The 57,671-nt window shown below is 47.5% G+C and carries 51 protein-coding genes (2 of these 51 running past the window's edge); 32 read left to right on the top strand and 19 right to left on the bottom strand.

From position 1 onward, the window contains the following. Together ACYX4J_RS12035 and gad are read left to right on the top strand one after the other, a co-directional pair. A protein-coding gene (locus tag ACYX4J_RS12035) for an amino acid permease (protein WP_413665489.1) crosses the window boundary here: on the top strand, nucleotides 1-1,454 show its 3' portion. Its footprint begins 67 nt before the window's first position; the window shows 1,454 of its 1,521 coding nt (coding positions 68-1,521); its start codon lies beyond the left edge, outside the window; its stop codon occupies nucleotides 1,452-1,454. A 14-nt stretch (nucleotides 1,455-1,468) separates the two neighbouring features. Then, nucleotides 1,469-2,842 (top strand): glutamate decarboxylase, encoded by a 1,374-nt coding sequence (gad, locus tag ACYX4J_RS12030; RefSeq protein WP_444912842.1) that lies wholly within the window; start codon nucleotides 1,469-1,471, stop codon nucleotides 2,840-2,842. Nucleotides 2,843-2,895: 53 nt separating this feature from the next. Here gad and ACYX4J_RS12025 read toward each other — a convergent pair whose 3' ends face one another. Further along, nucleotides 2,896-4,464, bottom strand: coding sequence for a multicopper oxidase family protein (locus ACYX4J_RS12025; protein WP_444913536.1), 1,569 nt, complete (start codon nucleotides 4,462-4,464; stop codon nucleotides 2,896-2,898). Between the two features lie 129 nt (nucleotides 4,465-4,593). Beyond that, nucleotides 4,594-5,280, bottom strand: coding sequence for an alpha/beta fold hydrolase (locus tag ACYX4J_RS12020; protein WP_476176688.1), 687 nt, complete (start codon nucleotides 5,278-5,280; stop codon nucleotides 4,594-4,596). Between the two features lie 619 nt (nucleotides 5,281-5,899). Here ACYX4J_RS12020 and ACYX4J_RS12015 point away from each other — a divergent pair. Beyond that, entirely contained in the window at nucleotides 5,900-7,792 is a 1,893-nt protein-coding gene (locus ACYX4J_RS12015; RefSeq protein WP_476176687.1) for an aconitate hydratase, read from the top strand. Nucleotides 7,793-8,094: 302 nt separating this feature from the next. Here the strand turns inward: ACYX4J_RS12015 and ACYX4J_RS12010 are convergent, their stop codons facing one another. Continuing rightward, nucleotides 8,095-9,108 carry an ELM1/GtrOC1 family putative glycosyltransferase gene (locus ACYX4J_RS12010; protein WP_476176686.1) on the bottom strand — a complete coding sequence of 338 codons (1,014 nt, stop codon included), beginning with the start codon at nucleotides 9,106-9,108 and terminating at the stop codon, nucleotides 8,095-8,097. 648 nt (nucleotides 9,109-9,756) lie between these two features. Between ACYX4J_RS12010 and ACYX4J_RS12005 the strand changes: the two genes are divergently transcribed. Next, nucleotides 9,757-10,506 carry a sporulation protein gene (locus ACYX4J_RS12005; protein ID WP_476176685.1) on the top strand — a complete coding sequence of 250 codons (750 nt, stop codon included), beginning with the start codon at nucleotides 9,757-9,759 and terminating at the stop codon, nucleotides 10,504-10,506. Nucleotides 10,507-10,814: 308 nt separating this feature from the next. On the opposite strand, the gene ACYX4J_RS12000 is transcribed toward ACYX4J_RS12005, so the two are convergent. Beyond that, nucleotides 10,815-11,174, bottom strand: a complete 360-nt coding sequence (locus tag ACYX4J_RS12000; protein ID WP_444927582.1) for a winged helix-turn-helix transcriptional regulator — start codon at nucleotides 11,172-11,174, stop codon at nucleotides 10,815-10,817. 110 nt (nucleotides 11,175-11,284) lie between these two features. On the opposite strand from ACYX4J_RS12000, the gene ACYX4J_RS11995 reads away from it, so the two are divergent. Next, entirely contained in the window at nucleotides 11,285-11,695 is a 411-nt protein-coding gene (locus ACYX4J_RS11995) for a GFA family protein (RefSeq protein WP_413665497.1), read from the top strand. A 413-nt stretch (nucleotides 11,696-12,108) separates the two neighbouring features. On the opposite strand, the gene ACYX4J_RS11990 is transcribed toward ACYX4J_RS11995, so the two are convergent. Next, nucleotides 12,109-12,381, bottom strand: a complete 273-nt coding sequence (locus tag ACYX4J_RS11990; RefSeq protein ID WP_476178660.1) for a winged helix-turn-helix transcriptional regulator — start codon at nucleotides 12,379-12,381, stop codon at nucleotides 12,109-12,111. Between the two features lie 138 nt (nucleotides 12,382-12,519). On the opposite strand from ACYX4J_RS11990, the gene ACYX4J_RS11985 reads away from it, so the two are divergent. Continuing rightward, the gene (locus tag ACYX4J_RS11985) at nucleotides 12,520-12,825 is read left to right on the top strand and encodes a YciI family protein (protein WP_476176684.1); all 306 of its coding nucleotides are present in this window, start codon (nucleotides 12,520-12,522) and stop codon (nucleotides 12,823-12,825) included. 381 nt (nucleotides 12,826-13,206) lie between these two features. Continuing rightward, complete coding sequence (locus tag ACYX4J_RS11980; protein WP_444930831.1) at nucleotides 13,207-13,500, top strand: YciI family protein; 294 nt, start codon at nucleotides 13,207-13,209, stop codon at nucleotides 13,498-13,500. Nucleotides 13,501-13,554: 54 nt separating this feature from the next. On the opposite strand, the gene ACYX4J_RS11975 is transcribed toward ACYX4J_RS11980, so the two are convergent. Next, nucleotides 13,555-14,289, bottom strand: coding sequence for an SDR family oxidoreductase (locus ACYX4J_RS11975; RefSeq protein WP_476176683.1), 735 nt, complete (start codon nucleotides 14,287-14,289; stop codon nucleotides 13,555-13,557). A 108-nt stretch (nucleotides 14,290-14,397) separates the two neighbouring features. On the opposite strand from ACYX4J_RS11975, the gene ACYX4J_RS11970 reads away from it, so the two are divergent. After that, the gene (locus ACYX4J_RS11970) at nucleotides 14,398-15,000 is read left to right on the top strand and encodes a TetR/AcrR family transcriptional regulator (protein ID WP_476176682.1); all 603 of its coding nucleotides are present in this window, start codon (nucleotides 14,398-14,400) and stop codon (nucleotides 14,998-15,000) included. A gap of 49 nt (nucleotides 15,001-15,049) precedes the next feature. Here ACYX4J_RS11970 and ACYX4J_RS11965 read toward each other — a convergent pair whose 3' ends face one another. Both ACYX4J_RS11965 and ACYX4J_RS11960 read right to left on the bottom strand, forming a co-directional pair. Next, nucleotides 15,050-15,598 carry a DUF934 domain-containing protein gene (locus ACYX4J_RS11965; protein WP_476176681.1) on the bottom strand — a complete coding sequence of 183 codons (549 nt, stop codon included), beginning with the start codon at nucleotides 15,596-15,598 and terminating at the stop codon, nucleotides 15,050-15,052. Beyond that, the gene (locus ACYX4J_RS11960) at nucleotides 15,582-17,243 is read right to left on the bottom strand and encodes a nitrite/sulfite reductase (protein ID WP_476176680.1); all 1,662 of its coding nucleotides are present in this window, start codon (nucleotides 17,241-17,243) and stop codon (nucleotides 15,582-15,584) included. Before ACYX4J_RS11960 ends, ACYX4J_RS11965 begins: the two co-directional genes overlap by 17 nt. Nucleotides 17,244-17,673: 430 nt before the next feature. Between ACYX4J_RS11960 and ACYX4J_RS11955 the strand changes: the two genes are divergently transcribed. Next, the gene (locus ACYX4J_RS11955) at nucleotides 17,674-18,486 is read left to right on the top strand and encodes a carbon-nitrogen hydrolase family protein (RefSeq protein ID WP_476176679.1); all 813 of its coding nucleotides are present in this window, start codon (nucleotides 17,674-17,676) and stop codon (nucleotides 18,484-18,486) included. A gap of 351 nt (nucleotides 18,487-18,837) precedes the next feature. Here the strand turns inward: ACYX4J_RS11955 and ACYX4J_RS11950 are convergent, their stop codons facing one another. Together ACYX4J_RS11950 and metH are read right to left on the bottom strand one after the other, a co-directional pair. Beyond that, the gene (locus tag ACYX4J_RS11950) at nucleotides 18,838-19,056 is read right to left on the bottom strand and encodes a DUF2970 domain-containing protein (protein ID WP_413665506.1); all 219 of its coding nucleotides are present in this window, start codon (nucleotides 19,054-19,056) and stop codon (nucleotides 18,838-18,840) included. A gap of 4 nt (nucleotides 19,057-19,060) precedes the next feature. Further along, the gene (gene metH, locus ACYX4J_RS11945; protein ID WP_476176678.1) at nucleotides 19,061-22,756 is read right to left on the bottom strand and encodes a methionine synthase; all 3,696 of its coding nucleotides are present in this window, start codon (nucleotides 22,754-22,756) and stop codon (nucleotides 19,061-19,063) included. Nucleotides 22,757-22,976: 220 nt separating this feature from the next. Here metH and ACYX4J_RS11940 point away from each other — a divergent pair, with 220 nt between their 5' ends. The 8 genes from ACYX4J_RS11940 to ACYX4J_RS11905 all read left to right on the top strand — a co-directional run bounded on the left by ACYX4J_RS11940 (nucleotide 22,977) and on the right by ACYX4J_RS11905 (nucleotide 29,979). Next, the gene (locus tag ACYX4J_RS11940) at nucleotides 22,977-23,567 is read left to right on the top strand and encodes a TetR/AcrR family transcriptional regulator (RefSeq protein WP_444905524.1); all 591 of its coding nucleotides are present in this window, start codon (nucleotides 22,977-22,979) and stop codon (nucleotides 23,565-23,567) included. 119 nt (nucleotides 23,568-23,686) lie between these two features. Further along, the gene (locus tag ACYX4J_RS11935) at nucleotides 23,687-24,718 is read left to right on the top strand and encodes an NADP-dependent oxidoreductase (protein WP_476176677.1); all 1,032 of its coding nucleotides are present in this window, start codon (nucleotides 23,687-23,689) and stop codon (nucleotides 24,716-24,718) included. A 33-nt stretch (nucleotides 24,719-24,751) separates the two neighbouring features. Then, nucleotides 24,752-25,432 (top strand): type 1 glutamine amidotransferase domain-containing protein, encoded by a 681-nt coding sequence (locus ACYX4J_RS11930; RefSeq protein WP_444897567.1) that lies wholly within the window; start codon nucleotides 24,752-24,754, stop codon nucleotides 25,430-25,432. A gap of 108 nt (nucleotides 25,433-25,540) precedes the next feature. Then, nucleotides 25,541-26,131, top strand: coding sequence for a Fe-S biogenesis protein NfuA (gene nfuA / locus ACYX4J_RS11925; RefSeq protein ID WP_282933143.1), 591 nt, complete (start codon nucleotides 25,541-25,543; stop codon nucleotides 26,129-26,131). A 256-nt stretch (nucleotides 26,132-26,387) separates the two neighbouring features. Beyond that, nucleotides 26,388-27,260 (top strand): patatin-like phospholipase family protein, encoded by an 873-nt coding sequence (locus ACYX4J_RS11920; RefSeq protein ID WP_476176676.1) that lies wholly within the window; start codon nucleotides 26,388-26,390, stop codon nucleotides 27,258-27,260. Between the two features lie 316 nt (nucleotides 27,261-27,576). After that, nucleotides 27,577-28,446 carry a patatin-like phospholipase family protein gene (locus ACYX4J_RS11915; RefSeq protein WP_476176675.1) on the top strand — a complete coding sequence of 290 codons (870 nt, stop codon included), beginning with the start codon at nucleotides 27,577-27,579 and terminating at the stop codon, nucleotides 28,444-28,446. Between the two features lie 239 nt (nucleotides 28,447-28,685). Further along, a complete protein-coding gene (locus ACYX4J_RS11910; RefSeq protein WP_444897564.1) occupies nucleotides 28,686-29,561 on the top strand; it encodes a patatin-like phospholipase family protein in 876 nt (291 codons plus the stop codon). Next, nucleotides 29,545-29,979, top strand: coding sequence for a nuclear transport factor 2 family protein (locus ACYX4J_RS11905; protein WP_413665513.1), 435 nt, complete (start codon nucleotides 29,545-29,547; stop codon nucleotides 29,977-29,979). Before ACYX4J_RS11910 ends, ACYX4J_RS11905 begins: the two co-directional genes overlap by 17 nt. A gap of 33 nt (nucleotides 29,980-30,012) precedes the next feature. On the opposite strand, the gene ACYX4J_RS11900 is transcribed toward ACYX4J_RS11905, so the two are convergent. Together ACYX4J_RS11900 and hrpB are read right to left on the bottom strand one after the other, a co-directional pair. Then, the gene (locus ACYX4J_RS11900) at nucleotides 30,013-31,008 is read right to left on the bottom strand and encodes an endo alpha-1,4 polygalactosaminidase (protein WP_476176674.1); all 996 of its coding nucleotides are present in this window, start codon (nucleotides 31,006-31,008) and stop codon (nucleotides 30,013-30,015) included. Nucleotides 31,009-31,210: 202 nt separating this feature from the next. Continuing rightward, nucleotides 31,211-33,775, bottom strand: coding sequence for an ATP-dependent helicase HrpB (gene hrpB, locus ACYX4J_RS11895; RefSeq protein WP_476176673.1), 2,565 nt, complete (start codon nucleotides 33,773-33,775; stop codon nucleotides 31,211-31,213). A gap of 125 nt (nucleotides 33,776-33,900) precedes the next feature. Here hrpB and ACYX4J_RS11890 point away from each other — a divergent pair, with 125 nt between their 5' ends. Together ACYX4J_RS11890 and ACYX4J_RS11885 are read left to right on the top strand one after the other, a co-directional pair. Further along, the gene (locus ACYX4J_RS11890; RefSeq protein ID WP_444897561.1) at nucleotides 33,901-34,365 is read left to right on the top strand and encodes a cupin domain-containing protein; all 465 of its coding nucleotides are present in this window, start codon (nucleotides 33,901-33,903) and stop codon (nucleotides 34,363-34,365) included. Nucleotides 34,366-34,565: 200 nt separating this feature from the next. After that, nucleotides 34,566-35,516, top strand: a complete 951-nt coding sequence (locus tag ACYX4J_RS11885) for a D-alanine--D-alanine ligase family protein (protein ID WP_444941962.1) — start codon at nucleotides 34,566-34,568, stop codon at nucleotides 35,514-35,516. Nucleotides 35,517-35,668: 152 nt separating this feature from the next. Here the strand turns inward: ACYX4J_RS11885 and ACYX4J_RS11880 are convergent, their stop codons facing one another. Further along, nucleotides 35,669-36,787 carry a KamA family radical SAM protein gene (locus ACYX4J_RS11880; RefSeq protein WP_476176672.1) on the bottom strand — a complete coding sequence of 373 codons (1,119 nt, stop codon included), beginning with the start codon at nucleotides 36,785-36,787 and terminating at the stop codon, nucleotides 35,669-35,671. Between the two features lie 1,009 nt (nucleotides 36,788-37,796). Here ACYX4J_RS11880 and ACYX4J_RS11875 point away from each other — a divergent pair. From ACYX4J_RS11875 to ACYX4J_RS11860, 4 genes are all read left to right on the top strand, one after another. Then, on the top strand, nucleotides 37,797-38,126 hold the full coding sequence (locus tag ACYX4J_RS11875) for a DMT family transporter (protein WP_413665519.1): 330 nt from the start codon (nucleotides 37,797-37,799) through the stop codon (nucleotides 38,124-38,126). A 315-nt stretch (nucleotides 38,127-38,441) separates the two neighbouring features. Further along, nucleotides 38,442-38,948 carry a DoxX family protein gene (locus tag ACYX4J_RS11870; RefSeq protein WP_444905513.1) on the top strand — a complete coding sequence of 169 codons (507 nt, stop codon included), beginning with the start codon at nucleotides 38,442-38,444 and terminating at the stop codon, nucleotides 38,946-38,948. A gap of 94 nt (nucleotides 38,949-39,042) precedes the next feature. Then, nucleotides 39,043-39,480, top strand: coding sequence for a cupin domain-containing protein (locus ACYX4J_RS11865; protein ID WP_444913556.1), 438 nt, complete (start codon nucleotides 39,043-39,045; stop codon nucleotides 39,478-39,480). A 175-nt stretch (nucleotides 39,481-39,655) separates the two neighbouring features. Beyond that, a complete protein-coding gene (locus ACYX4J_RS11860) occupies nucleotides 39,656-40,402 on the top strand; it encodes a putative adhesin (RefSeq protein WP_476176671.1) in 747 nt (248 codons plus the stop codon). Nucleotides 40,403-40,577: 175 nt separating this feature from the next. On the opposite strand, the gene pcp is transcribed toward ACYX4J_RS11860, so the two are convergent. Further along, a complete protein-coding gene (gene pcp, locus ACYX4J_RS11855; protein ID WP_444913559.1) occupies nucleotides 40,578-41,246 on the bottom strand; it encodes a pyroglutamyl-peptidase I in 669 nt (222 codons plus the stop codon). A 95-nt stretch (nucleotides 41,247-41,341) separates the two neighbouring features. Next, entirely contained in the window at nucleotides 41,342-41,761 is a 420-nt protein-coding gene (locus ACYX4J_RS11850; RefSeq protein ID WP_444932989.1) for an ester cyclase, read from the bottom strand. A 277-nt stretch (nucleotides 41,762-42,038) separates the two neighbouring features. Between ACYX4J_RS11850 and ACYX4J_RS11845 the strand changes: the two genes are divergently transcribed. From ACYX4J_RS11845 to ACYX4J_RS11835, 3 genes are all read left to right on the top strand, one after another. Then, nucleotides 42,039-43,406: an efflux RND transporter periplasmic adaptor subunit gene (locus tag ACYX4J_RS11845; RefSeq protein WP_476176670.1), complete on the top strand. Its 1,368-nt coding sequence runs from the start codon at nucleotides 42,039-42,041 to the stop codon at nucleotides 43,404-43,406. Next, complete coding sequence (locus tag ACYX4J_RS11840) at nucleotides 43,403-46,528, top strand: efflux RND transporter permease subunit (protein WP_476176669.1); 3,126 nt, start codon at nucleotides 43,403-43,405, stop codon at nucleotides 46,526-46,528. The genes ACYX4J_RS11845 and ACYX4J_RS11840 overlap by 4 nt, the downstream gene beginning before the upstream one ends. A gap of 304 nt (nucleotides 46,529-46,832) precedes the next feature. After that, nucleotides 46,833-47,279 carry a GNAT family N-acetyltransferase gene (locus ACYX4J_RS11835; RefSeq protein ID WP_444897554.1) on the top strand — a complete coding sequence of 149 codons (447 nt, stop codon included), beginning with the start codon at nucleotides 46,833-46,835 and terminating at the stop codon, nucleotides 47,277-47,279. A 28-nt stretch (nucleotides 47,280-47,307) separates the two neighbouring features. On the opposite strand, the gene ACYX4J_RS11830 is transcribed toward ACYX4J_RS11835, so the two are convergent. Then, nucleotides 47,308-48,204: a LysR family transcriptional regulator gene (locus ACYX4J_RS11830; protein ID WP_444897553.1), complete on the bottom strand. Its 897-nt coding sequence runs from the start codon at nucleotides 48,202-48,204 to the stop codon at nucleotides 47,308-47,310. Nucleotides 48,205-48,321: 117 nt separating this feature from the next. Between ACYX4J_RS11830 and ACYX4J_RS11825 the strand changes: the two genes are divergently transcribed. Both ACYX4J_RS11825 and ACYX4J_RS11820 read left to right on the top strand, forming a co-directional pair. Continuing rightward, nucleotides 48,322-49,263 carry a peptidyl-alpha-hydroxyglycine alpha-amidating lyase family protein gene (locus ACYX4J_RS11825; RefSeq protein ID WP_444941954.1) on the top strand — a complete coding sequence of 314 codons (942 nt, stop codon included), beginning with the start codon at nucleotides 48,322-48,324 and terminating at the stop codon, nucleotides 49,261-49,263. Between the two features lie 31 nt (nucleotides 49,264-49,294). Next, nucleotides 49,295-49,678, top strand: a complete 384-nt coding sequence (locus tag ACYX4J_RS11820; protein WP_444905506.1) for a 5-carboxymethyl-2-hydroxymuconate Delta-isomerase — start codon at nucleotides 49,295-49,297, stop codon at nucleotides 49,676-49,678. A 228-nt stretch (nucleotides 49,679-49,906) separates the two neighbouring features. Here ACYX4J_RS11820 and ACYX4J_RS11815 read toward each other — a convergent pair whose 3' ends face one another. Continuing rightward, a complete protein-coding gene (locus ACYX4J_RS11815; protein WP_476176668.1) occupies nucleotides 49,907-50,785 on the bottom strand; it encodes an ABC transporter six-transmembrane domain-containing protein in 879 nt (292 codons plus the stop codon). 19 nt (nucleotides 50,786-50,804) lie between these two features. Next, a complete protein-coding gene (locus tag ACYX4J_RS11810) occupies nucleotides 50,805-51,371 on the bottom strand; it encodes a TetR/AcrR family transcriptional regulator (protein ID WP_444905504.1) in 567 nt (188 codons plus the stop codon). Between the two features lie 95 nt (nucleotides 51,372-51,466). On the opposite strand from ACYX4J_RS11810, the gene ACYX4J_RS11805 reads away from it, so the two are divergent. The 3 genes from ACYX4J_RS11805 (at nucleotide 51,467) to ACYX4J_RS11795 (ending at nucleotide 56,487) form a co-directional block, all read left to right on the top strand. Further along, a complete protein-coding gene (locus ACYX4J_RS11805; RefSeq protein ID WP_476176667.1) occupies nucleotides 51,467-52,588 on the top strand; it encodes an efflux RND transporter periplasmic adaptor subunit in 1,122 nt (373 codons plus the stop codon). Nucleotides 52,589-52,597: 9 nt separating this feature from the next. Next, nucleotides 52,598-55,714: an efflux RND transporter permease subunit gene (locus ACYX4J_RS11800; protein WP_444941951.1), complete on the top strand. Its 3,117-nt coding sequence runs from the start codon at nucleotides 52,598-52,600 to the stop codon at nucleotides 55,712-55,714. Nucleotides 55,715-56,343: 629 nt separating this feature from the next. Further along, nucleotides 56,344-56,487 carry a DnaB-like helicase N-terminal domain-containing protein gene (locus tag ACYX4J_RS11795; protein WP_444905501.1) on the top strand — a complete coding sequence of 48 codons (144 nt, stop codon included), beginning with the start codon at nucleotides 56,344-56,346 and terminating at the stop codon, nucleotides 56,485-56,487. 56 nt (nucleotides 56,488-56,543) lie between these two features. On the opposite strand, the gene ACYX4J_RS11790 is transcribed toward ACYX4J_RS11795, so the two are convergent. Further along, nucleotides 56,544-57,308, bottom strand: a complete 765-nt coding sequence (locus ACYX4J_RS11790; protein WP_444905500.1) for an SDR family NAD(P)-dependent oxidoreductase — start codon at nucleotides 57,306-57,308, stop codon at nucleotides 56,544-56,546. A 139-nt stretch (nucleotides 57,309-57,447) separates the two neighbouring features. Here ACYX4J_RS11790 and ACYX4J_RS11785 point away from each other — a divergent pair, with 139 nt between their 5' ends. Next, on the top strand, nucleotides 57,448-57,671 hold the 5' end (the start) of the coding sequence (locus ACYX4J_RS11785; RefSeq protein ID WP_476176666.1) for a LysR family transcriptional regulator. 697 nt of this gene lie beyond the right edge of the window; only the first 224 of its 921 coding nucleotides appear in the window; its start codon is at nucleotides 57,448-57,450; its stop codon lies beyond the right edge, outside the window.

The following is a 57,671-nucleotide window of genomic DNA, read 5'->3' as shown; positions in this document are numbered from 1 at the left end:
CTGCTCTCGGGCTCCTAACTGCCGCAACGGTCGTTACCAGCTTGCGTACCCTGCCGATGATGGCGCAAGAAGAACTGACGATGTTTTTCTATATCGGCTTTGCGGCATTGCTGTTCTTGATTCCTGCAGGGCTCGTGTCGGCAGAACTTGGCAGCGCCTTTTCAGAGCGCACTGGGGGTGTCTATACCTGGGTTGGTGAGGCTTTTACCCCGAAGGTGGGTTTTGTCGCTATATGGTTGCAGTGGATCGAGTGCATTGTTTGGTATCCCACGGAGTTGGGTTTTGCCGCTGCGGCGGTGGCTTACGCGGTGGGCGATAATACCATCGCCCAGAATACCTACTATATCGGTGGGTTTTGCATTCTTGCCTATTTGCTAGCGACACTGATTGCCCTTACCGGAACCCGTTTTCTGGTAAAAGTGGCACAGTTTGGATTTCTGGTGGGTATCGTATTTCCCTGTTTGATTTTGATTGTCCTGGCTGTTTGGTGGGTGGTGAGTGGTAATCCTATTGGCTGGGAGACCTTGACCGACCCGGAAGTAGCAGTGCGTCGGGATGGTTATGATCACCCGCGCTGGTTTCCCCATATTAACGGTTTGGGGGCAATTGCTTTTCTCGGGGGTATTTTACTTGCCTTTGCTGGAGTGGAAGCACAGGCCACGCATGTGTCGGAACTACGTGATACCCGTCGAGGATATCCAGCTGTAATTGCCATCGCCGCCGTTATTTCCATCCTGGTGTTCACTCTCGGCGCACTCTCTATTGCTGCAATTTTGCCCTATAAAGAGATATCTGTAGAAACTGGCTTATTTACAGCTTACGAAAGAGCTTTTGGGCAGCTACTTGGGATTCAATGGCCCGTGCAAGCACTTTCCTGGCTAATTGGCTATGGTGCACTAAGTGGTGCCTTGGCATGGTTGGCTGGCCCCAGTCGAGGGCTACTGGCTACGGCCCAGGATGGGATGTTGCCGCCCTGGTTTCAGCGAGAAAACCGGGTGGGTGTACAAAAAAATATTCTCCTCGCACAGTTTGTAGTGGTAGCGGCAATCTCGTCCATTTATATCTTAATGGATAATGTATCTACAGCTTTTGTTTTGATTTCAGTGATGGCTATTAGCTTATATATCATTATGTACATAATGATGTTTGCTGCGGTTATTCGATTGCGGATCACGCAACCAGACTTACCCAGAAGTTTTCGTATCCCGGGAGGGCTGCCAGGGGTTTGTATTGTTGCCGGAATAGGCTTAATTTCCGTTGTTTTTGCCTTGGTAGTTTCATTTTTCCCGCCAGAACAGCTCACGATAAAAAATCCTGTAACTTATGTTGCTCTCAATCTGGGTGGAATTGCTATAGCGATCACCGTTCCCTTGTTAATTTTCTATTTTCACAATCCCTCCTGGCGGGGGGAGGGTGGCCATCAACAGCAGTCATTTTCTGATATTGATGAGTGAGCCGGAGGCAGGTAGTGAAAGAGCAATCTCCATTTGATAGGTTCTTTGACGAATACAATGAAGATATCCCAGAAAAGCACTTTCCCCGGTGTAGTATTTCAGCAGAGGCTGCCGAGGCTATCGTAACCAGTGAAACCTGGGCTGACGCAAAGCCTGCGATGAACTTATCTTCGTTTGTCACAACTTTTACTGAGTCAGAAGCATTTGAGGTCGCTAAGAAACATTATCTGAAGAACTATATTGATCACGACATGTATCCACAGCTGTTTGCGATGGAAGCGCGAATGGTTCGCTGGTTACACAACCTCTGGAATGGACCTAAGGGAGTAGAGCCATACGGCGCAGCGACCATAGGCTCGTCAGAGGCCTGCATGTTGGCTGGTTTGGCGCATAAGTGGAATTGGCGTAAGAAGAGGCAGCAAGCCGGCAAAGACGGCTCAAAACCTAACCTGGTTACCGGAGCCAACGTGCAGATCGTTTGGGACAAATTTATGCGCTACTTTGATGTGGAGCCGCGCATAGCACCGTTAAAGCCTGGTCATTACCGCTTTACCAGTGAACATCTGGATGAATTGGTCGATGAGAATACCATCGCTGTTGTCGCTATCGCCGGGCAAACCTTTACCGGTGAGGATGATGCATTTAGGGCGATTCAAAACTGGTTGGATAAGTATGAAGAGAGAACAGGAAACGATATCCCTATGCATATTGATGGGGCGTCGGGAGGATTTGTTAATCCATTTCTCTACCCGAATTATAAATGGGATTTTCGTTTGCCAAGAGTGAAATCTATCAATGCCTCCGGGCACAAGTTTGGCTTGGTGCCGCCGGGATTGGGGTGGATAATTTTTCGTGAAAAAGCAGTTTTTGATGAAGACTTGATGTTCTATGTGAATTACCTGGGTGGGGAGATGCCTACAGCCACATTGAACTTCAGCCGAAATGCATCGCCGGTTGCCTACCAGTATTACAACTTTATACGTCTAGGCTATGAGGGGTACAGGCAGATTATGCAGCACACCTTGGAAAATGCGCAGACTCTTCGTCAACTTCTGGTGGCCAGTGGGTACTTTGAAATAATGAATAAAACCCAGAGAATCCCAGTTGTTGCCATGACCCTGAATAAAAAATATAAGAATTTTAATGAATATGATATATCCAATAAAGTACGTGAGCGGGGATGGGTTCTTTCTGCCTATTCGATGCCGCCAAACGCTCAGTCTGTAAACTCTCTGAGAATTGTTGTTCGCCCTCATCTCAATCAGAATGCCATCAGTGGCCTTGCAAAGGATATTATCCATGCTTGCGATTGGTTGAGTAAGCATTGCGGTAATGCAACTCCGCCCAAGTTACATGACCCGCAAAAAGTGGCCCCCAGTAAGTGTTAATTCTTAAGGGACTTTAACGATCCTTGCATTCAATGACTGGATAGATAAGTGGGCTATTTTGGAATCTCAGAGGCATCTTTGACAACTCTAACATGCTGCATCATGCCCCCATCCTCATGATAAAGTAAGTGGCAATGCAGAGGATACTTTCCGGTAAAATCCTTGAAACGAGTACGGAATTTGACATGTCCATGGGGCGGTACTTGAAAGGTGTCGCACCAAAACGGTAGTTTGAGTGTGTGGTGCATGGGGTCTTCCCCAACCACCTCGATAACATAATACGGATTAACATGAATATGGATTGGGTGGGGGAATTCACTCTCATTAACCAAGGTCCACTCCTCTACTGCATCAAGCTCTACGTAATGATTAACCACTTCACATCCTTCGAATGGTGAATGGTCAATACTGACATTCAGCCCGCGATAATATTTTTTAGGGTCATCAAGCGTGTTGGCCTGGAAAGTGAGTCGACGTGTATTGGTGATCTCATCATCTGTAATAGGTTTCAGTAAGTCCACTTTAAAACTGCTGGGGAAGGGTGGGGGTGCACATCGGGCGGGTGGTTTGCTGGGGGCATAGATTGCCGTTCCGATTTCCTCTCCCTGGGCAATAGCGATAACAAAAAGAGGACTGTTGTTATGGTACTTATAATGCGGCATTTGTTGGAACTCAATCGCATTATTGTAAATGTAAAAATGAGCTCCCGGAGTGGCGGCTTCACTGATTTTTAAGAAAAGGGAGGCTCGATTAGCGGGGCCCAGGCTTACTCCGTCTTGTAGGCGGTAGTCATCAGTAGGGTTTCCATCAAACCCGTAGATGTACATTTGCGCGAACCAAGGGCAATCGATATCTATCGATGTGCGAGTGGTAGCATTGAGAAGTCTCAGATTGAGAAGCTCACCCACCGTTGCATGAATGATAGGGCAGTATTGTCCGTTAACGGTAATACAGTATTCACTATCTGGGAACTTAGCGACCTGGTGTTGATCCTCTACTTTTCCGTGCTCATCTACGGCAATATTCTGGAAGACAAGAATATGTTCCTTAACTCCCATTGCCTCAAGTTCATCGTCAAATTCATCCCTCACGATTAGGGCACCTGCCATCCCGCTGCCGACTTGTATAGCGACAGAGCCGTGCTTATGGGGGTGGTACCAGTAGAGTCCTGGGGGTTGGTCCTTGGGGATGTCATATTCGTAGGTATAACTTTCCCCTGGTTTGATCTTCATGCAGACATTGTCGGCCGGAGATTCTGGGGAGACATGGAGCCCGTGAGTATGTAAGTTGTAGGTATTGAACTCATGGGGGAAGTTTATTGTAGCGGGTGTATTGAGGGGGTCTTCCTCTGGTAGCAGGTTGTTTGTCTGGATAGTAAGGTGGCTATCAGCGCGAATTTCAATGGTAGGGCCTGTCAGTGTGAAACCTGCTTCTTGAGTGATTGATGATGAAAATACACGGGTCCAGGTTGGTGTGTCATGGGTTTTGTAAAAACTGAAAATGTTATTCTTTTCGTACTGTACATCAAGTTTAAGTTCTAGTTTTCTATTTTCTTTATCCATTGAGTAAGCGGGCGGATTTTTTATTGGTTCTAGAAAGGAAATATGCTCTCTATTGCTCACTGTTAACTCCGAGGATTTTGTGGGAAGCGAGATTGGCAAGGGGTACTTTATGAACGAATATCAGTTTAGATTCTAAGGTAGGATTATTTGTGGATTTACTTGCCATATGATCGTTCATTGAAAGACAAGTTAGGGTAGTAGCAATCCTTCTGCAAAATTCATAATAATTCTCGCGACTTTGTTGGGGTGTGCCTGAGCGATAAAGTGTCCACCAGGAGTATCAATGACATTGAGGTTGATATATATCGCAGATATATCGGTGACAGCTTTTTTCCTGATAAGTCGATCTCTATCCGGGCGGATATAGATGGCAGGGATTTCCAATTTTTGAGATGGTTGGGAAATAGAGGCGATATTATGAAGCCTTTGCTTTAGTTTGCCTCTGTTGGTATTTAGTAGAGCGTTATAGGTGCTGTCAATGAGTATGTCACTGCCTTTGCCATTGAAACCAAAGAAATTTAGTGTGATTTTGGTTAAAGATGGGCAGTCTATAAGCGAGATTGGAGCTAGTTGTGCTGCCTTGGATAGCAGCGAAGGAGAGCTTATAAAGCTAGCTATAAAGGTAATGCCTAAAATTTTCTCGGGAGCTAAAAGGGATAGCTCATATGCAACTCTTCCTGAATAGGATTCAGCAATAATGTAAGTCTTCTCATTGAGATAGCTCTTGGCGATTGATTGAGCTTGAGCCAGGTAACTATCCCCTGGGAGCTTGGAAAGGCAGATAGTTTCGGTTGTCCATTGTTTTGGTAGTGCCTTAATCAAACCTGAAAACAGTGTTCCTGTTCCATCAAGTCCTGGTAGAAGTAAAACTTTCAATTCCGAATATCCTGCTGGAATTTCCTATTAACTGAATATTAACATGCTTATGTTGAGTATTTCTCTATATATGACATTCAGCCAGAGTAATTCTTCTTGATGTTTGTACGGGACAAGCAATCTGGTAGTGCCGAAAGGTGAAGTTTTCTATCGTATGAGGCGGTTTGAGTTGCTGTGAAGGCTGTTGGGTGTGCATGTTTTAGATAAAAATAGTTTCTTTGATTTAAGCTTCTAAATATATTTAATTATTCTAATGGATATTTATTTATACTAATACGTTATTTCTAGTTATGTCGATAACGAAAACAGAATTGCTAGGCCAATAAGTTGTCTAGGTGGGTAAGTATTAGAGTTCGTTAATGTAACTTAATGACAGGCCTAAACGTAGCTAGAAAGTTAATTGAAAGTCATTTGGTCAAAGGGAATATGGCTCCCCAAAGTGTTATCGAGCTTAAAATTGACCAAGGGAGCCTCTGAATAACTCCGTAATGCCTCTGCGGGTCTTGAAGGCTGCAGATGTTAGGCGCAGCTCGCCGCGAATGGCCGTAGCCCTTGGCAAGAGCTGCAACGCAGCAGCTGTGGCCTTCAAGGCCCGCCCTTCGGGGCTTGCAGAGGTATCATGGAGTTATTCAGAGGCTCCCAAGTCCTCAGTGAGGATGCTACCGGCACGTTAGTGATGTTGGAGCTTGAAGCTTTGGGGGCGAGGCAGGTGAAAGCAGAAATATGCGCTCAGTATGTGGATCACAATGTATTGAGGGCAGACCATAAGAATGGTGATGACCACGTGTTCCTGCAAAGTTCCTGTCGAAACTACGGGATATGGTACTCGCGACCAGGAAATGGTATTAGTCATCCTGTCCATATGGCTTGTTTTGGTATCCCCGGTAAAACCCTTTTAGGTGGGGATAGCCACTCATGTGCTGCTGGCTCGTTAGGTATGTTAGGAATAGGAGCCGGAGGAATTGAGGTTGCGCTTGCAATGATGGGATTTCCGCTTTCTCTGGTAATGCCAACTATTTTGGGGGTGCGTTTCGAGGGGGAGCTACAGCCATGGGTAAGCGCTAAAGATGTTATTTTGGAGCTTGTACGTAGATATACATTGAGAGGTTGCTGGAACAAGATTGTTGAATATCACGGCCCTGGATTGGCAAACCTTACAGCAATGGATCGTCACGTAATCGCCAATATGGGGCAGGAAATGGGGGCCGTAACAAGTGTCTTTCCTGCTGATGATCAAGTGAGGCTTTTCTTGCGGCAGCAGTCGCGCGAGAACGACTTTGTCGAGTTGCTTGCCGATAAGGATGCAACCTATGATGAGGTTGCAACTTTAGATCTATCGAAAATTGAACCAATGATCGCTTGCCCCTCGCGGCCGGATAAGGTTGTTAAAGTTCGTGAAGTTGAGGGTAGGCCAGTTTCTCAGAGCTATATCGGCTCTTCGGCTAACCCTGGGTTGCGTGATTTTTCTATTCCCGCCCGGATGGTAAATGGTCTCTTTGTACCGCACGAGATTTCTTTAGATATTAATCCCGCGTCGCGCCAACTACTTCATGAGCTGACTCATAATGGTGACCTTGAAAAACTGCTTGGTGCAGGGGCTTACTTGCATGAAACCGGCTGTGGTGGCTGTATCGGTATGGGGCAAGCCCCAGCTAACGGGCACAATAGTCTTAGAACTGTGCCGAGAAATTTCCCTGGGCGTTCGGGAACCAAAGAAGATAGCGTCTATTTATGCAGCCCAGAGACTGCGACGGCCAGCGCCCTGAAAGGAAAAATAACTGACCCCAGAAATTTAGACATGGATTATCCGGTATTTGAAGAGCCTGAACATCTAATGGATATGCGATCACTATTGGAGCCACCGCAGGAAATACCAGTGAAAGTTGAGGTGAGAAAGGGCCCCAACATCAAGCCTTTGCCAGTTCTGGAAAAAATGTTAAGTGTGATCGAAGGCCCAGCTCTTTTAAAGCTGGAGGATAATGTCTCAACCGATGATATTATTCCCGGAGGTGCGGATGCTTTGCCTTATTGGTCAAATGTCCCAGAGTTAAGCCGCTTTGCTTTTTCAAATGTAGATGAATCTTTTTATCAGCGGGCTTTGAGCACCAAGGAGGATATATTTCTTATTGCCGGCAACAGTTTAGGTCATGGGTCGAGCCGGGAGCATGCCTCAATTACACTGCGATACTTGGGAGTGCGCTGCGTCATAGCCAAAAGTGTAGCTGGACTCTATCGCAAGAATCTTATTGACCACGGAATTCTCATTTTAACATTTTGTAATCCAAGCGATTTTGACGCCTTTAGTAAAGATGATCAACTTCAATTTTATGATCTCTCAAGCTGTACAGGGGGTAACAAGATGCTAGAGCTGAGAAATGTGACTAAAGGTATTAAGATTTGGTTGGAAAATGACCTTTCTCAAGAAGAAATTGAAATAATTAAATTTGGAGGCCGCATCAACTATATTAAGGGGTTGTTGAGAAGGTCTCTGGAAGATATGGGCTCATTTTAACAGTATACTGGATATTATGGGGTTGGCTCTCCACGCAAAATACTTGCTTGTATTTTTTAGAACGATATTTTTAATTGTGAGTTGGCAGTGAATGTATAGATTAAAATTTAGGCTGGCTTTTGATGAAGTTCTACTCGCTTGGTGAGGCTGGAGAGAATTTTATTTTCTGCTAGTCGTTTTTGCTACTGCAATTGACTAGTTTGAATATGTAGGATCTCTTGCTGTTAAAGGTTTCTATATCAATAGATCTTTGTGTTGAAGTCTCTGTCGTTATGATGGTCAATTTAAGGGGGTGAGATCGCTCACCTACCATTGCTACTGATGTCAAGCGCAGAGATAATTTCATCGTATCTTGCTTTAGAATGGTATCCATAATCTAAGTTGAAACCTTTTGATAGAGAATCATTAAAGGTCTTGGCCAGTGCGAAAATCTCCATCCTCTTTATATAAGTTTCACTGTAAAGTTTATTAATGAGAGTTTTGTGCGCTCCGTAGATGTTATTCTCTTGGGGGACTAAAGTATATATAGGTTTAGATAGGGCAAGGGCCTCAGAAATCATTGATGAACTGTCTTCGGTTATAAAGACAGCTTCACTTGCACCGAGTATTTCTTCGAGGCTGGCATTGGGGGCCTCATAATCTAGCAAGTTGAAGCATGTATCAAATGGCATGTTGCTTTCAATTAGCTCAGCCACATATTTAGGGGTTCTTCTTGAGGTGCTAATTAGCCATGAAATATTTTTATGGATCGCTATTTTTTTTAGCTCTTCTATCAAGTCTATATAATCCTTCCGTGTGTATTTATAGCCGCTTCCATTGCCTCCGATAAGTAAAGTATAAAAGGGTTTGTGGTGTTTCTTCTTTAAGTTGTCGCCCAATGCATTGCATAAATTTACATCTATGCGGCTAAACGGAAGGTATTGCCTTGATTTTTTAATATCCTCTTTGGTAGATAGGGTTAGAGAGAAATCGGTTTTCCTGAAGCTGTAAATATTTCCTATGGCAATATTCATGCATTGTATTTTTTGGGTTAGCGCGACGTTCGCAGCAACGCTATTTCCACCAAAGGAAATAATTATATCTGGTTTTCTTTTGAAGGAGGGGTTTCTGTGAAAGAGCATGATAAATTTGTGTGCGTTTCTGGCGAGATGCCTAGTCAATAGTCTTATTGGTTTGTTTAGGGCCTTTAAAACTGGTTTACTGGTGGTGATTTCATAAGAGTAATTGCCCTTGGAGTAGCGGGACAGCAGTTGATATAGCCCCAGCGAAGGACTGAGATGGCCCGGTTTTCCATCGTAAATAATTAAAATGTGCATAACCTTGCTTAATGGTTTGAGAAATGTTTCTAGGGGATTTTAAGTGAATAGAAGTACCCTAAATTGATTATTCTCAATTTTCTGTAGATGGAGTTTCTATACGTAGTTGTTGAGATTGAGCACCTCGATCTGAAGGCTTAAGCCCACAGGCAACCTTTGGTTTGTTATCGACTTCTGGTGCTACAGATAATGGTCTCGCCCTTGCAGCATAATGTAGGTATGAGAGGGTGTGATTTTGAAATTATTACTGATCATATTTTTACTTCTTCGGTATAAATAGGACTCAGATACTATGGTACTGCTGGAATTTCCTTAACAACAGTTAGGATTTTGCCGATATTCCAACGAAAAATGACACATTTAGAAAAGTAAGTGGCCTCACTCAAGCGTTAAATTTTTTACTGTTGGGGAGAAATATGTATTAAAAATATCTATTTTTAACCCGGTAAACTCTCCCTGAATCTGGTGGAGGTAGGTATGGGTGTTATCAATTATTTATGTGGAAGCTCCAGATATAAATGAACTTATTGGGCCTGGTATTACCTAAATTGGATTTGTGTTAGTGTTGGGCTCTATTTATTGGGCTAAGAAATAGGTTGAAATCCATATTTTAAGGCTAGGTTGTTTGGTTAGGTGAGTACTCCAAGTATGTCTATGTTTCAAAAACTCAAAGCGTCAATAGGTATTGGTGCAGCTAAAGTTGATACAGTTCTACAAAACTCTGAGCAAGTTCAGGGTGGAATCATTGAAGGGGCTATCCATATCATTGGTGGTGACATCGACCAGCAGGTGGATGCTATAAGTTTAAAGCTCTGCACCGAGATCAAGGTGGAGACCGATGAAGGGGTAAGCCATGAGCGTTTTGTACTGAATGAATTACAGGTACAGGATCCTTTCACTATTGGCGCTGGAGAGAGCCGAGAAGTTCCTTTTCAGTTGGCGTTGCATGAAGAGACGCCAGTTACTGTTTTAAACGCCCGTAGAAATAAAAGCTATGTGTGGCTGGAAACTTCCCTGGATATTGATTTTGCGCTGGATCCGAAAGACAGGGACCCCTTGCGGATAAGACCGTTACCCGTTGTAGAGAAGGTACTTTCCATGATCGAGGAAAGTGGCTTTAAAATGGTAAAAGCGGATGTTGAAAAGGGGCATTTGCGTGGAAGCAATTTTGTCTCCCAGTCTGGATGCTACCAGGAGATAGAGTTTAAGAGTAGTGGCTTGTTGACTTCAAAAGAGATTGAACTCTCCTTTATCGTTGATGGTGAACAGGTGCACTGTTTGGCTGAAATTGATCGCAGATTTGGTCTGCGGGGCGATGAATATCATTCGTTTTCATTAGCGCATGATGCGAGTGATAATGAGATTGTCGCAGCGGTTCAATCTATTTTGTCTCTATAGTTGAGCTGATCCATAGAGTCTGGCGGCATTGAGCTGCCGGGCCCTTGGGGGCGAAAGTGTTCTGGTAAAACAGTATATTAGTTGTATCAATTGCCGCCAGGTTCATTAGTGATTCAGGAGGGTTTCTTAATGAGATTGGGGGGGATAAATATAATAGGCAGAGTCAACATCATTAGCTTCTGGCTATTTATGGAGAATACAATTATGTAATTACGAAGTAAAAATGCATAAAAGTTGCTGTTATTGCTAAATTTTCAGCTTAGCTTGGTCCTGCGGAATTGTTGCGCTTCTGGCCCCGAATCAAAGGGTTAGGTTTCCATAAACCACTTCGGGGGAATCCATGAGCCTTCAAAATATGTATTTCCCCATTTGGCGATTGCCTGAAGAATCGGTAAGACATCCTTGCCTTTCTGTGTTAGCAGGTACTTATATCGCTTAGGCTTTGATTGATATTGTTCCCTCACCAACATTCCCTCTGCTTCTAGCATTTTTAATCTTTCTGCGAGTCTATTGGTTGGTATTTTCTCTGGTGAGTCAGCTAGCTCGCTATAGGTCTCTTTACCACACAGTAAGTCTCTTAGAATAACTAATGTCCATTTATCACCGAATACGTCCAGTCCGTTCACGATAGGGCATCCCGAACGTAAAAATTGATTGTCAGGACTCATGCTCACACTCTTACTGCCAGAAAATGAAATACTAGCCTAGTTACTTGCGAAGTTGAAGTTATTGATTTAGGCTAAGGTTACTTCAACTTCGTAAGTAACAGGGAAAATTTATGTCCAAAATATCTGGAGAATGCCTGTGCGGTTATATTAGTTATTCTTGTTCCGAAGAGCCGGTAATGGCGGGTCATTGCCAATGTACAGATTGTCAGAAAATTAGTGGGGCTGGACACATCGCTAACATTGCTATTCCTCGCGGAAGCTTAGCCATTAGCGGCGATCTTGCATTTCATGAGAAGCAGACAGATAGCGGCAATACAGTAAGGAGAGGTTTTTGCCCTCGCTGCGGTTCGCATATTTATGCGGAAAATAGCGGTATGCCGCAGTTTGAATTTATCCGCGCTGGGAGTCTTCATGACCTGGAGCAATTCAACCCGACAATGGTGGTATATGCTGGTAGTGGTGCATCTTGGGACTATATGGACCCGAAATTACAAAAATTTGAAAAAATGCCAGAAATGTGACCTTAACAATCAAAAGTAGGGGATGCAGCGCACAGCTGTTTTTGGGTTAAGGAAACTTCTGAAAATTACATTTCGCTCAATTTGTCTCCCTGCAATCCCCATGACTCGCTACTTACGGGCACAAAAAGGTAACTCATAAGAGTGCCCTTGAGAGCAGTGGTTTGTTGACTTCTAAAGAGATTGAACCCTCCTTAACCCTTGATGGTGAGCAGGTGCATTGTTTGGCAGAATTATTCGTAGATTTGGTTTACCCGGCGATTAATATTATTCGTTTTCGCTAGCGCATGATGCGAGTGATAATGAGACTGCCCTATCGGTTCAGTCCATTTTGTCGCGATAGTTGGCCTGCCTCCAAGAACCCAGCGGCATCTAGGCTGCAAGGCTCTTGGGTTTTGGTTTTTAGAGAGTGTCCATTAGGCCTTGAGGGATTCCTCCCAGTTATTAGCCCATTCCCTCAGCGGATCAAGGGTTTCCATTAACGAAACACCCAGATCTGTCAGTTGATATCCATTCGTACACTTATTAATCAATCTAGCTTCGCTCAACTGTTTGATTCTTGTATTTAGTACCGAAGGGGACATGGCATCACACTGGGCTTGGAGTTCCCTGAAGCTCCGGGGTGTGTTCCTCAGTTCCCACAGTATTCTCATATTCCATTTTCGCCCGAGCAGATCGAATACAGCCATAATGGCTATGCCGCTAGTCGAGCCTCTGACAGTTTTTTTCGGTAGAGGAGTTGCCATGGTTCTTGCGCTTCTAAATTAGTAGCGTTACAGTTGCTACGAAATCAGTAGCAATATTATAGTGTTTTAAGAGAAGAGGGAATGGGTATGTTTTTAGTGGATATGCATTTTAAGGATATGAAAAAGCTAACCCCAGAACTGACTGCGGAGCATAGGCTTTATCTGGAAGGAGAGTATAAGTCTGGAAGTTTGCTCTTTGGAGGAAGAAAAAATCCCAGGACTGGAGGGGTTATTGTTTCTTGCCACAACAGTGAAGAAGCATTGCGGAGAGTGCTTGATGAGGACCCTTTTATAAAAAGTGGAGTGGCAGTTTACTCGCTAACCGAATTTGAGCCTGTTATGGCCTCTGAACAGTTTTTACACCTTCTAAAGATGAGTTCGCATTAACAGTCTTAAGAGTGAGCTCAAAGAGGGAGTGCCATCTCATTAATCCCCAAATGTTTTGAGGGGAGTTTGGTATGTGGCTTTGAGGGGGATACCACAGCCTGGAAGGCAGATGAAGCTCTTCAGGCCACATGTAACTTGATTAATCTGAAGTATCGTCTAGTTAGCACTATTGCCTAAAGAAAGGTACTTGATGGCACCATTAAATTAAATGATGCCCGATCATCGATCTCCGATGGTTTCCATTTAAGCTACCACTTGGGGATTATCCTCTATCGCCAAGGTGGAAAGATTTGCTATTTATTAGATTGGTGGAGGCTATTTCTGCAAGCTTAAAGTGGTGTAAACAGCTGATATATGGTCCCTAAGGAGGGGAGAGATGTTATGTTTTTAGTGAACTTGAATTTCCCGGATCTAGAAAAACTGACCCCAGAGTTAATGGCGGAGCATGTGAGCTACCTGGAAGGACACTATAAATCGGGAGACCTGCTTTTTGGGGGAGCGAAAGAGCCTAGAACTGGCGCGATAATTATTTCACGTCATCCCTCTGAGGAAGTGCTGCGAAAGGTTCTGGAAGAAGACCCTTTCACAAAACATGGGGCGTCGACTTTTACGATCACTGAGTTTGTACCCGTTATGGCTTCAGAGGAATTTTCCAGCCTCTTGAAAGAACCCTAGATCGGGTTCCTTCGAGGCGTGTGTTACTTCTTACTCAGACAATCTTCGGCCGTGTTATTCGCTAAGGTCTGCGGTGATCACCGAATCAGAGAAGCTCTGATAAGCGGCTTCAAAGGTCTGTGACATGGCATCCGGGAAGAGGTGAAAATCCCCATTTTTTAGCGCGCCAACAATTTCCTCAGCCACTGCACTGGGGGATTCTCCGTCCTCCAGCCCAGCCTGTTTGGCCATATCTGTTTTGATGGGGCCGGGGTGAACACTCAATACTTGTACGCCTCGCTCCTGAAGCGTTTCTCGAAGTGCCTGGGTAATTGCGTAGCTGGCGGCTTTGGATGCGGAGTAGGTGCTAACGTGTGGGAAGGTACGCAAGGATACTACCGAATTCATTTGTACCAGGGCGCCTTTGCTCTTTTCCAAATGGGGGGTGAATGCTTTGGCTACACGGACAAGCCCAAAGGTATTCACTTCCAGTTCCTGCTTAAGGGAGTCCTCTACATGGTCGCTAAGCGGGTCTGAGGGCGCAAGTACCCCGGCATTGTTCACCAGAATATCCAATTCCTGAATCGCCTTTGCCGCCGCCCCTACACTTTGGGCTTTTGCCACATCGAGTTTCAATGTGATTACTTTGTCGCCATATTTTTCTGTCAGCTCTTTCGTTGTCTCCGGGTTGCGAACGGCCAGATAGACTTTTTTTGCGCCACCGTCGAGAAAGCGCTCGACAATTGCCTTGCCAATTCCGCGGTTTGCTCCAGTTACAAGGGCAGTTTTTCCTTCGATTGAAATGCTCAATTCCGTTCTCCTGTGAAGGGTTGATGAATATTGTACCGATCGGTAAGGTTTGAGCTAAGTCTTACCGATCGGTACAATATTGTCAAAACAATTTTTGGGAGATTGCCAATGGCGGGACGCAAGCCGGAGTTTGATAAGGCGCATGCGCTGGAATCAGCAACGAAAGTCTTTTGGAAAAAGGGCTATGTGGGCGCCTCAATGGCCGACCTGACCAAGGCTATGGGGATTAATAAGCCAAGTCTGTACTCTTCTTTTGGCAATAAAGAGAAACTGTTTGTTCTTTCATTGGGGCAGTACCTGGATAGATATGCCAAAGATCGTATGCAGTTCCTGACGGAAGAGGGAGTGCCGTTGCGGCAGCGATTGCATAGTTATTTGCTGGCTACCGTTAAAGGACAGGCCGGGGAAGGAACCCCGAGGGGTTGTTATCTGGCGTTTGGATTATCGGAAACTGCCGGTGATGCTTTGCCTTCTGATGCCATTGACGCTTTAAAAGCTGCTGACGCAGAAGCGGTAAAGCAACTGGTTGACTTGTTTCGTTTTGATAAAGAGTCCCAGGCAATAGGGCTGGATCGGCGTGCCGAGGAGTGCGCTATGTACCTGATTACCCTGCTGCATGGCACAGCATCGGTATTGCGATCCGGGCGAGAACTCAAGGAGGTGGAACCCTTTTTGGAGTTTGCGCTCAATGGATTGGGGTTGGAGGTGTGATGGAAGTGGAAATTTAGACCTCTGAGTATTCAGAGGTCTAAATTGAGCTTTAGAAGCGGCGACGGAACATGGGCAGCGGTTGGTCTACCCCTGTTTGGTAGCTATCGCCAAAATCGCTCATCGAGTCTTTAAGGCTAGCCAGAGGCTGCTCGCCTTCAAATGCGTAGGCATTGAAGCCGCAGCGTTGTAAATAGGTCAGCTGGTCTCGCATAAACCCGCCTACTGCGCGTAACTCTCCGGTAAAGCTGTAGCGCTCGCGCAGCATACGGCCTGCGGTAAAGCCCCGACCATCGGCAAATGCCGGGAAATGCACGGCAATTACCGGCAATTTGGGAGCTTCTTCCGCAATCTGCTCGGCACCTTCTTCACTGTCCAGCCAAACACCGACTTCTTCACTGCGGGATGCCAGCGCATCGCGATGCGCCAGCCACTGTCGCAGTGGCAGGATAATTTTGCCGGAGGGCAGGGTGCTTGGGTCCAACTCTTCCCCTGCTTCCAGTTGGGGTACCAGCTGCCATTCGTTGGTCTTTACTTCACCATCGATGATCAGTTCTGCGGGGTTGCTTGGCTGTGGGCCCAGTTTAGCTGGCTTTGGCATAAACTCTCTCCTTGAAGGGCTGAAGGCCGATGCGGTTGTAGGTGTCGATAAAGGGCTCTTCCGTTTGGCGTTGCTCGACATAGAGGTCGAGGATTTTGCTGATCACGTCTGGCACTTCAGCGCGGGAGAAACTGGGGCCCAATACTTTGGCCAGGCTGGCCTCGTTGGATGCACTGCCGCCCAGCTGAATCTGGTAGAACTCTTCGCCTTTTTTATCGACGCCGAGGATGCCGATATGTCCCACGTGGTGGTGGCCACAGGCATTCATACAGCCAGAGATATTGAGGTTGAGATCACCCAGGTCGTACAGGTAGTCCATATCGTCAAAGCGACGCTGGATGGCTTCGGCTACCGGGATGGACTTGGCATTGGCAAGTGAGCAGTAGTCACCGCCGGGGCAGCAAATCATATCGGTCAGGGTGCCGATATTCGGTGTGGCGAAGCCGTGCTTGCGGGCCTGTTGCCAGAGTTCAAACAGTTTGTCCTGTTCGACGTCTGCGAGTACCACATTCTGGTCGTGAGTTACCCGAGCTTCACCAAAGCTAAAAGTATCGGCAAGATCGGCAATAGCCTCTAATTGGGCATCGGTTACATCACCTGGGGGTACACCAGTGGGTTTGGTGGACAACTTAATCGCGCGATAACCGGGTACCCGGTGCGGGTAGGTGTTGCGTTCAAGCCAGCGGGCAAAGGCTTTGTCGCTGTCGGCTTGTTGTTGCAGTGCCGCTTCAGCAGCTGGCCCGTCAAACTCGCGATATTCCGGGGCTGTGAAGAAGGATTTAGCCCAATCCAATGCTTCCTGGGTTAACTTTTCAGCGCCGTCTTTAATATGTTGCCACTCTTCTTCCACGCGGCGGCCGAACTCTTCCGGGCCGAGGGCCTTGACCAGAATTTTAATGCGCGCTTTGTACTTGTTGTCGCGACGACCCAGCTGGTTGTAAACGCGGACAATCGCTTCAAGGTAAGAGAGCAGGTCTTCTTCCGGCAGGAAGTCGCGGATGGTCTCGGCAATAACCGGTGTGCGGCCCTGACCGCCACCTACCAATACCTGGAAGCCAATCTCTTCACCGCGCTTGACGATTTGTACACCGATATCGTGTACACGGATGGCGGCGCGGTCCTGTTCTGAACCACTGACGGCGATCTTGAACTTGCGCGGCAAGAAAGCGAATTCCGGATGGAATGTAGACCACTGGCGAATCAACTCGCAATAGGGGCGCGGGTCGGCAATCTCGTCGAGCGCAATGCCGGCGTAGGGGTCCGAGGTGGTATTTCGGATACAGTTGCCGCTGGTTTGTACCGCGTGCATTTCCACTTCCGCCAGCTCATCGAGAATAGTGGGTACATCTTCCAGCTGCGGCCAGTTGTACTGGAGGTTCTGGCGCGTAGTGAAGTGGGCGTAGCCTTTATCGTAGTCGCGGCTTACGCGGGCGAGACGGCGTAACTGGGCACTGTTGAGCAGGCCGTAGGGAACGGCAATACGCAACATGGGGGCCAGTCGCTGAATATAGAGGCCATTTTGCAGGCGCAGCGGCAGGAATTGCTCCTCGCTCAACTCGCCGGCAAGGTAACGTTCCGTTTGGCCGCGGAACTGGGCTACGCGATCGTTGATGATGGCGCGGTCCCGGTCGTCGTATCGATACATAACAGCTTGATTCCATTGCCTTTGTGCGCTGATGGTGGAGAAAGGGGCGGGCCCCGGACGATTCTCCGCTGGCGCATAACATACCAGCGCTCTTATGCAATAAATAACAATATTTTCCGCTATATCTGTAACCAACAGTTATAAGAGAGATTTATCAGCATAGTGCTTGTCTGTTGTTGCAGATTCGAGGAGCGTTGGAGTAATGGCTATCTATGCCGTCCTGTCTGTTTTTTAGCCGCAACTTACCTGTTGAGTGTAGCAACTCCACTTCGGGACCTGGCAAATCGACGCTAATTCGGTTAGCTGTGAATTGATACCGCCTCTCAGTTTACTTGTGGTGATATAAATTGCGAATGGTCAGTCACATGTGAGACTGGTCAGTGGCTAAGTCAGTGACTGAATTCCTAAAAAAATATAAGAGGTAAGCGGGATGGCTAAAGATATCCTTGCGGCGATGATTGAGTTTGATGATTCATCAAAGTTTACTGGTGTGAGTAACAGTAATTTCGATGTGTTTGAGGGGGCGCTGGCTCGCGCTAAAGCCATGATGCAAGAGTACTCCGATGATAAATATATCAAGATGTTGGTTGCTCCGGAGTATTACTTTTCAGGGTATGCCTCTAAAGCAAAAACTAATCACATCGACTCTTTAAGCAAGGGCTCCAAGAGTGATATTTATTCCGGCCTGCGCAGAGCTTCCCGTCAATACCCGAACATTCTGATTGTTGCAGGGACTATTGCTTACACAAAAGGTGGTGGATGTTTTTCTTCAGCATCTTACTTGAGCATTGCTCCTATCCTGGCCGGTGGCAATTTCCTGCTGAAGAAATATAAAGTTGGCAATGATAAGTATCAGACAGATGATGCTTTTTCGACCAAGGCAAGTGACAGTACTTTTTCGTACAAGGGCTTAACTTTTGGCATTGATATTTGTTTGGATCATAACAATAGGATTCTAAAAAACTCGCTGGGTGGTAAAACTATCGATGTACATATTCTGATTTCCGATGGCTCAAGCCCGAGTCCAGGTTCTCTGGCGACGAACAAGAGTGGTGGTGGAGCCGTGGTGTTTTGCAATATGACGAGTGTTAACAAGGGCAAAGGTGTTAATGGAATTATGTCAGTTTCCCCAAATAAATGGGGCAATCTGAATGTCGATGTTAACAGCCGTACACAGGTTGCTAAGACTGGCCAGGCTCTCACCGGAGGGTTTCATATCGCTCTCTATTCCGGGCAGGCCTAGACTGGCACTTGGGTCGGTAAGGTTGTTTGCCGGCCCCGCCTTGCAACTGATGACTTGATTTGCTCTACTTGGGTTGCCGCATCCAGCGGCCCAACTACTTTAAATAACAATAAAGAACGATCGGAGAGATTCGATGAATGATGAAGTAGCTGTAGTTTCTGAAGACGATAATGTAGTGGATGCAATTGCTGCTGTAGCACTGGTCGCAATTTTCGTAGCCACCTGTATTTTTTGGGTGGCCACGCGCTAGCCCGCCGCTGGCCCGGAGTTGTGTAGTCCCGGGCATTAGCGATAGACATTTCGCTCGGCTTATTTGTGTAGCTGCTAGCTGATGGAAAGCACTCTGCGCTTTTAGCCCATATTGCCGAGTACTATTTTCACAATTAGAGCCAATCCGATTACAAATACGGCGGTAAAAACAACGCCGGCAATAACGTACGTCATAATACTGCCACTTTGAAAATCCCTTTCGCGGTTTTTATCACTCTGCACGCCAATCGCGGCGGCCAGGGTACTGACTACCACCTGGCCGAAATTGGGCTTTTTCGCTTTCTTATTATTATCTTCCACAGGCTCACTCCTCGAGGTTGGGACGTAGCCAGCGCTCCAATTCCGGTTCGCTGACCCCTTTTCGTTTAGCCAGGCTTTGCAGCTGATCCCTGCCGATCTTGCCCACATTGAAGTACTTTGCCTGGGGGTGGGCGAAGTACCAACCGCTCACCGCAGCTGCGGGCATCATGGCAAAGTGCTCGGTAAGGCTGACGCCTGCATTTTGCTCCGCTTGTAGCAATTTGAACAGGGTAGCTTTTTCCGAATGATCGGGGCAGGCGGGATAGCCCGGGGCTGGGCGGATGCCCTGGTAGGCTTCCTTGATCAGCTCCTCATTGCTCAGAGTTTCGTCTTCGGCATAGCCCCAATATTCTTTTCGCACCAAACGGTGCAGTGTCTCAGCAAAGGACTCTGCCATACGGTCTGCCAGGGCCTTTACCATAATGGCGTTGTAATCGTCGTGCTTGGCTTCGTAGGTGTCAGCCAACTCGTCTGCGCCGATGCCAGTGGTAACCGCGAAGCCGCCCACATAGTCTATTTGGCCTGACTCCAGCGGCGCGACGAAATCTGCCAGGGAGCGGCACAGGCCATCGCCACCGCGTTTCTGTACCTGCTGGCGCATATGGTGAAGGCGAGCCAGCTCCTCACTGCGGCTTTCATCCTTGTAGACGATGATATCGTCGCCGACGCTATTGGCGGGCCATAGGCCGAATACGGCCCGTGCGCGCAATAGGTTTTTATCGATAATCTCTTTCAACATACGCTGGGCGTTGTCGTAGAGATCGGTAGCGGCTTCTCCCACAATTTCGTCTTCAAGGATTGCCGGGAATTTACCCGCCAAATCCCAGGAAATAAAGAAAGGCGTCCAGTCCATAGTGTCGAGCAGTTTCTCCAGAGGGAAATCGTCGATCACGGTAAGGCCCAGCTTGTTGGGTCGTGCTGGCTGGTAGTTTTTCCAATCAAATTCCGGGGCAGTATCCCGCGCTTCCTCGTAGGTTAAGCGGGTGTCATTGCGCTTGCGGTTGGCGGTGCGGGTGCGCACCTTTTCATACTCGGCCTGGATTTTTTCCACAAAGGCTGGGCGCAGCTCATTGGAAATCAGGCTGCTGGCCACGCCTACGGCGCGAGATGCATCGGCTACATACACCACCTGGTTGCGGTGGAATTGGGGATCAATTTTTACGGCGGTATGGGCTTTGGAGGTGGTAGCTCCGCCGATCAATAATGGGATATCAAACCCCTGGCGCTCCATCTCGGCGGCTACGTGAACCATTTCATCCAGGGATGGGGTGATCAGGCCGGACAGGCCGATAATGTCACACTCCTTTTCCTTTGCTGTTTGCAGAATAGTTTCCGCTGGCACCATCACGCCGAGGTCGATCACTTCATAGTTGTTGCAGGCCAGCACCACGCCCACGATATTTTTGCCAATATCGTGCACATCCCCTTTAACAGTGGCCATCAGGATACGGCCGTTGGAGCGGCTGTCTTCGGTTTTTTCCGCTTCAATATAGGGTTGCAGGTAGGCTACCGCCTGTTTCATAACCCGGGCGGATTTCACTACCTGGGGCAAGAACATTTTCCCTTCGCCAAACAGGTCGCCAACGATATTCATACCGTCCATCAGTGGACCTTCGATCACATCCAGTGGGCGTGAGGAACTTGCGCGGGCCTCTTCGGTATCTTCCTCGATATAGTTGTTAATGCCTTTCACAAGGGAGTGTGCCAGGCGTTCCTTCACAGGCAATTGGCGCCAGCTCAGGTCCTCTTTGCGTGTGGCACCGCCGCCATCCCCTTGGTATTTGGGGGCAATTTCCAGCAGGGCTTCAGTGGCATCCGGGCTGCGGTTGAGGATCACATCCTCAACTTTTTCCCGCAGCTCCTCTGGGAGTTCGTCGTAAACCGCCAGCTGCCCGGCGTTCACGATACCCATATTCAGGCCGGCTTTAATAGCGTGAAACAGGAATACTGAATGAATGGCTTCACGTACCGGGTTGTTGCCCCGGAAAGAGAAGGAAACATTGGAGACGCCGCCACTGATCTGGGCACCGGGCAGATTTGCGCGAATCCAGCGGCACGCCTCGATAAAGTCCACCGCGTAATTATTGTGTTCCTCAATACCGGTGGCGACAGCAAAAATATTCGGGTCGAAAATAATATCGGTGGGATCGAAGCCGACTTCATCGACCAGCACATCGTAGCTGCGCTTGCAGATCTCAATTTTGCGCTCGAAAGTATCCGCCTGGCCATCTTCATCAAAAGCCATCACCACCACAGCCGCACCGTAGCGCAGGCACAGTTGGGCCTTTTCGATAAACTCCTCTTTGCCTTCCTTGAGGCTGATGGAGTTCACAATGGGCTTGCCCTGGATGCATTGCAGGCCGGCCTCGATCACCTCCCACTTGGAGGAGTCCACCATAAATGGCACCTTGGCGATATCCGGTTCGGTAGCGGCAAGGTTGAGGAAGCGGCGCATAGCGGCGAGTGCATCCAGCATCGCCTCATCCATATTGAAGTCGATTACCTGCGCCCCATCTTCCACCTGGGCGGCAGCCACTTGCAGGGCGGTGTCGTAGTCCTCTTCAAGTATCAGGCGCTTAAATCGGGCGGAGCCAGTGACGTTGCAACGCTCGCCCACATTGACGAATAGGGCGTTTTCATCGGCGACAAATGGCTCCAGTCCGGACAGGCGCAGAGCAGGTTTTATTTCCGGCTGCTGTCGTGGGGGTATATCGGCCACTGCGTCGGCAATTGCACGAATATGATCGGGGGTGGTGCCACAACAGCCGCCGAGGATATTAATAAATCCGCTGCGGGCAAATTCCGCTACGATTGCGGCAGTCTGCTCAGGGGTTTCGTCGTATTCGCCAAACTCATTGGGCAATCCCGCGTTGGGGTGGGCGGAGACATTAGAGGTACAGGCGCCCGATAAGGCTTCCACATAAGGGCGCAATTCGGTGGCGCCCAGGGCACAGTTGAGCCCCACAGAAATTGGCTTTGCGTGGGCAACAGAATAGTAAAAAGCTTCGGTCGTTTGGCCGGAAAGGGTGCGGCCGGAGGCATCGGTAATGGTGCCGGAAATCATAATTGGCAGTTCGAAACCCAGCTCCTCAAAGAGCTGCTGCATGGCATAGATAGCGGCCTTGGCATTGAGGGTGTCAAAAATGGTTTCGATTAAGATCAGGTCGCTGCCGCCTTCGACCAAAGCGCGGCCCGCTTCTACATAGTTTTCTACCAGTTCATCGAAAGTGACATTGCGTGCCCCTGGGTCATTGACGTCTGGTGAAATACTGGCGGTGCGGGAAGTGGGGCCGATGACCCCGGCTACCCAGCGCGGGCGCTCTGGGGTAGAGAGTGCATCTGCTGCACGGCGCGCGATCTCTGCGGAGGCCCGGTTGATCTCTACCACCAGGTGTTCCATGTCGTAATCAGATTGGGACAGCTGGGTCGCGTTAAAAGTATTGGTTTCGATAATGTCCGCGCCCGCCTCAAGGTACTCCCGGTGAATCTTTTCGATCAGCTCCGGGCGGGTCAGGCTGAGCAGGTCGTTATTGCCTTTCAAGTCGCGAGGGAAGTCGGCGAAGCGCTCGCCCCGATAATCGGCCTCTTCCAGCTTCTCCCTCTGGATCATCGTCCCCATAGCGCCATCCAGGATCAGGATGCGTTGCGCAAGCGCGGCATTAATTTGCTCGAGACGTTGGTCGCGGGACTGCTGGGACATTTACCAATCCTTATATTGTCGATCTTTTGCCGATGGTGGGAATGGCGCCAATCTTAGCACAGTCACGCCCACTCACCGGCTGCGACTTACGCCTTTTTGGTTGTTCCACCACAATAACAGAGCAGTTTTGAATAAAGTTGAGCAATTTATAGATACTCTACAGCTCCTAATCACTATAAATCCCTAGACGACCGGTCTAGTTTTGCGTAGAGTGCTAGGCATGAAAAGCAGCTATGAAGATACTCGCCAACATTTGTTGGATACCGGTTACACCGTGATGGCCGTAAAAGGTTTCTCCGGTGTAGGTTTGAGTGAAATTCTCAAAACTGCCGGTGTGCCAAAGGGATCCTTTTATCACTACTTTAAGTCCAAGGAGCAATTTGGCGAGGCTCTGCTGGAAGATTATTTTCGCAGCTACCTGGAACAGATGGACGTTGGCTTTTCCTCCCGGGATCAATCTGCCGCCGATAATTTATTGGCCTATTTTGATGCTTGGCAGAAGAGTAGTGGGGAGCGTTACGATGCACACCGCTGCCTGGTGGTTAAGCTTAGCGCTGAGGTGGCAGACCTGTCTGAATCGATGCGGGTTATCCTCAGAGATGGGACTGAGCATATTATTCAGAAGCTCCAGAATTGTATCGAGCTGGCGGGGGAAGACGGTTCTCTGCCTAGCACCCTCAATGCCCGTGCCACCGCAGCTTCCTTGTACCAGCTGTGGCTGGGAGCCAGCCTGTTGGCCAAGTTAAACCGCAACGATACGCCAATGGCAGAGGCGATGCTGGCGACCCAGGAGATACTGGGGAAACACTGAGTTTTTTACTGAGCCCGCGAGGGGAAAACCGTTGCGGGTATTTTTATGGCGCCTTTCTAGACGACCGGTCTAATTTGGCGACTTTGACTTCCATTTTATGAAGTTATGGAGAATAGAGAATGCAATCGAGCGATATAAACCGCCGCCTGGTATTGGCATCCCGCCCTGAAGGTGCCCCGACGACAGATAACTTCCGCCTGGAGCATGCCCCTGTGGTCAAGCCGGAGGTCGGCGAGGTGCTGTTGCGCACAGTATTCCTATCGCTCGATCCCTATATGAGGGGGCGAATGAGTGATGCGAAGTCCTACGCAGAGCCTGTTTCACTGGGAGAGACCATGGTTGGAGGGACGGTGAGCCGTGTGGTTGAGTCCCGATTGAATGGCTTCGAGGAGGGGGATTGGATACTCGGTTATAGCGGCTGGCAGGACTACGCCATTTCTGATGGTACCGGGTTGATTAACTTGGGTAAAAATCCGGATTACCCCTCCTTCTCCCTGGGAGTGCTGGGTATGCCGGGAATCACCGCCTACTTTGGTTTGCTAGAAATTGGGGAGCCAAAAGAAGGGGAGACTCTGGTAGTTGCAGCTGCTACTGGTCCTGTGGGGGCAACAGTTGGACAAATCGGCAAGTTGCAAGGGTGCCGGGTAATCGGTGTTGCTGGAGGTGAGGAAAAGTGTCGCTATGCGGTAGAGGAGTTGGGCTTCGACCTGTGCCTGGATCACCGCGCCGAAGATTTTGTCGATCAATTGGCTGCGGCTTGCCCTGACGGTATCGATATCTATTTTGAAAGTGTTGGTGGCAAGGTCTTTGATGCGGTGCAACCGCTATTAAATGATTTTGCGCGGATTCCTGTATGTGGGCTTATCTCTCAGTACAACGCAACCTCATTGCCGCAAGGCCCGGATCGCACCAGTTTGTTAATGCGGGATGTACTGACCAAACGCTTGAAAACCCAAGGCTTTATTATTTTCGATTACTACGAACGTTTTCATGAAGCGGTACGTACATTAAGTCAGTGGGTTGCGGAAGGCAGTATTAAATATCTTGAGGATATGGTCGAAGGGTTGGAAGAAACACCCAATGCATTTATCGGGCTTCTGGAAGGAAAGAACTTCGGCAAGTTAGTTGTGCGCATAGGAAATGATGATTGAAGCAAAGCTGACAAAGTTTATAGGGACAGAAATATGAAAATACTGATGGTTTTGACTTCCCACGATGAACTGGGGAATACCGGCAAGAAAACGGGGTTTTGGCTGGAGGAGTTTGCCGCACCTTACTACATCTTCAAGGACGCCGGTGCTGAAGTGACCCTGGCCTCTCCAAAAGGCGGGCAGCCGCCTCTCGATCCCAAGAGTGATGAGCCAGATTTTCAGACGGAGGCGACTCATCGCTTTCAGGCTGACGCCGATGCTCAGCAGGTTCTGGCCAATACCCACAAATTGGCTGATATGAATGAGTCTGATTTTGATGCAGTCTTTTATCCCGGTGGCCATGGTCCCTTGTGGGACCTTGCGGAAGACCCGGTCTCAATTGCACTGATTGAGAACTTTTTTGCCGCAGACAAGCCGATCGGTGCTGTGTGCCATGCTCCGGGCATTTTCCGTCATACCCGCCGCCAGGATGGCGCTTACCTGGTGTCGGGAAAAGGTGTGACTGGATTTGCCAACTCGGAAGAGGCTGCGGTTGAACTGGTGGATGTCGTGCCTTTCCTGGTTGAGGATATGCTCAAGAGTAATGGTGGAAACTACTCCAAAAGTGGTGATTGGGCACCCTACGTAGTGGTAGACGGCAAACTGGTAACTGGTCAAAATCCGGCCTCCTCAGAGGAAACTGCCCAGACTCTTATGGGATTTATCCCCACCTAGGAGAGTGGTGAGGCCGGTCGGTCGAAAGGGTTCCAACTGACCGGTTTCCCTTGAGTCTTTCTGAGAGTAGAATACCCGACAAAGAAGCTTGGTTATTTGAGAGCCTATATGTCTGATTTGAATGTCACTATTACTGAACCCGCTCAGGAATACCTGAAAGAGCTGTTGGCCAAACAGGACTGTGAGGGAATTGCCATTCGCATGTTTGTTTCCAGTCCCGGCACACCTAACGCCGAGACTTGTATCGCCTACTGCCGCCCGGGAGAGGAGGAAGAAGGTGATGTGATGTTGGAAATGAACGGTCTCAAAGCTTACTTTGAAGGGCGCAGCGTTCCCTATCTAGATGATGCTCGGGTCGATTACTCTTCGGACAAGATGGGCGGGCAGTTGACTATTCGCGCGCCCAACTCCCGTATGCCGAAAATTACCGACGACAGTCCTATCCAGGACCGTATCAACTATGTTTTGTACAACGAGGTTAATCCGGGCCTGGCAGCTCACGGTGGCCAGGTAAGCCTGGTAGAGGTGACCGAGGATATGTTTGCTGTGTTGAAGTTCGGTGGCGGCTGCCAGGGCTGTGGCATGGTTGATATGACCTTGAAGGAAGGCGTGGAAAAGACTCTCAAAGAGAAAATCCCCGAATTAGCAGGCGTGAAAGATATTACTGACCACACCGACAAGTCCCAGGCCTACTACTGAGTTCCTGAGACCATTCTGAGTCGGCCAAGTGGCTCAAAAGAAAAAGGCGAACCTTGTGTTCGCCTTTTTTATTGCTGTGAATCTCTCAGGTTAGATCCCGCGTAAGCCTCCCTACGAACTACTCCCACACTGTATATATTTGAAATATTCCTCGGTGCTTTTGAGGCGCTGGGGCAATGTAAAGTGCCGGTGCAGCGATCCAGTGATTGGTCATGCTTGTGATTGCTTGTGCGCCAACTCCAGGGAAGAACAATCTATGTTTGACCAAGTGGTGTTTGCCGGTGGCGGCGTGCGCTGTACCTGGCAGATCGGCTTTTGGGAGTCGGTTGCAAAGGAAATTGATCTGGCACCTAGGGTGGTCAGTGCAGTATCCGCTGGCTCCCTGGTTGCCAGCCTGGTTCTGATGGACAGGTCACTCGACGGGGTGGATTACTTCGTTTCGGCATTTAAATCCAATGGGAAAAATATCCATTGGGGCAATATGTTTCGCAAGGACCCAGTATTCCCGCACTATACAATTTATCGGCGAGCATTAAGCAACTTATTTTCTGGGGGCTTTGATCAACTTAGGGAAGCCTCAGACCTACGTATTGGAGTCAGTACTTCGCCGAAATGGCTGCCTGGTCCGATCGCGTTAATGATTGGAGCAGCGATTGATTACTCTGATACTTATATTTTCCCGAACCTTCACCCCACTACTGCACTTAAATTGGGCTTCCGCCAATCTTTTTATAAGGTTCGCCACTGTTCGGATCCTTCCCAGTTAGAGAAGCTGGTTATTACTTCATCCTGTACGCCACCTCTGACACCGCGTCTGAAGCAGGGCGGTGCAGAGGTATTGGATGGAGGGGTTGTAGATAGTGTGCCTATTGGTGGGCTGGATACCGCTGAAGGACGGGTGCTTATTTTGCTAACCCGACGTTTCCCGCAGCTGCCGGACCGTTTTACGGTACAAAAATTTAACCAGGAATGGACATATGTTCAGCCCTCTGGACATGTTCCACTTAATGTTTGGGATTTTGCCAGTCCGGAAGAGGTGAAAGATACTTTCCGTATGGGGATTGCAGATGGCCGTGCATTTTTAGCGGCACTGAGTGGCGAAGGGCGGTTACTTGAGAGTCCTCCCTGATGTGACTGGGGATATCTTGAATTACTGATTGGAAGGTTACGATCTTAAGGTTACTCATAGGTTTGCACTGAGTGTTGAGATAAAGACACCTTTAGTCCCAATGCCTAGTTGGTTTGAAAAGTGAAGCCTTTTTTATATCTATTTGTATCAAGGTGGTTGGCAGGTTTGCTGATTGTGATGCGTAATAGTTGGGAGAGAGCCATTAACTGTGATCTCGCTTTAACGCTTGGTGGCGATAGAGACAAAAACTCCTGCCTAAAATTAAAATCAAAAATACCCGTATTTATTTCGATAGCCTTTTCTAGAGGGTGTCGTCATGTTTGATCAAATGGTTTTTGGTGGCGGTGGAAGCCGTTGCACTTGGCAGCTTGGTTTTTTGTTATCCCTAAGTCGCGAATTACCGATCCGGCCAAAAGTTGTTTGTGCTGCATCCGGAGGCAGCATGGTAGCAGCACTCATGCTTACGGATCGCTGCCGTGAGGGTGTTAATTACTTTCACTCTGTTTGCAAAAAAAATGAAAGGAATTTCTACTGGAATAATTCATTCCGCAAAGAACCAATTTTTCCGCACTTTGAGATCTATCGCAAAGGGGTACACGAATTTTTTCACGATAGTCTTGAGCCTCTACGTCAATCTGCCGACCTCAGAATTGCAGTGACTTATCCCCCGGAATGGTTGCCTGTGCCTCTGGCACTGACGCTGGGGCTGGCAATTTTCTATTCTAACAAACACATCTTTCACGACTTGCATCCAAATACAGCGTTACATCTTGGGTTTCGCCAGATGTTTCACCCCGTGAGTAAATGCAAAGATGGGACAGATCTTGAGCAGCTTATTTTGAGTTCCTGCTGTGCCCCCCCCATATCCCCAAGGTTGTCGCTTGATGGTGCAGAGGTGCTGGATGGAGCTCTGGTAGGTAATGCTCCGGTCGCCGGATTGGATGCTAGCAAAGGGCGGGTTCTGATTTTGGATACAGGGAGCTTTCCACACCTACCGAACAGTTTCAGTGTGCAAAGGGGGGATCAGGTGTGGACTTATGTTCAGCCTTCCAGTCCGTTGCCCATCGGGATGTGGAATTTTGCTGACCCCGGTGCGATGAGGCACACCTTGAAAATTGGGGTTGCAGACGGTTATGCCTTTCTCGATGCGCTGCTGTCCGGTAAGGAACGCCTGGTGGAAATTTGAGTATTCAGTGAGTTCAGGATCAAGACGATCAGTTGCACAATACTTGTGATTCGATTAGCTTATGCAATTAGTTGCATATTGTTGTCGTCATCAATATGTCATCATGTAGGCTGAAACTAATTGGTCATAAGTGTCAGCGGTAATGCAAAGAGCGGCCTGAAACTGCACTTGAGAGGATGTAAAACACAGAATGGACTCAGGAAGTTCCAGCCGGAAGGCTGCTGCAGGGAAGCGAGATCATGTTTGACCAAGTTGTTTTTGCCGGTGGCGGTGGGCGGTGCACCTGGCAGATTGGCTTTTGGGAGTCCATAGCCAACGAAATTAGTCTTTCTCCGAAGGTGGTTACTGCGGTTTCGGCAGGGGGCCTAATGTCGAGCCTGGTGCTGATGGGTAAGACGGAGGAGGCTCGAGAGCATTTCTGGACTGCGTTCGAGACTAATGAAAAAAATGCTTATTGGGGAAACCTTTTTGGTAAAGAACCTGTGTTCCCCCAATATGGAATCTACCGCAATGCGATGTTAGAGCTGTTTCGCGATGGACTGGAGACCCTTCAGCAGGGCGCAGAGTTGCGAATTGCGGTTGTTCACCCACCAAAAGGCCTATCTGGGGGTTTGGCTTTTGGAGTGGGGGCCATGGCCTACTATGCCGATAAGCATTTTTTACGCAGCCTTCACCCCAAGATCGCCCAGCGCTTAGGTTTTAAGCAGCAATTTTATCGAGCCCGGGATTGTTCCAGTATTGAGGAGTTGGTGGACCTGATTTTGTGCTCCTCCTGTACGCCGCCATTCACCCCAAGACTTAAGTTGCGGGGGCGAACAGCACTCGATGGTGGGGTGGTAGATAACATCCCGGTGGCAGGGCTGGATAATGGAAAGGGAAGGGTGCTGGTGTTGTTGACCCGTCGTTACGATCAGTTCCCGGACATATTTACACAGCGCAAAGGCGATCAGGATTGGACTTATGTCCAGCCCTCGAAACCGCCATTCATCAGTGTTTGGGATTACACAAATCCTGAGCTAGCCCAAAAAACTTACGAGTTGGGGTGTGCTGATGGGAGAGAATTTTTACAAAAACAAGTGAGTGAAGAGGAAGTCTCCAATGAACAATTCCAATAATAAAATAGCGGAATCGATTGCCCTATGGCACGAGATGGTCGCTGCGCGGGATCTGAGTCGCTTACCAGCGATCGTTGCAGAAGATGCTGTTTTTCGTTCACCGGCATTTTTTAAGCCCTACCACAGCTCCGCTGCTGTGTGCCTGATTCTCAATACGGTGATGCAGGTTTTTGAGAGTTTTGAATACGACCGTGAATTTACTACCGAATCGGGACACGATCTGGCTCTTGAATTCGCAGCCTCCATCGGTGATAAGAGCCTGAAGGGATTGGATATTATCCGCTTTAATGATGAAGGTAAGATTATTGAGTTTGAGGTGATGATACGCCCGCTCAATGCCCTGCAAAAACTGGCAGAGGAAATGTCCGGGCGACTTTCCCAGTATGTGACTCAATATAAGGAAACTCAGCAGGCCTGATGCCTGCTGAGTGAAAGCGTTGGGGCCTAATGATTACTCATCGTCGGAATCGAAGTATTCAAATGCATCGATCCCATCCATATAGGCCCCATCGAATCCTGCATCAACGATCATATAAATATAAGAATCATCGTTGCCGAAGATAATTTTCTGCCAGCCCTCCTGCCAGTACTTCACGTAGTAATTACCTGGCTCGTCGGATATTTCCCCCAGTAGCCATTCGGGAGGGGTGTTGTACCAATAGGATTTCCAGTAATAGCGATCGTCTTGTGCTTCGCCGACATTGACATAGGCCAGCACTAAGCGGCGCCCACCATTTTCTTTTACCCTGAGCTGCTCAATTTGTTCTTCTGTGTAAGGTTCACCGTCAAAGAAAAAGTCGATTATCAATATGTCGTAATCGGTTTCACTCAGTTTATCGATGAAATCTTGAGGCGTAGAGTAGTTGCTGGTATTGGTGATATTGATAAAGTTTTTGGCTTCCTCAAGGTCATCAATGTCCAGAGAGTTAACATTGAAGGGCTCATCGGGATATAGCGGTACATCGTTCAGGAGTTCGCTATCTGCGGCAAAAGAAATATACCCAGCTTCTTCGTTATTCTCATATGACTCTTGAATATCCCGCTCAATATTGGTGAAGTCCGTGATTAGGATTGTATCCCCTTCATCTTTCGCCAAGTCCAGGTAAGTTTGGAGGCGCTTGGTTTCTGACTCGCTGGTGGGCTCGTTGACAACACCATTTGCGCCAAAGAAGAGGGCCTCCTGTGCAATGCCGTCTGTGGCATCCAGGTAGGCTTCATCGACTGGACCAGTGGTAGTGGTTGTCGTAGTAATCAACTCAACCCCATTCTGGGGTACGATGAGAAAGTGACGGTTGATGCCCTTGGCGTAGGCGCTGATATCCTCTACCAGGTAACGCATTTCCTTATCGTACTTGATAGTTGACTGATTCAAATCATCGGGAAGATCATCGAGGCTACAGCCAAATATCAGTAATGGGCTGAGAGCTGCTAAGAGTATTCGGCGCAAAATACATCTCCATTGCTACGAGTTAGAGTTTGTTCTGGTTTTGGGGCGTCGCTGCGGGCCAAAATAATTCAGACTATCTCTATTGGCGCGAGTTCCTATCCCTTGCGGCAGCTTATGCTATCCGGTTGTTGCTGAATGTTAACTTAACCGCCGCCCAGAAAGTAATTTTGCTGCCTCAGGGGCAGTGAATCTAAAAAAAGAACTACCGTCCCATATCCATTCTCTTCTTCGTTTTAGTAGTAGCCTCAGCCGTCAGGGGATCATCGGGCCAGTAGTGCTTCTGGTATTTGATACGCAACTCCTTCTTTACCTCTTGGTAAGTATTGGCCCAGAAATTCACCAGGTCACGGGTAATTTGAACGGGGCGCCGTGCCGGAGAGAGCAAATGAATCATCAATGGATAGCGGTTTTTTAGAATTGTTGGAGTTTGTGCCAATCCAAATAGCTCCTGCAGGCGCACAGCCAAAACAGGTGGGGTTTCTCCGTAGTCGATTCTTATCCGGGAGCCACTGGGAACCAGGTAGTGACTGGGGGCCAAGTCATCGAGTTTTTGTTGCAAGTCCCACTCAAGCTGTCCGCGCAAAATGCTTTGCAAGTCAAGCTGCCCTAGCTGCTCAAGTTTGCTGAACCCCTGCAAATGAGGTAGCAGCCAATCCTCCATGGTCTCCAATAGAGCCTCATCACTCCAGTTTGGTACTCGAGTGTCGCCGAGAAAATCCCCACACTCTTCACTTTGGCGTAAAAATTTCACTCGAAAACGTAACTGGTTAGCTTCTGTGTTCCAGGGGAGGGAGGAGAGACCTTTCTTTCGTACGGCTTCTAATAATGCGCGACTGAGGGTCTCCGGGGGAATATCTGCTGCAGGCCGCTGGTGTAAAACCAGCGCCCCCAATTGCGTTTGCTGTAGGGCGACAGCGCGGCCGGTAGTCTCGTCCCAGCGAACTGAAATCTCTTCTTTGATCTGGGCGGCGAAATGCGACTTCAAAGCGGGCAGGGAAATCTCTGCTGCCAGCTGGATACTTGCATCTCGGCCCTGGCCATCCAGTTCGGCAATGACCAAGTATTCGCTTAAAGCTAGGGCGTCATCATGGGAGAAATGTGCGCCTCGGCCACTGGAGAGTAGAAACCGGCGGCCGGTATCACTGCGCGATTTCGCAATACGGTCTGGGTAGGCGAGTCCAAGCAGGGCACCAGTTTCATCGGAGTGATCGATACTCTGTGGTGCAGGACTTGAACTTGACTCAAATTTCTTTAATTGAGAGAGCCAGGTTTTAGACTGCTGGCGTATTCTGTGAGCAGTACCGCGATCTACCCGCCGATCGTTGCCTTGGGACTGCAGAGCCTGAATCCGTTTGCTAATGTCCCGATCCCATCGTGCTTCGCCACGGAAAATATCCCGTTCAGATAGTAGCGCTGCCAGCAGGCAGGCCTGTTCCTGCAATCCCCAGCCGACACTGGCAACTAACATATGTGCGAGGCGAGGGTGGGCGCCAAAGGCCAGCATGGTATTCCCGTGAGAGGTAATACGCAGTTTGTCATCCAGTGCCCCCAGTTGCTGCAAGAGCTGTTGGGCCTGGGCCATAGGTCCTGGGGGTGGTGTGTCGAGCCAGTTGAGCTCGCTGACATCGGTAACCCCCCATTTGGCTAATTCAAGTGCCAGGGGAGCCAGGTCACTGCGGGTGATTTCCGCTGTATTTTTGGCGCTCAATGACCGCTGCCGGCCCTCACTCCAGAGTCGCAGACAGTAGCCGGCGCTGAGGCGCCCGGCGCGCCCTGTGCGCTGGGTAGCTGAGGCCTGGGAAATCGAGCTTGTCACCAAACGATTCATGCCACAGTTGGGATTAAAGCGCGATTCACGCATTAATCCTGAGTCGATAACTATTCGGATGCCCTCAATCGTCAGGCTGGTCTCGGCCACATTTGTAGCCAGTACGATTTTTCTCGTGCCTGGTGCCGTTGGTGCTATCGCCTGATCCTGCTGCTCACGGCTCAGATCCCCAAAAAGCGGTGCAATAATAATGCGGCCCTTTTTCGTTTCCTCAGATAGTCGCTCCTCCAATAAGCTCTCAACCTGTTTGATTTCGGCGACACCAGGAAGGAAGGCGAGAACACTACCTTCTTGTTTACCTAAGGATGCGACAACTTTACTTGCCATCAAAGCCGGGATTTGTCGTTTGTCCTCGGGCTCTTCTCGTTGGTTCAAGTATTCAATATCGACGGGATAGCTGCGTCCTTCACTGGATATGATGGGTGCGTTATTTAGTAGTGAGGAGATGCCGCTGGTATCCAGGGTGGCAGACATCACCAGAATCTTGAGATCCTCGCGAAGATACTCCTGGGACTGAAGACATAAGGCGAGGGAGAGGTCGGCTTGCAGGCTGCGCTCATGAAATTCATCGAATATGACCAGAGCACTGGATGCCAATTCAGGGTCAGCCTGTAAGAGGCGCGTGAGAATTCCCTCGGTTACAACCAGGATGCGAGTCTTCTTGCTTGACTTCCGCTCGCCCCGGACCTGAAATCCAACGGTATCACCAACTTTCTCACCCAGCTGGTTAGCCATGCGCGCCGCTGCCGTTCTAGCGGCCAAACGTCGCGGCTCCAGCATAATAATATTCTTTCCGCTCAACCAAGGCTCATCTATTAATGCCAGTGGTACGGCGGTCGTTTTACCCGCTCCGGGGGGTGCCTGGAGCACGACATTACTATGCCCTCTCAAGGCCTGGAGCAGTTCGGGGAGGATACTGTGAATAGGTAACTCAGACATGGGCGCGATTATAGTGATTTCGCAACATCGGTGATACCAGCACTGTCCGGTAAGCTGGCTAGCTGCTGGCTGAACTATATTCTCCCGTAACTAGATGGTTGCTTCCCAGGAGAAAGGAGAGTGCGATGAGTGTGAATGTCCGGCGAGTTGTTACAGGGCACGACCCAGAGGGAAAGCCAGTAGTGCTCATAGATGATCAGGGTTTGCATACCAGTAGTTGGCGGCCTCATATGGTTCAGCAGCAGTTATGGACTACTCAGGACTTGCCCGTAGAGCTTTGTGAAGATGGTAGAGACAACGGCGGGAGAAAATTTGATGGAACTACGATTCCGGGAGGCTCGGTTTTTAAGGTCGTAGAATTTGGGCCGGGAGTTACGCCACGATCTCACCAAACTGACAGCATTGATTATGCGGTAGTGATGTCTGGGAATATCGAGATGGAAATGGGAGATGAGGTTGTTGTGAAGCTGTCTGCGGGAGATGCACTTGTCCAGCGGGGGACAGTTCATAATTGGGTCAATCGAGGTGAAGAACCTTGCGTGATAGCTTTTGTGCTAATTAGCTCTACGGGCAATACGGCATTTGGTTAGTTGTCTTTATTAATGGTTACTTGCAAGTACTTTCGACTTCAACCCTATCCAAAACTCAGTACTAATGAAGGTTATTAACTTCTTTTTTACGTTCACTTTTCCGGGTAGGGGCTGGGGGGCGTTAAAGTGAAAATCAGTTGCGTAGCTAATATTCCAGTCCGGCATTCGATAGATTGTGTAGTGGCAGCGGAGCATGATTGATGCGTATCGGTATAGTCTACGACCTTCGTGATGATTATCTCGGGATGGGGTTTAGTGAAGAGGACGTCGCTGAACTTGATTACCTGGAGACGATAGATGCGATTCACGATGCGCTTACCTGCGCAGGCCACCATATCGAACGGGTCGGCAATATTTACAGATTGGCGCAGCAACTGGTTGAAGGTAACACCTGGGATCTAGTGTTCAATGTTGCTGAGGGGATGTATGGAACGGGGCGCGAAGCACAGGTTCCCGCTTTGTTGGACGCCTGGAAGATACCGTACACATTTTCTGATCCATTTGCCAGCACAGTGACTCTTAATAAGGAGATGACCAAACGCATATTGCGGGATATGGGTATACCAACGGCACAGTTTGCAGTTGTTCGAAGCGTTACAGATGTCAATCGAGTGGAGCTTGAATACCCTTTGATGACAAAGCCGCTCAGGGAGGGAACCAGTAAGGGGGTATCGCCTGAGTCCAAAGTTATCGACAAGGCAGCTTTGAAAAACCGCTGTGAATACCTTTTGAGTCGATTTAATCAGCCAGTACTGGTTGAAACATTCCTACCTGGCCGAGAGTTTACTGTGGGTTTTTTGGGGACGGGTGCAACTGCCGAGTGCATTGGCGTGATGGAAAAGTTATTGGGCGATGAACCTGTTTATTACAAGTATGATGGAGCTTTCCCCGGCCGGCTGGTTGACGATGGTCAGGCGCTAAAGGTTCGAGCAATTGCGCAGAAGACTTGGGAAGTACTTGAGTGTCGTGATGGTGGTCGAGTTGATATTCGCTATGATGCACAGGGAGCCCCCATGGTTATGGAGGTCAATGTCCTACCCGGTTTGCGGCCTGAAGTTTCTGAACTGCCCGTGATGTGTGAATTGGCGGGTATTCAGTATGGGGCCATGATCAACCGCATTGTGGAATCAGCTATAAGCAGTCATTTATAGTTATCCTGGATCCTGTAAAACTCTACGATATATTGTGGTGCAGACTACCGTTGCCAAACACTTGGTGTTTTGGATATCTCAGGAGCATCCAAAAGGCATCAGCGCAATAAATCTGTGACTTATGATTGCCTTCTCTGGTAGTTAGCACTTTGTTACTCCAGATATATACCCGTTTGCCCTCTGAAATTTCGAATGTGCCATTCGCCTTCGATATCGCCTTGTTTTACATATTCGTAGGGCATGACCGGGTTTTTGCCCAGCTCAGTAGTAAGTACATATTGAGGGACCGCAAAACCCGTGATGTGCCCCTGCAATGACTCATAAATCGCCTGTCCTTCCTTCAGGCTTGTCATAAAGTGAGAGACACCGACCACATTATCGCAGTGATAGAGGTAGTAGGGTCTGACTCGTATTTTTACCAGAGCGAGCATCAATTGTCGCATATCATCCGGTGAATTATTTACGCCTTTTAAAAGCACTGTTTGATTTCCCACCGGAACGCCCGCTCTCAGCAAGCGGTCGCATGCAGCGGCGGCTTCTTCTGTGACTTCTTTGGGGTGATTAAAGTGCGTGTTCAGCCACACCGGATGAAATGATGCGAGCATTTCGCACAATTCGTCGGTGATACGTTGGGGGGCCAGTACGGGAAAGCGTGAGCCAATACGAATAATTTCCACATGATTTATTGCTCTCAGCTTCTCCAATAGTTTGGCCAAGCGGTCGTTGGAATACATCAGTGGGTCGCCGCCGGTGAGTAATACATCGCGAATCTGTGGATGTGATTCTATGTAAGCAATATCCTCATCCCAGCTGGTTGCTTCGCCTTGTTCAAAATAACTTTCCGGGCCCACCGTTGTGGTGTGAAATTTCCTTGTGCAATGACGGCAATAAACAGGGCAAACAGACGTTACCAGAAAGATGACGCGATCTGGGTACTTATGTACGACGCGGTTGGTTTTACGAAAATACTGATCACCTACAGGGTCAATGTCTGCACTGTCGGGTACGATGGTTTCCTCTAGTGAGGGAACTGCCTGCAATCTAATTGGGCAATTAGGGTCATCAGGGTCCATTAAGGAGGCGTAGTAGGGTGTAATACTCCACCGATAGATTCCTTTTAGCTTTTGGATAGCGTCAGATTCAGAAGTAGAAACATTGATCCATCGCTTTAGGCCATCCAATGTGCTGATGCGATTGCGCATTTGCCAGCGCCAATCAGACCAGGCCTCGTCAGAGTTTCCCGTTACGGAACGGACTATAATGTTGCGCATAAGTATCGCCGCTTTGCTGTGCATTCATTTGTTGCTGATGGTCTGCCTCGATATCCGAGATTGCCTGTAAGGGGCTTGAACATGGATTGCCTGGATCCAGTAACTTGAAGCAATCATTATGTGTAATGAAATCTGTGGAAGGATTTGATGTTCGTAATGCTTCAAATCTCTGTAGGACTTTCTGCGATATTTTGGGCAGCCAACTTCTGAGCAACCAATTCCAGTGCATTTTGAGACCATACTACTTAGTTTCTTCAATACCCTTGTGAAGTAGGGGGGCTGTGTTTTATCTGCCGCCTTTCTAATAAAAAAAGAAGATGCGATTTTCAGCTGGTAGGTACGAAGAATACTGTTCTGTCGATAGCTTGGGAGAGAAGTGTTTTGCGCTCTAAACGCTAAATCGAGAAATTTGTAATCATCGCGATTGTATGCCTGTAGTAACACAGGTCTAAAAAGGGGTACGTCATTGGCGATATAGGGTGTAACCACACAAATTATACCAAGTATCGGTTTCACGATATTTCAATCCTATATCCCAAATATCGTTTAGTTGTTGCTCTATGCAACTTGCCTGCTACGTGAGGTAGATGTTATTTGGTCCGCACTCCTCTGTTTAATAAATATTTGCACACATTGAGTATTTTTCAACAAGTCAGTAATCGCTGGTATGGGGCCAATATGAGTGTAAAATTAGTCACGATTGTTTCTGGAGGAGTATAAAAAACAGCTGTAATACTACAATTAGATCTATTGGTATCGATAGGCTAGGTAGTTGTCGGGGCTGAAATCTAGCTCTTCTTTTATTGCTGATTTGTCAATGGGAAGACATGAGTTATCTTGGGTAGCCAGAGGGCTGACTGCTGACTGTAAAGTCCAGCATTGTATTTCGTACAGCCGCATAGTAAATAGCAGAATCCCCGCTATTTTCCAATAGCGCTATTCGTCATAAATTTGATAGTATCTAGCTGATCAAGTGATTTGACTACAATAAATTCTAATGGAGTAGAACTTGACCTATTTGTTTTTATTTTTTGCAATCATTACCGAAGTTACAGCTACCCTACTACTTAAGGCTTCCAACGGTTGGGAAAAGTGGTGGCTGGGAATGGCCTCTATCTTTTTTTATTCTCTGGCGAGTCTATTTCTTGCGTTTGTACTAAAAAATATGAATGTGGGAATGACTTATGCCATCTGGTCAGGCGTCGGTATTGCTCTTGTTTGTGCAGCTTCTGTGGTTATTTGGCAGCAAAAGTTTGACGTATACGCTGTGAGTGGAGTTGCTTTGATATTTATGGGTACGGCTCTAATTACTATAAAATCCACTGTGTTTGAGCAGTAGCTTTTTCCTACAGCTTTTATAGGGCGGCTTTACTCAGAGAAAGGCCGGTGAGATTGGATTTACGGTGTAAATGTATCAATGAATTGCTGGCCTCCTCCGAAGAATAGGTTTGGGGCATTCTTTGAAGTGCCTCTTTTGTCATTTAGGTAAACCTGGTTTACCGCAATAATATATATGGTGTTGCGAATTAGGCAATTTTTGCGGTTCAACGGGGTGGGCTTGGCCTATTATTATAGATGACTGTAAACCCTTTTATGATATCTCTTAAAAAGGAAGGTATGGCTGTGGTTGAGTTGTGTGTTAAGGAAGTGTTATATGAAGCAGAGCACGCACGAAAGCTATGAGACTGCAGCTGATTTACAGTTGGCCTTGATTCGAATTTATATCGGGCTCAATTTTACCCATCATTTTGCTGAGAAGTTTGGTCTGCTGGGCGCAGACGCTTACAATTTTGTTGTTCATTATTTTGAGGGGATTGGATACTCATCCTCTATGGTGATTATCTCTGGTATTTGTGCGTTCTCTGCATTTGTTGGATTTACTTTCGGTTTGTTTACGCGGTTTGCCGCTGTTGGGACTGCTCTTTATTTGATGATTGCATTATTTGAAGGGCGGCATTATCTCGCAGGTTTTTCATGGGCAAGTCATGTCAGTGGTATAGATATTAGTGGAAATATACAAACCGTTTATGGTGGGTGGGAATACCCTCTTTTTTGGGCTTTTATTTGCTTATCTTTCGTGTTAACTGGTGGCAGAAAGTGGTCTGTAGATCAATATTTGAGGAAGACAAATTCTTCGGTGTTACAGTTTCTAAGTAGGTGATCTGGATTGTCTGAAACTAGGGTAACCTATGGATAATTAGTGATTTATCGATGAGGCAATTTTTAGCTTTTGCTGATGAGGTGAGATACTCGTAGTGCAAGAAGAAATCGTTCGCCAAGATTTTTATCATCTTTGGTATGATAAAAGAGGAAGGTCAAGAACCACTGTAGGACATTTTTCAGATTTTGAATTGATTCAATACTCCAATCCTGTGCCCGAATATCACTATCGTGATTTGCCTAAAGTTATTCGAAGTGAGTTTGCAATTTTGCCTCCTTGGTGGAAAAGCGATTTTCACTCTACTCCGAACCCTCAATGGGTTATTACATTATCTGGCTGTTGGCGTACGACAACTCGGGACGGTGTTGAGGTGACATATAGGCCTGGAGATGTTCATTTTGGGGGAGATACGCCTGTTAATGGTATAGCTATTGACCAGCAGGGGCATTGTACGATTAATCCCTCCAAAACAGATCCCGCGAAATTACTTATATTAACTGTCGACTCTTTGCTTCCTGCTCCTGAAGAGTGAGTATCTGATAGTTTGCCTAATAGACTCCGGATCATATTTCCTGTAGCTATTGAAAGCTATTTTTGATTAAAAAAATCGCATATTTTAAACATTTACTTTGGCTGTTGGGTGGAATACGATTTTTCTCGAGATAATTCTATTTGTTAACTTAGGCTTTGAAAGCTGGGGAGGGTTTATGCCTGCAAAGGAGTTTTTCAGTAATGTCAAAAGTGCTTTAAAGGATTATTTTGGTAATAAGGCAACAGCGCTTTGGCATACCTTTGATGATTCTGAAGTGGCGGTGGCAGGGAACTATCAGTGTATAGATCTTGATGGTCGTGCTTGGTTGTGGACTCCTCGTGGAATGACAACAAACCGGTTAATTGTAACTGCTCACGGGTATCGCAGAACTACATCCAGTTTCAAAATAGAGCACAATGTTAACCTGCATTTTTACTCGCGTGATAAATTCAGTGTGAATGACCCTGGACTTGGGAGGTTTTATGATCGGGGGGCCAATTCTGTTGAAGATTTAGGTTTAAATGATACTTGTTTTAACTACATCCTGACAAAGTATACCAGTAGCGCTACTAATAGACACAATACTAACAATGAAACTTATACTTCGATTAATGCGATTATGTCTCACAATGATAGCGATAGTCGAAGACGCAGAATTCAGAATGCTAATAATATCGGAATGGTTGCCAAGGCAAATAGCATTCAGTCCTTTCAGCCGCCCAGTATTCTGACCATAAGAAATAGACAGTTTATGGCAGCTGTAAACCTGAAGTGGGTTTTGGATACCTTGGCGAAAAAGGGGCATCACTTTAATGACATTGATTGTCTCTTCTGTAGAAATACTCTTTGGACTGGCACAGTAGTTGTGATGTCGGGTCTATCCGGAGGAGATAAATATAGTGATGATGTTGCTATAAATTAGTAGTACCAGAAGGGGTTGTTTTATAGTGTTAATATGGCCTTTTTTTATTCGGTAAGAGCATTTATTGATCTGCTTGGTGCTTTGAATTATCTCGTTGATATTTCCTTCTTTGTATGTTGATTGCATTGAAATTACTAGTAGGAAAAATATGACCTTACTAAACTGTTCAATTTGATTAGATTTGTAAGTGAGAAGGGATCGGATCGTCAGTGTCCCGCGGGTTAGCTAGTGCGGCTTCAATGGCAGCCTGTATCCCAAGGGCGGCAGTTTCTTTTGACATGCTGGGATTGCCGATATTTTCGGGTAGTGCGGCAATCTGGGGTAGCTGAGGAAGGTGTATCCAGCCGGCGGGGATATTTAGTTGATTAGTCGCGATATAGTGAAGCGCGCCATACATCATATGGTTGCAACAAAAAGTACCCGCAGTATCAGAAATGTCGGCAGGAATACCAATATTGCGCATTGCCATAACCATTGCGCGGATAGGGAGTGTGCTGTGATAAGCGACAGGACCATTTTGTACAGTCGGCTCACCCTGCATTTCAACTCCCCGGTTATCTTTCAGGTTATATCTGGTGGAGTCATTATAATTTTGTGCAATTCTCTCAGCCGTAATGATTGCACGGCCACTGTACTCTCCTAACATCACCACTAATTGCGGTTCTATTTCTTCAATAGCATCTGTGACAACTTCAATGCTTTCAAAGAAATTGTTGGGTATCAAAAGACCATGAATATCACCATTGGCTATTCGTGTTCCGTCCAGCATACGCATAACTGACTCAGCTGGATTTATCGGTGTGTTACCAAAGGGCTCAAAGCCAGTCAATAAAACTTTTGCCATAGAGATATTATCGTAAATAGATACAGAAAGATTGATATATTGTTAGTTGTCAAAGGTAGCGTTGTGCAGGCTACCTTTGACTGGTTCGTGGTCGGCTATTCAACTAAACCTAATTGCTCCAGGAAAGTGTATTTATCCCAGTCCACCCAGCTTTCCACCATTTTTCCATCTTTATATCTATCGGTATGCACGCCAGTCCAACTGCTGGTTTTTCCTGTTGCGTCATACTGTAGGAATTTTCCCGTATGGGTGGCGGTTATCCTCCAGCGGGTGCAGACGTAATCTCCCTCAGAAATTTGCAGCAGAATTTCTAACTTTGTATTGGAGAATCCCTGGTGAAAATCTGCGACAAGTTGCTGCCATCCTTGTACTGTTAGCGCTGAAGTGTCGCCTCCAGCATAAGGCATTTGGTGGTTTTTATAATCCGGTGATAAATAATCTGTCGCTTTGTCGGGGAAGTTGTCCCCCCACAATTCCAGTATCGCTTTTGATGTCTCTTTGTGATTGTTCGTCATTTTTGTCCCACTGTCAGTTAGGTCGGAATTTGGTAGCCCAAGCATAGTTCAGTGAATTTAAGGGGGGAGTGAATCGAAGTGGGATTGAATTCAATATTGATAGTCGATTGATATGAGTTGGCGCAGATTACATGATAAATAAATATATTGAGTAACTACTTTAAGCTTTATAGGGTGTTGTGCGTTCTGCGAACTTTAATAGAGTATTCAACTGCTGGGTTTTAGTGGCACTAGGCTTTTTAAGGTCTGGTTCGGCCAGTTCTTTATGGGTAAAACTATGACAAGTAGCGCAATCAAAGCCTTACTAAAGCGTCGTCGAATGCTACCCGTTTTGATACTTGGTGGAATTTTAATGGCTGTGTCGCTGGTGGCCAGTCGACAGAAACCACAAAGATACGAAGGGCAAGTTCCGGAGCTGCTGGTGGAAGCCATCGAAGTGAAGCGAATGCCTATTCGAGCTGAAACTGTTGCTTTTGGAGAGGTGATGCCGAGCCTTACCCTTGAGGCAAACTCTGAAGTTGGTGGTCGTGTGGTTTCAGTGTCGGCTGATTTGGAACCTGGCGCAATAATATCTGCCGGGGCACCAATCCTAAATATTGACGAAACCAGCTATCAATTGGCCGTTGCTCAAGCGGAGAGTGACCTGGCTGTTTATCGCGCAAAATTGCAAGAACTGGAGGTTGAAAAGGCTAATAGACAGCTTTCGTTGGAAATAGCTCAGAGGACACTGGAATTAGGGGAACAGGAATTACAGCGAAAAGAGCAGTTGGCGGTTAAGGGGATTGTTTCTCGCTCAGCGGCTGATGCGGAGGAGCAACGGGTATTGAAGTTGCGACAAGAAGTTGAACTTCAAAAGGGTAATCTCTCCCTATTTCCCACTCGTAGGCAGGTGATAAAGGCCCAGATAAGTCGTGCTGAAGCGCTGCTTGGTGAAAGTCGCTACCAGTTATCGCGAACCCGGATAAGCCTGCCCTATAACGTGCGGATCGGTGATGTCTATGTGGAGGCTGGCCAGTCTGTTGCCCATGGGACTCGGCTTTTTGTCGCTTATGGTATGGATCAGGTGGAGGTTTCAGCCGAACTGACGATGGCTCAAATAGTGCCTCTTTTTCGGAGTATTGAATCTCCCAGTGATCAAACTCTCTCGCCTGACGACTTCTCAGATGCCTTATTGGGATTGGAGGCCAGGGTTGGACTGGTAGGTGGTATTAAACCGGTGGAATGGCGGGGCAGGGTAGTGAGAGTTGGAGGTACCATGGATACCACAAGCAGAACTCTATCCGTAGTGGTTGCAGTGGATAACCCTTATCGAAATATAGTAGCCGAGGGTCGGCCGCCCCTATTTCGTGGTATGTATGCCCGGATTAAGCTTGTTGCACCTCCTTCGCCAGCTTTGGTTATCCCTCGCAGAGCCATGCATGAAGGGCGGGTCTACTTGGCTGAAAATAATCAATTGAAGATTCGCACCATAACGGTGGACTACTACCTGGGTGATCTAGCTGTTATCCGCTCTGGCTTGGTGCCTGGAGATCAGGTGATAACTACTGATGTTATCCCAGCAATCAGCGGGACGGCAGTATCTGTCATCGATATCAAAAAGGGAGTTTCAGACCTGGCCGTGGCAGCAGAGGAAGTTGGCGAGTGATTCGCTTTTTTGCGATCCACCCAACTGCTGCCAATTTGCTTATGGTGGGTTTGATGCTGGCTGGCTTGTTCGTATTGCCGTCGATGAAGCGAGAGACTATTCCGGAAATCGACAAGTTCGAAGTACAAGTCTCAGTATTTTATCCTGGTGCAGCTACCGCTGAGGTCGAAGACAGTATCTGCCTCCCCCTCGAAGAGGCAACGGATGGCATCCCATTTATTGATGAGCGCCGTTGTGAAGCTGCAGACAATCTTGGCGTGATGAAACTGAAAATGCAGGAAGCAGGTGATATGGGGCAGTTTCTTGCCGACATTGAATCTGCGGTAGGTGCGATAGGCTCCCTTCCTGCTGAGAGCGAAAGGCCAGTCATAGAAGAGCTGGGACGTACCCAGCCGGTGGTGAGTGTTGCCCTAAGCGCAGATTTGCCTTTGATCCAGCTCAACCAATTGGCCGAGCACTATCGCCGAGAGTTACTTCGTCATCCATTGGTGCCCATTGTCAAAATTTCCGGTTTTTCAGACCATCAATTGCAAGTGGAAATTTCAGATTACAATTTGCGAAAGTATGGGCTGAGTGTTGCCGATCTTGCCGCAATTATCGATAAGCAGGCAATTGATATGCCCGCCGGTAAGGTAACTGCACCTGATCGGGAGTATCAGGTTCGTTTTACCGAAAAGCGGCGCACCGCAGCAGAGCTTGAAGAACTTATTGTTGTGAAAGGAATGGATGGCGCAGAGGTGCGATTGGGCGATATTGCCACTATCCACGACAGTTTTGAAAAGGAGGAGGACAAAATCACTTTTGATGGGCAGCGAGCCGCATTGCTTGTTGTTCAGAAAAACAGCGTGGATGACAGTTTGAGGGTGTTGGAAGCGGTTCGCGAATTTGTACAAGCGGAAAATGCCCGTTTGCCGGAAGAAATGCGGTTGATTCTTACTCAGGATAGCGCCTCAATTGTTGCTGATCGTTTAAGGATGATTATTATCAACGCCTGGCAAGGGCTTATTCTTGTTGCGCTGACCCTCTATTTGTTTTTTAGTGGGCGATATGTGTTTTGGGTGGTGATGGGCTTGCCCGTTTCATTTCTCGGCGCCTTTGCTGTGATTACTGCTTTGGGTATATCCATCAATATGATCAGCTTGGTGGGGCTGCTGATTGCAATTGGCATCTTGATGGATGATGCCATTGTGCTTTCTGAAAGTATCGCCACCGAATACCGGGATGGCCGTACACCTCTTCAGGCGGTGGTTATCGGAACCAAGCGTGTTGCAAGGGGGGTTATCTCCTCATTTGTTACTACCGTGATCGTTTTTTCTGGATTAGCTTTTATCAAAGGGGACATGGGGCAGGTCCTCAAAGTTTTACCAATTGTTTTAATCTCTGTACTAGTGGTTAGCCTGATTGAAGCCTTTCTTATTCTCCCCGCCCATTTGCGTCATGCCCTTTTGCACAAGGAAAACCCACCAGCCTGGAAAATCGCTTTTGCTCAGCGGTTTGAGTTGTGGAGAGAGTATGTCGGGCGTGTCGCTGATAAAGCGGTTGAATATAGATATGCTTTTGTCGGCGGCGTAGTGGGACTATTTTTTGTTACGGTGAGTTTACTTCCTGCGGGGTTAGTTAAATTCCAAGGGTTTCCTACATTGGAGGGAGATTTACTACAGGCCCGAATTCTAATGCCCCAAGGAACCTCCCTCGTAGAAATGGAAAAGCTGGTGGCATATCAGAAGAAGGCCCTGTATTTAGCTGCTGAAAACCTCTCAGGGAAAGAGGTAGCGCCTCTTATCGAGCACATTAGTGTTACTTACGGGGTGAATGGCGATGCTTTTGAGACTGGAGCTCATGTAGCCACAATAAATGTCGACCTACTAGCTGCAGAAGTTCGCCATACAAGTATCAGTGAGTTACGTCAGGCCTGGAGTAAGGCTGCTGGTGATATCCCTGGTGCGATCGCGATTTTGTATAAGGAGCCATCGCCTGGTCCAGCTGGACGAGCTATTTACCTTCGCTTGGCCGGGCTGGATATTGATCAGCTAAAAGGAATATCTATACGTCTACAAAACTGGCTGCGCAGTTACGAAGGAGTGGTGAATGTACTAGATGACCTGCGTCCTGGTAAGCCACAGCTGACGGTCCGAATGCGGGAGGGGGTTTATGCTTCTGGTATTGATGCCAGTGTTGTGGCCACTCAACTGAGAGCTGCCTATCAGGGCACAGAGATTGATGAAGTGCAGTATCAGGGAGAGACTTACGAAATTCGTGTTCGAATGGATGAGCCATCTCGCAGTGCGCTGTCACGATTTGACGAGCTTGTCATTATCCACCCTGAAACAAGGCAGCGTGTACCCTTGATGGCAATTGCCGATATTGAAATGCACCGGGACTATGCGCGTATCCAGAGAATAAATGGTGAGCGTGTTGTTACGGTCTTTGCAGATGTTTTTACAGAGAGGGCCAATGCCAGTGAAATTCTGCTGGATACCCAGCAGAACTTTTTTGCACCATTGGAGCAGGAATTTCCGGGCCTAAGGGTAACCATGAAAGGAGAGATTGAGAATAGTCTCATTACAGGTCTATCGATGGGTAAGGCCTTGTTGATCGGGGCAATAGGAATCTATTTACTACTCTCGCTTCAATTTCGTAGTTATACCGAACCTGTAATTGTGATGATGGCGATTCCCCTGGCTTTAATAGGTGTAGTCTGGGGACATATTATTATGGGGCAGAATATGACGATGCCCAGCATGATGGGACTTGTCTCTCTCACTGGAATTGTGGTGAATGATTCAATCCTGTTAGTAGAGTTTGTGAAGCTTCGTGTCCGAAAGGGAATGGACGTTCACTCGGCGGCGAGTCAAGCCAGTCGCGACCGGTTCAGGGCTATTTTCCTTACCTCACTGACAACAGTAGCCGGCTTGCTGCCACTGATGTTCGAAACCAGTCTTCAAGCCCAGATACTGATTCCACTGGTAACCAGTATTGTATTTGGGATAAGTAGTTCAACCGTTTTGATTCTGTTAGTCCTGCCAGCCCTTTATGGCATTCTCAAGGACTTTGGCTTAACTGAGCGAATTCAGGAGCCGCTAGATCGATTACCTGAAGATATCGCCGCTTCTACGACCTAAAGCACCCAGATAATCTTGGTTGTTGAAGTGAAAAAGTAGCCGAAATGAGTGGTAGAAGAAGGAAGACAAAAGAGAAGGCAGTGGTAATACTTTGAGCTCCAGGAAGAATTATTCATCAATTCTTAATTAGCGCACTTGTACGAGTATCCAACATAGGGTTTCGGATTTGTTTTAATAAGTAGTCGAATGTTTCATGTACGTCACGGAATAAGTAGCGAATAGTCCTTGTTGTCCCCCGTACTTCAACTGATAATCAGGAAGATAAATTTGAACTTGCCTTCTTTTGTACAGATTCACTCTCAAAATGATTAGAAAATACAATAAAAATGACTATCCAAGTGTGCTGGATATATATGCCCGTTCAAAACTCGATGAGCTACGGTTTGAAAACCGGAGTTTCAATCTGCTGCCGCTGGATAAAGATCAAAAACGTTTGGCCCAGCTGATGGAGTCGGATATTTATGTGTACGAAAAAGGTGATGTTCTTGGCTATGGTGCGCGATATAAGAATGAGATTCGTGCACTGTTTGTGCATCCTTCGTTTAGAGGTCAGGGGGTAGGGCGGGAGTTGCTGGAGTACCTGTTAGGGGAAATCAGTGGCGCTGTACACCTGCAGGTTGCCAAAACCAACGACCCGGTGAAAAACCTGTATCGCAAATATGGTTTTGTGGTGACCAGGGAGCTGCAAACTACCTACAGTGGGGTCCCTGTACTTGCCAATGAGATGGTTCGCCCCCCCAGCGCCAACTAAATACACAAACACCTATGCTACAGGAGTGTCAGCAGGCGTTGTTCTCAAAACATTCCTCCAGAAACCTCCAAAAGGCATCCAGCTTGGCGGAGGCGGCTCTTCTCTGCTGATACACCGCAAAAAGTGGTCTGCTTGATTGCTGCCAATCCGGCAGAACCTGAACCAAGTTACCCGCCGTAATATCCCGCTCTACCAAATAATCGTAAAGGCAAGCTATACCGGCGCCAGACTGGGCTGCTTGGTAGAGGGAATAGTAGTTATTACTTGAAAAGTAGGGCTTGGGGGCAATCGTGATCGATTCCTGCCCCTTTTGAAAGGTCCAGGAAAGTGGATCGCGGCTGTATTTGTAACACAGTAGTTGGAATTTATTGAGTTGGTCCGGGGAGGAAAAAGACTTAATCCTTGCCAGGTACTCAGGAGATGCTACCAGGAGCCGATCGTGCCGGCCGATTTGATGAGAGTAGAGCGTTGATTGGGGCTGCGCAGGTTGGGAGCGCAATGCCAGGTCAAACCCTTCACCGGTAAGATCCCGAAGCTGATCATCCAAAATCAGATCCAAACGGATATCTGGGTGCTCAGTTGTAAACTTCGGGAGCCTAGGTGCCAGCCAGAACTGCCCCAGAGCCGTTGGGGCGGTAATCCGCAACAGTCCAGAGGGCTGCCCTTTGGAGCTGGTTAGGCGCTCTTCCACTTCCCTAAGATCATTAAGGACACGCTCTGTGGTTTCCAGGTAGTCCCGCCCCGCATCCGTAAGGCTTTGGGATCGGGTAGTACGGTGAATTAGCCGAGTACCCAGTCGCTGCTCAAGCTGTTGGATGGCCTTGCTCACAGCGGACACCGTGGACCCCAATTCCCGGGCGGCACGGGTAAATGACCCCAATCGCGCCACCGTAGTGAACACCTGAATTAAGTGGAACCGGTCCAAAGGAACCTCCAATAATTTCCTGGCAGGAAAAAGTGAATATCAAAATTATGCTATTAACGCATTTATAGGAAAAAGTCACAATATCTTGGCAGATCGACAAGTTAAGAAGGGTTTCTGATGAGAGTGATTGTATTGCTATGCCTGATTTTGGTTCCCAGCGCCTTTACGCTGGCCGAGGCACCGCCAAACAGCCAGCCATTTCACGTCAAGGGGGGTGATTTTAAGTTGCCAGTGGGTTGGCACTTTGGGGAGGTTGCGGGGGTGGTCCGCAGGGAGAATGGCCACTTTGTTGTGTTTCACCGAGGGTCTCATTCGCTGTTGGAGTTCGATGGGCAGCGGCGTTTTGTTCGCGAAATTGGCGCGGGACTGTTTGAAAATCCGCATGGTCTTCGTATAGACCATAAGGGCAATATTTGGACTACCGATACTGCCACGCACCTGGTATTGAAATTTGCACCTGATGGCGAAGTAGCCATGGTATTGGGGAAGCGAGGAGCAGCCAGTGAAGGCTGGTTTGATCGCGACTACAACTTGGTGCTGTTCGATCAGCCCCAAGATGTTGCAGTGGATAGAAATGGATTTATTTATGTGGTGGATAAAGGCAACAGCCGCATCGTAAAGCTGGATAAGAATGGCCTTTTGGTAACCACCTGGGGTGGTCAGGGGGAGGCCCCTGGAGAGTTTAATTTCCCTCACTCCATTGTGATTGATTCTGAGGGGCAGTTATATATTGCCGATCGTGAAAACCGCAGGCTACAGATCTTTGATTCACAGGGTAAATATTTAACTCAATGGCGTGGAATAGGTTACCCCTATGTCCTCTTTCTCAAAGGTGATGCTTTGTGGATGACAGATGCACGGGCCGAGGAAGTGCGACAGTACGACCTGTCTGGTGATCTCAAGATGCGCTATCAAGGCCAGCCTGGGCGGGGACAGAAGCAATTTGGCTTTGTACATGGGATCTATGTGGATGACGACGGACTTTGGGTGTCCCATATCTTGAACTGGAGCATTAATCGCTTACTGCCAGCGGATACACTACCCGCTCCGGTCATGTAGCTTTTCTTTCAAAATTCACCTGGGAGTATTTATGCCTCACTGTGTTATCCAGTGTCCTTCTAACCTACTTGAGTCGGTAGATGTTGATAGCTTACTGACTTCTATCCATGCCGCTGCAGATCAGTCTGCACTCTTTGAGCCGGGGGATATTAAAGTTCGTTTGTTACCTGTCGAGCACTATTTGGTTGGACCTGAACCAGCACCGTTTGTACACCTGGAGTGCAGTCTGCTTTCAGGTAGAAGTATTGAGCAGCGACAAAGCTTGGCTCATTTACTAGCCAAGGCCCTATGTGCAGCCGTGCCCGATGTGGAGATGGTTTCTGTAGAGGTCCGCGAGATCGTGCGGGCTACATATTGTAATCGCGCTGCATTGGGAATTGGTCCTTTGGTATCAATAGTCAATGTTCCCAGCTGACGGGAGGGGGAACTGCGTAGCCTTTTCTGGTACTTTGGATGATAAGTGGTCAGCGCTTGTTGATGGGGCGGATCATTAGTAGAAAGAAAGCGCCGGCGGTCATCTGTGCCTGTATCAAGCTTTGAAAGCGGCTTCCAAAGTTTCTTTTGAGATTGAGCCAGTATTTGGTGAGAAGCCCAGCTGTTTTGGAACGGGGGGAGTGCCTTTGGCAATAAAGCCCCTCTTTCCTTATGATCGAATCCGATTAGAAATCTCCTTCAAACGAATAACCTGCTGAACATAGAGTGGCAACGCAGATACCTTCCCAATAAAGTCGAAAACGTACATTAATAAGGCAACTATTAACCCGTAGTTAACCAGGCCCCCATCGATTGCAGCTATGGGAGCGTAAACAAACAAAGCGACTATGCCTGCCCACAATATAAAGTAAGTACCTGTTTCCAGGTCACTCAATTCAATATTCCACCGCATAAGGCGCTGGAAGTGTGCTTTTGCATGCTCAACATTTGGCTGTTTAATCGCATCAACCTGATATTCCAGCTCATTATTATAAGATTCATTCAGCTGATAATTGGTATTTCCGATTACGCAATAGATCAGGATAATCATAGCAAGAAGAGCCAGGCAAGCTAGAAAGACATTAAGATTGATAGCGCTGATGATAATGAGCAAACCCACCGTACCAATAGAAACGGTAATGACTTCTGGTAGACTATTTTCAAAGAATTCGACAATTTCAGTTAATAAACTGGAGCGCGCAGTAATAGTCGATACCGACTGCCTCTTTGCTTTTTCACGGGCTACCATTTCCGACGTAACTACCTGGTAAATATGTGCGTAGATTCTTGTATCGTAAAATCTTCGAGCACTTCCTAAAAGGACAGAGATAGTACCCAAGATTGCCAATAGATAAATGCCATCATAGGACTGTTCTAACAGACTATTGATAGCCCAGCCGATGACAAGTGGAAAGAGTAGTTCGAGGAGTGTTTCAATAATGACCAGCGCTAGGGTCAAGGATACTCGCCACTTAAATCGGGTAAAAATCGAAAGTAAAGAATGTTTGTGCTTATCTTTCGTAAAATCAGCAGTAACTGGCTGAGTCATTTAACAACACTCTCAATGGTTAACTAGCAACGCCATTACAAAATGTGTGAAACGCTAAATCGGCCAGCGTATTGTGGTCTATGGATTCTGCATTTTTTGTTAACCAGGATGTATAAAGCAGACCTTCTACCAGGTTTACTACCCAGGAAGTAGGAAGTTTCTTGGACAAGCTGCCTTCGGATTTTGCGTATTCCACTAATGTCGCGATTTCATTTCCCTGTTTCTCATAGATCGCGGTGAGTTCTGGGTCATCTTCATCAAAGTCTCCCAGCTTCATTAAAAACTCCATTTCAGCGGACAGCGGAAAGATCGCCTTGAACATCAGGTGGAAGGCTTGCAGAGCTGATTCAGCTTCGCTTTCCAAGTGTTCGGTAGCTTTATCAAATGCCTGCAGGCAGTGAATTGCAGCAGCCTTAATCAGCTTTTCTCTCGTGTCATAAAGGCGATAAAGGGTAGTGCGCCCAACTCCAGCCGCCCTGGCAATGTCACTAAGTGACGCCTCCCTGTTTTTGCTCAAGAGTTCCATTCCTGCCTTCATGATCGCAGTTTGTGACTTCTGAATACGCGCATCTAGTTGATCAGCCATGGAGTTATCACTCAAACTTTATGGAACATACTTGTATCATAATCTGCTATTAGTTATGGTGCAAGAGTGTTCCATAAACTGTAAGTTGCCTAGGCATGATGAAAATTGCGGGAATCTGGTTAAAGCGACGGGCTGCAGGTGTCGTTGCCACCAGCTTACTGGTCTTGGTAGGGCTGTGGCTTGGGGCTGAGCAACAGCCGGTAGCCATGGTCGAGAAGCCCAAAGAGCTTGGTCTTACTGTCACCGTCGTAGAGGCGGTACCGGCGGATGCACAGTTTGAAGTCAAAACAACGGGCATAACACAACCCCGCTGGGCGACTGAAGTTATCGCGTCAGTCAGCGGGCGTGTCACCCATATTGCTAAACACGCAATGCCGGGCAGCCTCATTAGAAAAGGAGAAATACTGGCATCGCTACAGGATACTTTTTACCAGTCTGAGCTAAGTGCTGCTCAAGCCAGAGTGTCAGAAGCTGAACTCAACTTGGCCGAGGTGTTAACGCGTCAATACGTAGCAAAACGAGGGGATAAAGCGAAGTCATCATTTGGCCGGCTGGAGCCACATGTCAAAGCCGCAGAGGCAAATCGAGAAGCGGCGAGGGGAGCTCTCGCATCCTCCCGGCAGAGGCTGGCTGATACGCAAATCAAAGCGCCTTTTGACTCAGTGGTTATTGCAGATTTAATCCATCCTGGCCAATGGATAAATGAGGGGGATGTACTCTTTCGAGTGGCAGCCAGTGATTACCTGGATATTAAAGTTGAGCTATCCGAGCAGACTTGGCAGCGCTTAGACGGCCTTCAGCAAGACCCCAACAAAATCACTATAGAGGCGCCTGACGGACAACAATGGCAGGCCTCGGTCCGCTACCTTAGCCCAATCATGGATACGGTCACCCGTCAGCGTAGCCTTATGTTGCAAGTGGCTAACCCCTTTCAGCACGAGACTCCCTTGCTCGCCGATCAGCAGGTCGGTGTAGTGTTTGGAGGCAACACACAGAGCTATGTTGTCAGCGCACCAGCATCGGTTCTTACAGAAGATGGGAAAGTATGGAGCGTTTCTGAACAATCCCTACTTTTGGAAGAGATAGAGCTACTGGATATGCGGCCGGAATCAGTCCTGTTTCGTTACAAGAATCGGCCCCACCAGAATCGTCAGCTTGTTCGCTTTCCTTTGACCAACTTTGTTGAAGGTCAAGCGGTTGCAATGACTATCAACTAAGGCCTGCACATGAAAACACTCTCACGCTGGTTCCTGGATAACCCGGTTGCCGCTAACCTTCTTATGGTGTTCATTCTGGTTGCAGGCTTGCTGACCTTTCAAAATCTGCGGGTGGAAAGCTTCCCACAAATTCCACCTACGGAAGTCGAAATCTCCGTTGTCTACCCCGGCGGCACTGCCCGCCAGGTCGATGAGAGTATTACACAGCGTATTGAGGAAGCTATCAGTGGTGTTGCAGGGATAAAGCGCATAACCAGTCAATCGAGCAAAGGTTACGCTTCATTAGTAGTGAGAAAAAATACTAATGTTAAGCTGGATCGTTTGATAGAAGATATTCGCAATCAAGTTGAAAGTATCGAAGGTTTTCCTGCATTGGCGGAGCGGCCGCGTATTTATCGCAGTGAATATACGAATCTTGCGGCGTTTGTCATGGTCTACGGTGGTGACAATAATGATTCTCTTCAGCAGGTATCCTCACGAGTAGAGCGAGCACTTAAGAAACATCCTGCTATTTCTAAAGTGACAAACCTGGGTAAAAGAAAGAAGCTATTGGCTATAGAGCCGGACCTCAGGAAACTCCAAAGCTACGGTTTATCCATTGAAAACCTAACGGAACGTATTCGCCAATGGTCAGTAGAATATCGCAGTGGCGAATTAAGAACGGCCAATGGCAATATTGTACTGCAGGGCAGTTTCCTGGCTGACAACTTGGCGGAACTTAGGAATATCCCCATTATCAATACATCGACGGCACGAGTGGGACTCAGTGATATCGCTACTGTTAAGCGAGATTATGAGCAAACCGACAGTATTGTTCGATACCAAGGGCAACCTGCAGTCGCACTGATGATATCCACCAGCCAAAAGGACAACCTGTTTCATATCAATGAAGCCACAAAATCAGTATTAGAATCATTAGAACCGACCTTACCCAAGAATATGCAATTGGATGTAATGGCGGATATGTCCCCTTATATTTCCGAGCAATTAGACCTACTAAGTAGCAACGCCTTACAGGGATTATTCATCGTCTTATTACTATTGGTGCTTTTTTTAGATACGCGGCTGGCCTTTTGGGTTGCCTTGGGGATTCCCATATCCCTTGCTGGTGCGATTACATTGATGGGTTTTCCTTCCCTGGATTACAGCATTAACGATATCACTTTATTCGGCATGATTTTGGTGCTGGGGATATTGGTAGATGATGCAGTTGTGGTCGGTGAAAGTATTCACCAGGCGAGACAAAATACAACTGACACTAAAGAAGCTGCCTGGAAGGGTGTTGAAGCCGTAGCCGTGCCCACAGTTTTTGGCGTATTGACTACAATCGCGGCCTTTTCACCGATGTTATGGATTGAAAATGAGTTGGCAAAAGCCTTGTCAGGATTCTCAGCTGTAGTGATATTTGCACTGATATTTTCACTAATTGAAAGCAAATTTATATTACCCGCCCATTTGAGCTATCCAAATACACATACTCAAACTAAAGGCGCACTAAAACGATGGATTGAGATTGCCAGAGAGAAATGTAACCGTTTATTAGATAAATTTTCGGATAAGATATATATTCCGCTTTTGTCTTTGAGCTTGGTAAACCGGAAAACGAGCATTAGTCTGTTCGTCACCTTTTTGCTACTGGCCTATGGCGCTATGTTCAAGGGGCATATTGCTTCAGTATTTTTCCCTGAGATTCCAGGGCGCTATGCCACGGTTAAAGTGACTATGCAGCATGGTGTTGCAAATACTTTAGTGGAACGCAATACCGGTCAGCTTGAACAGGCCATCAAGCGCACTGCAAATAGGTTGCAACAGGAGTTTGAACTTCCAGATTCACCTGTTAGCAAGTATATAGTGTCAAAGGAAGGCACCAAGACTATAGAGTTGACAGCGGAATTAACACATGACGCCTTGGCTAAATTAGCGAGCAACCGCTTTTTAGAGGAGTTGCGGCTGCATACAGGTATCCTGGAGGGTAGCTATGCAGTGAAGTTTAGCCTTACGGAGGAGCCGGCGGGCGACACTGCCATTGCGGTTTCTGCTCGCAATCGAGATCAGGCAAAACAAGTGGCTGACCGCCTCAAGGCTTCACTCGCTGAGTTGCCCGGTGTGAACGATGTATACGATGATAGCCAACTTGCTAAAAGACAGCTGAAAATTTCGGTTAATGAGCGAGGAGCCAGCCTGGGAATTGATCAAAGCCATCTGGCGGTGCTGATAGGCGGAGCATACGGCCAGATTGAAATACATCGCCTGTTGGATAAAGGTGAAGAAACTCTGGTTTTGGCCCGCTTTCCTCAAGCAAAAACTAAAACAATTGAGCAGTTAAAAGCGACTCCTATTAACCTGGATGGCAACAGCTACGTAAGCTTAGGTGAAATCGCCCAGCTTGAGTATGAGCGTGAGCCCGAGGTTATTTATCGTCGTAATCGCGATGAAGTGGTCAGTATCTACTGGCGTCAGAATCGTTCTGTTATCTCACCGGAAAAAAACTGGGAGAAGCTAAAGGAAGGGTTGGTACCAGAACTGGAGCGCCTATATCCGGGTGTCCAAATTAAGGCCGTTGGTGAATTTGCCGAAATAGTAGAAGTACAGGCTGGATTTAAAAAGTCCATGTTGCTGACCCTTTTACTTATCTACGTTTTGTTGGCGATACCATTAAAATCCTATTGGCAACCTTTGATTATTATGTCGGTGATTCCAATGGGCTTTGCAGGGGCAATTATTGGACACGGCCTATTGGGCTTCCCAGTAAGCTTGTTATCCTTGTTTGGGATGATGGCAATGACTGGGGTAGTGATTAACGATTCCCTAGTATTAATGAGCCGATTTAATCAGCTCTACGCGCAGGGCGTACCAGTAAAAACAGCGTTACTTCAAGCTGGGAAAAGTCGCGTTAGGGCAATTTTCTTAACCACGGTGACTACTATCTGTGGGTTGCTACCATTATTAGCCGAAACCAGTGAGCAAGCCCAATATTTAAAGCCAGCGGCTATATCCTTGGTATTTGGGGAACTATTTGCTACACCGATTACCCTAATCCTGATCCCTCTTTTACTTTCTTTTGTGCAATGCAAAATTGCTTCGAAAAGTGATAGCACTTCTTACCCTAAGCAAGTCTCGCTTTGATGACTTAAGCCACCAAGTTGATCTCACGAGTGAACGTTTAGGGGACAGCTAAACGTTCATTAATTTGCCACTAAAGGCTCCAGTACTTGTGAGGGAACAGGTGCCCGGTAGTCATCAAGAACCAATTCGAGCGCGTTCATCGGTGAATAAGATTCAAGTTTTAACAGGATTTATATAGTAGAGGGCGCTTCTAATGCAATTTGTATGTAGGTGATAAATTGCGTCATACTACTTTTTTATTGCCATTTGTTTTTTTTATTTTCTAGACCTCCCCCAGTTTTTTCATCTCGCTACTACTTGGAGCTTAATAGGCCTGTATATAAGCGGATTCACGTTGTTGAAGAAGATAATAGGTCTATCCTAGTTCTGGGTTTAATATGTTATGAGATATTGTTTAAAGGCCAGATTTTAAGTACGGTAATTTGCACAAGTGATTGTTCTCGAAAATTAATAGAGGAATAGTGTCATTTTCGTGTAGAAAATATGGAACAGTTAATCGAAATGTTTCACCGGGTAAGAGGAGCCATTTTAAGTAAGTTGGTCCAAGAGGATCTGAAGCTAAACCGCAAAGTAGAGGTGGGTAAACTGGATTTTGGAAAGCAAATGGATACTCTGGGAAGGAATGCTAAATGTCATTTCTGTGGTGGCACCATGAAAACACTGCTCCCCAACTGCATTCGGTTTATTCAGATAATTTTGTGCTGGGTGGCTTGTTATTAGACCCTGATCACATAGGTGCGGTAGCCAAACTACTGAATGAAGAGGATTTCTAAGGTGGTCATTCGCACAAGTGGAGGGCTTGGCCCCCACTTGTGCACTTTCAAGCCGGTTAGAGGCAGTAGCCCCCATCAACCTTCAGGTGTGCATTTCGCATACCGACTGAGTGATCTGTGGCCAGATAGTGGATTGCTGGCACTATGTCATCTACCTCAAGTGCCCGGCCCAGTGGCGTTACCATCATACTCTCTGCGAGACTTTGAATGTCTGATTGGCTCATGCCGGCTTTTTCCTGGATTTCGGTCAGGGTGATTCCGGGGCGTACGCTATTTATACGAATTCCCCTCACCGCTAACTCCGCATTCAGGACCTGGGCATAACCTTCAATGGCAGACTTACTCGCGCTATAAGCGGAAGTTCCCGAAAAGGTTTTCTCTACGGCAATACTTGAAAGCAAAACCACGCTGGAGGGGTTATTCATCACCGGTAGTAATTTTTGCAGTGTGAAAAAAGGTCCCTTCACATTGATATCAAAAGTGTGATCGAAGAGGGCTTCATCGGTTTCCTCAAATATCCCAGGCTTGAAAATACCGGCATTCAAGATAAGGGCATCCAGTTTAACCTCATCGTTTTGTAATTTGTTTCCCAGTTGCTCAATTTGATCGAGTTGTCCGCTATCACATAGGTGGCAGGTCAGCTGGCCGCTACTCCCAAAGAGGCCCGCGATATCCTCGGCTGTTTGTTCCAGTTTTTCAGCGTTTCGGCCCGTGATGATGACTTGCCAGCCCTCGGTTAAAAAGTGCTTAGCTGTTGCGAGTCCAATACCGGCAGTGCCACCAGTGATTGCGATGGTTTTTGTTCTCTGCTGGTGTCCCATAGATCCTCTCTTGCGATTGTAATGGTGCAATGAATGGCAGTTGCCAAGATTAGGCTTAGGAGGATATGTTGTTATACTGGTATCAATAAGGCACCATTAGGGCAACACTTTGATTCTAATTTGGAAGCAGTGAGGCAGAATGCAGCATCTACATCAATACTTGGGACATTTGTACGTCTTCCGGTTGGTCATTGAGCAAGGCAGTTTTCAGGGGGCTGCTAATCAGCTGGGCTTACCTCGCTCATCAGTCAGCAAGAAGCTGGCACAGCTGGAGGGGTTTGTTGATCAGCGTCTATTGCACAGAAGTACGCGGCAATTGCGCCTTACGGATGCCGGTGCTGCTTTGTTGGAAGCAACGGAGAC

The sequence above is a fragment of the Microbulbifer sp. ABM4_008 genome, from assembly GCF_056311705.1.
Note: the sequence above shows the minus strand (reverse complement) of the source record. Positions and strands in the feature narration are given on the sequence as shown.

Coding starts and splice junctions, on each gene's coding strand:
- ACYX4J_RS12000 (WP_444927582.1), bottom strand. CDS start 11,174: ATGAGTCCTGACAATCAATTTTTACGTTCGGGATGCCCTATCGTGAAC.
- ACYX4J_RS11920 (WP_476176676.1), top strand. CDS start 26,388: ATGTTTGACCAAGTGGTGTTTGCCGGTGGCGGCGTGCGCTGTACCTGG.
- ACYX4J_RS11955 (WP_476176679.1), top strand. CDS start 17,674: ATGGCTAAAGATATCCTTGCGGCGATGATTGAGTTTGATGATTCATCA.
- ACYX4J_RS11905 (WP_413665513.1), top strand. CDS start 29,545: ATGAACAATTCCAATAATAAAATAGCGGAATCGATTGCCCTATGGCAC.
- ACYX4J_RS12005 (WP_476176685.1), top strand. CDS start 9,757: ATGTCTATGTTTCAAAAACTCAAAGCGTCAATAGGTATTGGTGCAGCT.
- ACYX4J_RS11990 (WP_476178660.1), bottom strand. CDS start 12,381: ATGGCTGTATTCGATCTGCTCGGGCGAAAATGGAATATGAGAATACTG.
- pcp (WP_444913559.1), bottom strand. CDS start 41,246: ATGGCAAAAGTTTTATTGACTGGCTTTGAGCCCTTTGGTAACACACCG.
- ACYX4J_RS11810 (WP_444905504.1), bottom strand. CDS start 51,371: ATGGCTGATCAACTAGATGCGCGTATTCAGAAGTCACAAACTGCGATC.
- ACYX4J_RS11850 (WP_444932989.1), bottom strand. CDS start 41,761: ATGACGAACAATCACAAAGAGACATCAAAAGCGATACTGGAATTGTGG.
- ACYX4J_RS11800 (WP_444941951.1), top strand. CDS start 52,598: ATGAAAACACTCTCACGCTGGTTCCTGGATAACCCGGTTGCCGCTAAC.
- ACYX4J_RS11940 (WP_444905524.1), top strand. CDS start 22,977: ATGAAAAGCAGCTATGAAGATACTCGCCAACATTTGTTGGATACCGGT.
- ACYX4J_RS11960 (WP_476176680.1), bottom strand. CDS start 17,243: ATGTATCGATACGACGACCGGGACCGCGCCATCATCAACGATCGCGTA.
- ACYX4J_RS11795 (WP_444905501.1), top strand. CDS start 56,344: ATGTCATTTCTGTGGTGGCACCATGAAAACACTGCTCCCCAACTGCAT.
- ACYX4J_RS11915 (WP_476176675.1), top strand. CDS start 27,577: ATGTTTGATCAAATGGTTTTTGGTGGCGGTGGAAGCCGTTGCACTTGG.
- ACYX4J_RS11825 (WP_444941954.1), top strand. CDS start 48,322: ATGAGAGTGATTGTATTGCTATGCCTGATTTTGGTTCCCAGCGCCTTT.
- ACYX4J_RS12010 (WP_476176686.1), bottom strand. CDS start 9,108: ATGCACATTTTAATTATTTACGATGGAAAACCGGGCCATCTCAGTCCT.
- ACYX4J_RS11890 (WP_444897561.1), top strand. CDS start 33,901: ATGAGTGTGAATGTCCGGCGAGTTGTTACAGGGCACGACCCAGAGGGA.
- hrpB (WP_476176673.1), bottom strand. CDS start 33,775: ATGTCTGAGTTACCTATTCACAGTATCCTCCCCGAACTGCTCCAGGCC.
- ACYX4J_RS11910 (WP_444897564.1), top strand. CDS start 28,686: ATGTTTGACCAAGTTGTTTTTGCCGGTGGCGGTGGGCGGTGCACCTGG.
- ACYX4J_RS11970 (WP_476176682.1), top strand. CDS start 14,398: ATGGCGGGACGCAAGCCGGAGTTTGATAAGGCGCATGCGCTGGAATCA.
- ACYX4J_RS11815 (WP_476176668.1), bottom strand. CDS start 50,785: ATGACTCAGCCAGTTACTGCTGATTTTACGAAAGATAAGCACAAACAT.
- ACYX4J_RS11995 (WP_413665497.1), top strand. CDS start 11,285: ATGTCCAAAATATCTGGAGAATGCCTGTGCGGTTATATTAGTTATTCT.
- ACYX4J_RS11880 (WP_476176672.1), bottom strand. CDS start 36,787: ATGCGCAACATTATAGTCCGTTCCGTAACGGGAAACTCTGACGAGGCC.
- ACYX4J_RS11870 (WP_444905513.1), top strand. CDS start 38,442: ATGAAGCAGAGCACGCACGAAAGCTATGAGACTGCAGCTGATTTACAG.
- ACYX4J_RS11790 (WP_444905500.1), bottom strand. CDS start 57,308: ATGGGACACCAGCAGAGAACAAAAACCATCGCAATCACTGGTGGCACT.
- metH (WP_476176678.1), bottom strand. CDS start 22,756: ATGTCCCAGCAGTCCCGCGACCAACGTCTCGAGCAAATTAATGCCGCG.
- ACYX4J_RS11965 (WP_476176681.1), bottom strand. CDS start 15,598: ATGCCAAAGCCAGCTAAACTGGGCCCACAGCCAAGCAACCCCGCAGAA.
- ACYX4J_RS11885 (WP_444941962.1), top strand. CDS start 34,566: ATGCGTATCGGTATAGTCTACGACCTTCGTGATGATTATCTCGGGATG.
- ACYX4J_RS11805 (WP_476176667.1), top strand. CDS start 51,467: ATGATGAAAATTGCGGGAATCTGGTTAAAGCGACGGGCTGCAGGTGTC.
- ACYX4J_RS11985 (WP_476176684.1), top strand. CDS start 12,520: ATGGGTATGTTTTTAGTGGATATGCATTTTAAGGATATGAAAAAGCTA.
- ACYX4J_RS11845 (WP_476176670.1), top strand. CDS start 42,039: ATGACAAGTAGCGCAATCAAAGCCTTACTAAAGCGTCGTCGAATGCTA.
- ACYX4J_RS11980 (WP_444930831.1), top strand. CDS start 13,207: ATGTTTTTAGTGAACTTGAATTTCCCGGATCTAGAAAAACTGACCCCA.
- ACYX4J_RS11930 (WP_444897567.1), top strand. CDS start 24,752: ATGAAAATACTGATGGTTTTGACTTCCCACGATGAACTGGGGAATACC.
- ACYX4J_RS12015 (WP_476176687.1), top strand. CDS start 5,900: ATGGAGTTATTCAGAGGCTCCCAAGTCCTCAGTGAGGATGCTACCGGC.
- ACYX4J_RS11820 (WP_444905506.1), top strand. CDS start 49,295: ATGCCTCACTGTGTTATCCAGTGTCCTTCTAACCTACTTGAGTCGGTA.
- ACYX4J_RS11935 (WP_476176677.1), top strand. CDS start 23,687: ATGCAATCGAGCGATATAAACCGCCGCCTGGTATTGGCATCCCGCCCT.
- ACYX4J_RS11860 (WP_476176671.1), top strand. CDS start 39,656: ATGCCTGCAAAGGAGTTTTTCAGTAATGTCAAAAGTGCTTTAAAGGAT.
- ACYX4J_RS11835 (WP_444897554.1), top strand. CDS start 46,833: ATGATTAGAAAATACAATAAAAATGACTATCCAAGTGTGCTGGATATA.
- nfuA (WP_282933143.1), top strand. CDS start 25,541: ATGTCTGATTTGAATGTCACTATTACTGAACCCGCTCAGGAATACCTG.